This window comes from Enterococcus sp. S22(2020) (assembly GCF_020295385.1).
GTDB classification, from domain to species: Bacteria; Bacillota; Bacilli; order Lactobacillales; family Enterococcaceae; genus Enterococcus_L; species Enterococcus_L dunnyi.
In genome coordinates this window covers 403,699-461,196 of the sequence record NZ_JACFUD010000003.1, presented here as the reverse complement: position 1 = coordinate 461,196, position 57,498 = coordinate 403,699, and the positions used below count along the sequence as shown (strand labels likewise).

General features: G+C 37.8%; 64 protein-coding genes and 1 riboswitch (1 of these 65 only partly in view). Of the genes, 49 read left to right on the top strand and 15 right to left on the bottom strand.

The features are described from left to right. The 3 genes from H3T55_RS07935 to H3T55_RS07925 form a co-directional block, all read right to left on the bottom strand. Positions 1–7: the beginning of a hypothetical protein gene (locus H3T55_RS07935; protein ID WP_087639981.1), read on the bottom strand. The gene continues 545 nt to the left of window position 1, outside the view; only the first 7 of its 552 coding nucleotides appear in the window; it begins with the start codon at positions 5–7; its stop codon lies beyond the left edge, outside the window. Between the two features lie 12 nt (positions 8–19). Beyond that, entirely contained in the window at positions 20–721 is a 702-nt protein-coding gene (locus H3T55_RS07930) for a hypothetical protein (RefSeq protein WP_225534033.1), read from the bottom strand. Positions 722–817: 96 nt separating this feature from the next. Beyond that, the gene (locus H3T55_RS07925) at positions 818–2,887 is read right to left on the bottom strand and encodes an LTA synthase family protein (protein ID WP_225534152.1); all 2,070 of its coding nucleotides are present in this window, start codon (positions 2,885–2,887) and stop codon (positions 818–820) included. Between the two features lie 356 nt (positions 2,888–3,243). Here H3T55_RS07925 and H3T55_RS07920 point away from each other — a divergent pair, with 356 nt between their 5' ends. From H3T55_RS07920 to ybaK, 3 genes are read left to right on the top strand one after another with little or no spacing between them, the layout of a single operon-like run. Then, positions 3,244–4,416 carry a class I SAM-dependent rRNA methyltransferase gene (locus H3T55_RS07920; protein WP_225534032.1) on the top strand — a complete coding sequence of 391 codons (1,173 nt, stop codon included), beginning with the start codon at positions 3,244–3,246 and terminating at the stop codon, positions 4,414–4,416. Positions 4,417–4,462: 46 nt separating this feature from the next. After that, a complete protein-coding gene (gene aroD / locus H3T55_RS07915; protein ID WP_225534031.1) occupies positions 4,463–5,227 on the top strand; it encodes a type I 3-dehydroquinate dehydratase in 765 nt (254 codons plus the stop codon). Between the two features lie 10 nt (positions 5,228–5,237). Then, positions 5,238–5,723 (top strand): Cys-tRNA(Pro) deacylase, encoded by a 486-nt coding sequence (ybaK, locus tag H3T55_RS07910; protein WP_225534030.1) that lies wholly within the window; start codon positions 5,238–5,240, stop codon positions 5,721–5,723. A gap of 55 nt (positions 5,724–5,778) precedes the next feature. Here the strand turns inward: ybaK and H3T55_RS07905 are convergent, their stop codons facing one another. Then, a complete protein-coding gene (locus H3T55_RS07905) occupies positions 5,779–6,174 on the bottom strand; it encodes a ribonuclease HI family protein (RefSeq protein ID WP_225534029.1) in 396 nt (131 codons plus the stop codon). A gap of 83 nt (positions 6,175–6,257) precedes the next feature. On the opposite strand from H3T55_RS07905, the gene H3T55_RS07900 reads away from it, so the two are divergent. After that, complete coding sequence (locus H3T55_RS07900; RefSeq protein WP_225534028.1) at positions 6,258–6,698, top strand: EbsA family protein; 441 nt, start codon at positions 6,258–6,260, stop codon at positions 6,696–6,698. A 78-nt stretch (positions 6,699–6,776) separates the two neighbouring features. Here the strand turns inward: H3T55_RS07900 and H3T55_RS07895 are convergent, their stop codons facing one another. Next, positions 6,777–6,977 (bottom strand): cold-shock protein, encoded by a 201-nt coding sequence (locus H3T55_RS07895; protein ID WP_225534027.1) that lies wholly within the window; start codon positions 6,975–6,977, stop codon positions 6,777–6,779. Between the two features lie 182 nt (positions 6,978–7,159). On the opposite strand from H3T55_RS07895, the gene H3T55_RS07890 reads away from it, so the two are divergent. The 18 genes from H3T55_RS07890 to H3T55_RS07805 all read left to right on the top strand — a co-directional run bounded on the left by H3T55_RS07890 (position 7,160) and on the right by H3T55_RS07805 (position 26,008). Then, complete coding sequence (locus H3T55_RS07890; protein ID WP_225534026.1) at positions 7,160–8,830, top strand: formate--tetrahydrofolate ligase; 1,671 nt, start codon at positions 7,160–7,162, stop codon at positions 8,828–8,830. A gap of 197 nt (positions 8,831–9,027) precedes the next feature. Next, positions 9,028–9,411: a hypothetical protein gene (locus tag H3T55_RS07885; RefSeq protein ID WP_225534025.1), complete on the top strand. Its 384-nt coding sequence runs from the start codon at positions 9,028–9,030 to the stop codon at positions 9,409–9,411. Then, positions 9,411–10,112, top strand: coding sequence for a CBS domain-containing protein (locus H3T55_RS07880; protein ID WP_225534024.1), 702 nt, complete (start codon positions 9,411–9,413; stop codon positions 10,110–10,112). The genes H3T55_RS07885 and H3T55_RS07880 overlap by 1 nt, the downstream gene beginning before the upstream one ends. Positions 10,113–10,118: 6 nt before the next feature. Continuing rightward, entirely contained in the window at positions 10,119–10,595 is a 477-nt protein-coding gene (gene lspA, locus H3T55_RS07875; RefSeq protein WP_225534023.1) for a signal peptidase II, read from the top strand. Further along, complete coding sequence (locus H3T55_RS07870) at positions 10,582–11,487, top strand: RluA family pseudouridine synthase (RefSeq protein WP_225534022.1); 906 nt, start codon at positions 10,582–10,584, stop codon at positions 11,485–11,487. The genes lspA and H3T55_RS07870 overlap by 14 nt, the downstream gene beginning before the upstream one ends. A gap of 324 nt (positions 11,488–11,811) precedes the next feature. Beyond that, entirely contained in the window at positions 11,812–12,369 is a 558-nt protein-coding gene (gene pyrR / locus H3T55_RS07865) for a bifunctional pyr operon transcriptional regulator/uracil phosphoribosyltransferase PyrR (protein WP_087639994.1), read from the top strand. A 39-nt stretch (positions 12,370–12,408) separates the two neighbouring features. Next, positions 12,409–13,695: a solute carrier family 23 protein gene (locus tag H3T55_RS07860; RefSeq protein ID WP_225534021.1), complete on the top strand. Its 1,287-nt coding sequence runs from the start codon at positions 12,409–12,411 to the stop codon at positions 13,693–13,695. Between the two features lie 129 nt (positions 13,696–13,824). Next, positions 13,825–14,751, top strand: a complete 927-nt coding sequence (locus tag H3T55_RS07855; RefSeq protein ID WP_087639996.1) for an aspartate carbamoyltransferase catalytic subunit — start codon at positions 13,825–13,827, stop codon at positions 14,749–14,751. A gap of 9 nt (positions 14,752–14,760) precedes the next feature. Continuing rightward, positions 14,761–16,044: a dihydroorotase gene (locus tag H3T55_RS07850; RefSeq protein WP_225534020.1), complete on the top strand. Its 1,284-nt coding sequence runs from the start codon at positions 14,761–14,763 to the stop codon at positions 16,042–16,044. A gap of 2 nt (positions 16,045–16,046) precedes the next feature. Beyond that, complete coding sequence (locus H3T55_RS07845; RefSeq protein ID WP_225534019.1) at positions 16,047–17,126, top strand: carbamoyl phosphate synthase small subunit; 1,080 nt, start codon at positions 16,047–16,049, stop codon at positions 17,124–17,126. Next, positions 17,126–20,308 carry a carbamoyl-phosphate synthase large subunit gene (carB, locus tag H3T55_RS07840; RefSeq protein WP_225534018.1) on the top strand — a complete coding sequence of 1,061 codons (3,183 nt, stop codon included), beginning with the start codon at positions 17,126–17,128 and terminating at the stop codon, positions 20,306–20,308. Before H3T55_RS07845 ends, carB begins: the two co-directional genes overlap by 1 nt. Positions 20,309–20,349: 41 nt before the next feature. Continuing rightward, entirely contained in the window at positions 20,350–21,132 is a 783-nt protein-coding gene (locus H3T55_RS07835) for a dihydroorotate dehydrogenase electron transfer subunit (protein ID WP_225534017.1), read from the top strand. After that, positions 21,129–22,058 carry a dihydroorotate dehydrogenase gene (locus H3T55_RS07830; RefSeq protein ID WP_225534016.1) on the top strand — a complete coding sequence of 310 codons (930 nt, stop codon included), beginning with the start codon at positions 21,129–21,131 and terminating at the stop codon, positions 22,056–22,058. The genes H3T55_RS07835 and H3T55_RS07830 overlap by 4 nt, the downstream gene beginning before the upstream one ends. Beyond that, entirely contained in the window at positions 22,055–22,771 is a 717-nt protein-coding gene (pyrF, locus tag H3T55_RS07825; protein WP_225534015.1) for an orotidine-5'-phosphate decarboxylase, read from the top strand. The genes H3T55_RS07830 and pyrF overlap by 4 nt, the downstream gene beginning before the upstream one ends. After that, positions 22,771–23,409 (top strand): orotate phosphoribosyltransferase, encoded by a 639-nt coding sequence (pyrE, locus tag H3T55_RS07820; protein WP_225534014.1) that lies wholly within the window; start codon positions 22,771–22,773, stop codon positions 23,407–23,409. The genes pyrF and pyrE overlap by 1 nt, the downstream gene beginning before the upstream one ends. A 306-nt stretch (positions 23,410–23,715) precedes the next feature. Next, the gene (locus H3T55_RS07815) at positions 23,716–24,417 is read left to right on the top strand and encodes a carbonic anhydrase family protein (RefSeq protein WP_087640004.1); all 702 of its coding nucleotides are present in this window, start codon (positions 23,716–23,718) and stop codon (positions 24,415–24,417) included. 14 nt (positions 24,418–24,431) lie between these two features. Then, positions 24,432–25,325: a LysR family transcriptional regulator gene (locus tag H3T55_RS07810; protein ID WP_087640005.1), complete on the top strand. Its 894-nt coding sequence runs from the start codon at positions 24,432–24,434 to the stop codon at positions 25,323–25,325. Positions 25,326–25,396: 71 nt separating this feature from the next. Further along, positions 25,397–26,008: a hypothetical protein gene (locus H3T55_RS07805; protein ID WP_225534013.1), complete on the top strand. Its 612-nt coding sequence runs from the start codon at positions 25,397–25,399 to the stop codon at positions 26,006–26,008. 48 nt (positions 26,009–26,056) lie between these two features. On the opposite strand, the gene hisC is transcribed toward H3T55_RS07805, so the two are convergent. After that, complete coding sequence (gene hisC, locus H3T55_RS07800; RefSeq protein WP_225534012.1) at positions 26,057–27,112, bottom strand: histidinol-phosphate transaminase; 1,056 nt, start codon at positions 27,110–27,112, stop codon at positions 26,057–26,059. A 197-nt stretch (positions 27,113–27,309) separates the two neighbouring features. Between hisC and H3T55_RS07795 the strand changes: the two genes are divergently transcribed. Together H3T55_RS07795 and H3T55_RS07790 are read left to right on the top strand one after the other, a co-directional pair. Then, positions 27,310–28,470 (top strand): pyridoxal phosphate-dependent aminotransferase, encoded by a 1,161-nt coding sequence (locus H3T55_RS07795; protein WP_225534011.1) that lies wholly within the window; start codon positions 27,310–27,312, stop codon positions 28,468–28,470. A gap of 286 nt (positions 28,471–28,756) precedes the next feature. Beyond that, positions 28,757–29,656: a phosphate ABC transporter substrate-binding protein PstS family protein gene (locus tag H3T55_RS07790; RefSeq protein WP_225534010.1), complete on the top strand. Its 900-nt coding sequence runs from the start codon at positions 28,757–28,759 to the stop codon at positions 29,654–29,656. 65 nt (positions 29,657–29,721) lie between these two features. Here H3T55_RS07790 and H3T55_RS07785 read toward each other — a convergent pair whose 3' ends face one another. Together H3T55_RS07785 and H3T55_RS07780 are read right to left on the bottom strand one after the other, a co-directional pair. Continuing rightward, positions 29,722–31,479, bottom strand: a complete 1,758-nt coding sequence (locus H3T55_RS07785) for an ATP-binding protein (RefSeq protein WP_225534009.1) — start codon at positions 31,477–31,479, stop codon at positions 29,722–29,724. Continuing rightward, positions 31,476–32,189: a response regulator transcription factor gene (locus H3T55_RS07780; RefSeq protein ID WP_087640011.1), complete on the bottom strand. Its 714-nt coding sequence runs from the start codon at positions 32,187–32,189 to the stop codon at positions 31,476–31,478. Before H3T55_RS07780 ends, H3T55_RS07785 begins: the two co-directional genes overlap by 4 nt. A gap of 146 nt (positions 32,190–32,335) precedes the next feature. Here H3T55_RS07780 and H3T55_RS07775 point away from each other — a divergent pair, with 146 nt between their 5' ends. The 8 genes from H3T55_RS07775 to H3T55_RS07740 all read left to right on the top strand — a co-directional run bounded on the left by H3T55_RS07775 (position 32,336) and on the right by H3T55_RS07740 (position 37,668). Beyond that, positions 32,336–32,812 (top strand): DUF523 domain-containing protein, encoded by a 477-nt coding sequence (locus H3T55_RS07775; protein WP_225534008.1) that lies wholly within the window; start codon positions 32,336–32,338, stop codon positions 32,810–32,812. After that, entirely contained in the window at positions 32,805–33,449 is a 645-nt protein-coding gene (locus tag H3T55_RS07770; protein WP_225534007.1) for an NUDIX hydrolase, read from the top strand. Before H3T55_RS07775 ends, H3T55_RS07770 begins: the two co-directional genes overlap by 8 nt. Before the next feature lie 50 nt (positions 33,450–33,499). Then, complete coding sequence (locus tag H3T55_RS07765; RefSeq protein WP_087640014.1) at positions 33,500–33,838, top strand: putative DNA-binding protein; 339 nt, start codon at positions 33,500–33,502, stop codon at positions 33,836–33,838. A 4-nt stretch (positions 33,839–33,842) separates the two neighbouring features. Next, positions 33,843–35,261, top strand: coding sequence for a signal recognition particle protein (gene ffh, locus H3T55_RS07760; RefSeq protein WP_225534006.1), 1,419 nt, complete (start codon positions 33,843–33,845; stop codon positions 35,259–35,261). 296 nt (positions 35,262–35,557) lie between these two features. Continuing rightward, on the top strand, positions 35,558–36,259 hold the full coding sequence (locus H3T55_RS07755) for a GNAT family N-acetyltransferase (RefSeq protein WP_225534005.1): 702 nt from the start codon (positions 35,558–35,560) through the stop codon (positions 36,257–36,259). 223 nt (positions 36,260–36,482) lie between these two features. Then, the gene (gene rpsP, locus H3T55_RS07750; RefSeq protein WP_010761445.1) at positions 36,483–36,758 is read left to right on the top strand and encodes a 30S ribosomal protein S16; all 276 of its coding nucleotides are present in this window, start codon (positions 36,483–36,485) and stop codon (positions 36,756–36,758) included. An 11-nt stretch (positions 36,759–36,769) separates the two neighbouring features. Further along, on the top strand, positions 36,770–37,015 hold the full coding sequence (locus H3T55_RS07745; RefSeq protein ID WP_087640017.1) for a KH domain-containing protein: 246 nt from the start codon (positions 36,770–36,772) through the stop codon (positions 37,013–37,015). 107 nt (positions 37,016–37,122) lie between these two features. Beyond that, positions 37,123–37,668 (top strand): TIGR01440 family protein, encoded by a 546-nt coding sequence (locus H3T55_RS07740; RefSeq protein ID WP_412523569.1) that lies wholly within the window; start codon positions 37,123–37,125, stop codon positions 37,666–37,668. 79 nt (positions 37,669–37,747) lie between these two features. On the opposite strand, the gene H3T55_RS07735 is transcribed toward H3T55_RS07740, so the two are convergent. Further along, entirely contained in the window at positions 37,748–38,086 is a 339-nt protein-coding gene (locus tag H3T55_RS07735; protein ID WP_087640019.1) for a hypothetical protein, read from the bottom strand. Next, on the bottom strand, positions 38,064–39,398 hold the full coding sequence (locus H3T55_RS07730; RefSeq protein WP_225534003.1) for a DUF1576 domain-containing protein: 1,335 nt from the start codon (positions 39,396–39,398) through the stop codon (positions 38,064–38,066). Before H3T55_RS07730 ends, H3T55_RS07735 begins: the two co-directional genes overlap by 23 nt. Before the next feature lie 213 nt (positions 39,399–39,611). Here H3T55_RS07730 and H3T55_RS07725 point away from each other — a divergent pair, with 213 nt between their 5' ends. Beyond that, positions 39,612–40,139 (top strand): TetR/AcrR family transcriptional regulator, encoded by a 528-nt coding sequence (locus tag H3T55_RS07725; RefSeq protein ID WP_225534002.1) that lies wholly within the window; start codon positions 39,612–39,614, stop codon positions 40,137–40,139. Between the two features lie 135 nt (positions 40,140–40,274). After that, positions 40,275–40,646, top strand: coding sequence for a YxeA family protein (locus H3T55_RS07720; RefSeq protein WP_087640022.1), 372 nt, complete (start codon positions 40,275–40,277; stop codon positions 40,644–40,646). 46 nt (positions 40,647–40,692) lie between these two features. Here H3T55_RS07720 and H3T55_RS07715 read toward each other — a convergent pair whose 3' ends face one another. Then, entirely contained in the window at positions 40,693–41,202 is a 510-nt protein-coding gene (locus H3T55_RS07715; RefSeq protein WP_225534001.1) for an AAA family ATPase, read from the bottom strand. A 75-nt stretch (positions 41,203–41,277) separates the two neighbouring features. Then, a complete protein-coding gene (locus H3T55_RS07710) occupies positions 41,278–42,024 on the bottom strand; it encodes a peptidylprolyl isomerase (RefSeq protein ID WP_225534000.1) in 747 nt (248 codons plus the stop codon). Positions 42,025–42,201: 177 nt separating this feature from the next. Here H3T55_RS07710 and H3T55_RS07705 point away from each other — a divergent pair, with 177 nt between their 5' ends. The 10 genes from H3T55_RS07705 to H3T55_RS07660 all read left to right on the top strand — a co-directional run bounded on the left by H3T55_RS07705 (position 42,202) and on the right by H3T55_RS07660 (position 50,996). After that, positions 42,202–43,296, top strand: a complete 1,095-nt coding sequence (locus H3T55_RS07705; protein WP_225533999.1) for a DUF871 domain-containing protein — start codon at positions 42,202–42,204, stop codon at positions 43,294–43,296. A 238-nt stretch (positions 43,297–43,534) separates the two neighbouring features. Further along, a complete protein-coding gene (locus tag H3T55_RS07700) occupies positions 43,535–44,164 on the top strand; it encodes an NUDIX hydrolase N-terminal domain-containing protein (protein WP_225533998.1) in 630 nt (209 codons plus the stop codon). Positions 44,165–44,282: 118 nt separating this feature from the next. Then, complete coding sequence (locus H3T55_RS07695; protein WP_225533997.1) at positions 44,283–45,215, top strand: alpha/beta hydrolase; 933 nt, start codon at positions 44,283–44,285, stop codon at positions 45,213–45,215. Positions 45,216–45,376: 161 nt separating this feature from the next. Continuing rightward, positions 45,377–46,267: a site-specific tyrosine recombinase XerD gene (gene xerD / locus H3T55_RS07690; protein WP_087640028.1), complete on the top strand. Its 891-nt coding sequence runs from the start codon at positions 45,377–45,379 to the stop codon at positions 46,265–46,267. 34 nt (positions 46,268–46,301) lie between these two features. Then, positions 46,302–46,664 (top strand): GNAT family N-acetyltransferase, encoded by a 363-nt coding sequence (locus tag H3T55_RS07685; protein ID WP_087640029.1) that lies wholly within the window; start codon positions 46,302–46,304, stop codon positions 46,662–46,664. Between the two features lie 44 nt (positions 46,665–46,708). After that, entirely contained in the window at positions 46,709–47,488 is a 780-nt protein-coding gene (locus H3T55_RS07680; RefSeq protein WP_225534151.1) for a segregation/condensation protein A, read from the top strand. Further along, positions 47,485–48,099 carry an SMC-Scp complex subunit ScpB gene (gene scpB / locus H3T55_RS07675; protein ID WP_087640031.1) on the top strand — a complete coding sequence of 205 codons (615 nt, stop codon included), beginning with the start codon at positions 47,485–47,487 and terminating at the stop codon, positions 48,097–48,099. Before H3T55_RS07680 ends, scpB begins: the two co-directional genes overlap by 4 nt. Continuing rightward, the gene (locus tag H3T55_RS07670; protein WP_087640032.1) at positions 48,100–48,816 is read left to right on the top strand and encodes a pseudouridine synthase; all 717 of its coding nucleotides are present in this window, start codon (positions 48,100–48,102) and stop codon (positions 48,814–48,816) included. Positions 48,817–49,068: 252 nt separating this feature from the next. Next, a riboswitch (FMN riboswitch) is annotated at positions 49,069–49,193 on the top strand. A 349-nt stretch (positions 49,194–49,542) separates the two neighbouring features. Continuing rightward, positions 49,543–50,151 carry an ECF transporter S component gene (locus tag H3T55_RS07665; RefSeq protein WP_225533996.1) on the top strand — a complete coding sequence of 203 codons (609 nt, stop codon included), beginning with the start codon at positions 49,543–49,545 and terminating at the stop codon, positions 50,149–50,151. Between the two features lie 119 nt (positions 50,152–50,270). Beyond that, complete coding sequence (locus H3T55_RS07660; protein ID WP_225533995.1) at positions 50,271–50,996, top strand: alpha/beta hydrolase; 726 nt, start codon at positions 50,271–50,273, stop codon at positions 50,994–50,996. Positions 50,997–51,053: 57 nt separating this feature from the next. Here the strand turns inward: H3T55_RS07660 and H3T55_RS07655 are convergent, their stop codons facing one another. After that, entirely contained in the window at positions 51,054–51,266 is a 213-nt protein-coding gene (locus tag H3T55_RS07655; RefSeq protein ID WP_087640035.1) for a ferredoxin, read from the bottom strand. A gap of 39 nt (positions 51,267–51,305) precedes the next feature. Here H3T55_RS07655 and H3T55_RS07650 point away from each other — a divergent pair, with 39 nt between their 5' ends. From H3T55_RS07650 to H3T55_RS07640, 3 genes are all read left to right on the top strand, one after another. Then, complete coding sequence (locus H3T55_RS07650) at positions 51,306–52,340, top strand: helix-turn-helix domain-containing protein (RefSeq protein WP_225533994.1); 1,035 nt, start codon at positions 51,306–51,308, stop codon at positions 52,338–52,340. Next, entirely contained in the window at positions 52,337–53,773 is a 1,437-nt protein-coding gene (locus H3T55_RS07645; protein WP_225533993.1) for a RecQ family ATP-dependent DNA helicase, read from the top strand. Before H3T55_RS07650 ends, H3T55_RS07645 begins: the two co-directional genes overlap by 4 nt. Positions 53,774–53,852: 79 nt before the next feature. Continuing rightward, positions 53,853–54,386, top strand: coding sequence for an SAG1386/EF1546 family surface-associated protein (locus H3T55_RS07640; protein WP_087640038.1), 534 nt, complete (start codon positions 53,853–53,855; stop codon positions 54,384–54,386). On the opposite strand, the gene H3T55_RS16760 is transcribed toward H3T55_RS07640, so the two are convergent. Next, positions 54,277–54,504: a hypothetical protein gene (locus H3T55_RS16760; protein WP_140405323.1), complete on the bottom strand. Its 228-nt coding sequence runs from the start codon at positions 54,502–54,504 to the stop codon at positions 54,277–54,279. The two genes, H3T55_RS07640 and H3T55_RS16760, sit on opposite strands and share 110 nt — an antisense overlap. A gap of 1 nt (position 54,505) precedes the next feature. Here H3T55_RS16760 and cmk point away from each other — a divergent pair, with 1 nt between their 5' ends. Then, the gene (cmk, locus tag H3T55_RS07630) at positions 54,506–55,174 is read left to right on the top strand and encodes a (d)CMP kinase (RefSeq protein WP_225533991.1); all 669 of its coding nucleotides are present in this window, start codon (positions 54,506–54,508) and stop codon (positions 55,172–55,174) included. Between the two features lie 191 nt (positions 55,175–55,365). Next, entirely contained in the window at positions 55,366–56,577 is a 1,212-nt protein-coding gene (gene rpsA, locus H3T55_RS07625) for a 30S ribosomal protein S1 (RefSeq protein WP_087640040.1), read from the top strand. A 112-nt stretch (positions 56,578–56,689) separates the two neighbouring features. On the opposite strand, the gene H3T55_RS07620 is transcribed toward rpsA, so the two are convergent. After that, positions 56,690–57,466 carry a helix-turn-helix transcriptional regulator gene (locus tag H3T55_RS07620; RefSeq protein WP_225533990.1) on the bottom strand — a complete coding sequence of 259 codons (777 nt, stop codon included), beginning with the start codon at positions 57,464–57,466 and terminating at the stop codon, positions 56,690–56,692. Positions 57,467–57,498: the final 32 nt, after the last annotated feature.

Genomic DNA, 57,498 nt, shown 5'->3' with positions numbered 1-57,498 from the left:
AATCCATTTATTCACGTCCTTAATACTGAATTCTTTTTTTCAAAAATGAATAGGTAGAAATCGATGTTACTAGTGTAGTTGTACCAGTAAGAATCAAACAATTTTTTAGAAAAGCTTTGAATATGACAGAAATAGGCAGATTGGTGATCCCTAATGAAATAAAGGTAGTATTGCCATTAGCAGTCATTACTTGATTTGGTGTGCTTTCAACAACAAAATTCGGAGAAAAAAACGTAACTCGTTCAATTCCAAATTGAGCAGCTAATATAGGTTTTATCCTGATCAAAAGAAACTCATAGGTATGCTGGCAAACCAATAAAGCAAAAGCCGCGAAAAAAATCCCGATCATCAATGGAATCAGCGTTTCCAAGACAGCTTGCTTGATGATAAAAGAACGTTTAAATCCCATGATCCGCCATTTTAACATATCTTGTCTTTTTAAACGAAGAGTCGAAAAAAGTAAAAGGCTGATAATAAACAATGCAACGACTAAGAGTACTATGTACATCACTAAGAATAGGTGAATAAATTTCTGATGATTTTTTAAGTAATCAGATAGATTCGCCAAATACTTTACTTGTTGATAAAATGTGTTTTCTAAATCGATGAGGTTCAAAATGCTTGTCGATAGTACGAGAAAAAGTCCAGAAAAAAGTCCAAGACTAAAGGATGTTTTTTTATGATAGGAAACACTGGCATAGGCGTAACGAATGTTTTTCAAATAGATTCACCTCACAGGAACAAGTATAAAATAAGAATATGAATAATCTATGAAAAAGGTATAAAAAAGCTTGAGTAATTACTCAAGCTTTCATGACTATTTATTTGCTTTTTGGTAATCCTGGTAGGATTCAGTGTGGTATTTATCAACAGTGGATGTGTTGTTATTTTTGCTGTAAACACTCGTTGATGATTTCCCTTTTTTAGATTCGATTTTTTTCATTTGTTCCAGCTGATCTTTATAATTGTAATTATCAGGATTTACCGGCGTCAAACCGCTGTTTGTATAGAAGCGAAGAAGATCACCGTTCGTCGTTTGATCAGACATCTCAAGCTGTAAGCTTACTTTGTCTTTTAACGCTTTCGTTTCCTGCAGTTGTTGTTCAGTTGGTTCACTGATCAATAGACCAGTTGCTGTATCATAGATATTAGAACCTAACATCGTATATTTAGGTGAAACATAGTTACCATTTCTAAAGGCAACCAGCTGTTCATTTTGTTTAGAGAATAGATCTTGTCCCATTTGAATATAATTCTTTGTATCAATACCCAGCAAGTGAAGTAGGGTAGGTAGTGCATCGATTTGACCACCGTACGTATGATTGATCCCGCCATTTGTTTGACCTGAAATATGAATCATATATGGTACACGCTGCATTGTTGAATTGTCAAAATCATTCCAGGTAGATTTTGTTTTACCAACGAGTTCAGCTAAATTCTTATTACGGGAAGTCGAAACACCATAATGGTCGCCGTAAAGTACGATCACTGAATTATCATATAATCCAGATGCTTTTAAATAATTGAAAAATTCTTCAACAGATTTGTCAAGGTAATTCGCTGTAGCAAAGTAGCCGTTGATCGTTTCATCTGACGTATTTGCAATCGGGAATCCTGCTTCATCATTTGTAAATTGAGAATAAGGATAATGATTAGAAACAGCGATAAACTTAGAATAAAATGGTTGTTGTAAATGCTCTAAATATTGAACGGACTGGTTGAAAAATGGTTTATCATGCAATCCGTATTGGAAAGAGTTATCTTCGTTAACATCATAATAACTAGCATCGAAAAAGTAATCATACCCTAAATGCTTATAAGTTTCGTTACGATTCCAGAAGTTACCGGCATTTCCGTGGAAAACAGCACTAGTATAACCAGCTTCTTGATCTAGAATTGCTGGAGCAGCTTCAAATGTATTTTTTCCGCCGACTTGAGTGAATAATGATCCTTGATCTAAACCGAATAATGAATTTTCAAACATCGTTTCAGCATCACTCGTTTTTCCTTGTCCTACTTGATGGAAAAAATTGTCGAAACTATACGTACTATTATTATGGAAAATACTGTTAAGGAATGGAGTAACTTCATGATCGACACCATTTTCATCTTTTAACTTGTAATCGATCAGGAATTGTTGGAAGCTTTCTAAATGGATATAAATCACATTTTTTCCTTTGGCAATTCCGAATGTTTCTGGATTAGGCTCAGCATAATGACCTTTAACATAGTCAGAAACTGTATCCATGTCGTTCTCACTTGCTTCTGCTCGTACTTGGTTCGTCTGATACGTTGTGACACCATCATAAACAGTAAAAGCATTCAAGCCTAAAAATTTCACGATATAATCACGGGAAAACTGACGACCTAATAATTGTGGTCTTGCAGTTTCCGCTAAAGTTAAGTTTGCAGCAAAGAACAAAGCAGATAATAAACTCATAGAAAGAGCAACTCTAGCTCTAACTGGACGTTCATCCATTTTGATTGTTTTCGTCAGTAATAAAATACCAACGATAATAAAGTCGAGCCAGTAAATCACATCATAAGGTCTGAAAAGACGCAATGCACTTTCACCAAGACCGCTGGCAACTTTTCCGGCACCAAGCATAGTATTAACAGTGATAAAATCAGTAAATTCTCTATAATAAGTAACATTTGAGAAAAGAAGCAGGCTAACTAGGAAATAAATCACCATCATAGTGATATAGGAAGCTCTTTTTCTTCTCACATACAAAGCAATTGCCAACAAGAAAAAAGTTGAAGCAATTGGATTGATAAAGAGAATAAAATATTCAAAAGCATTTTCGATACGCAGATGAAAATCGACAACATAAGCAAAAATCGACTTCATCCAAATCAGGACACCTATAAAGAGAAACAGCCCCATACGGGTATCTAAAAATTTAGGTGTATGTATTTTTTTTAAAATATTCAAAGTGAACGAATCCTTTCTACGATCAAATCTAAGAGAAAGCCAATGAAAAGTTTTCACAAGCTTTACATATACAGCATTAATTTTACTCTGTTCCTCAAGCCCTGTCAATTTAAATCAAGAATTGGGAGCGGATTGTTAATGAAATTTTACTTTTCTTTAAAAAAGAAGCAGTAGAAATTAGCTCATCTTCAGTCAAAGATGGATAAAAACGATTCTTATAGGTAACGACAGCTTGATCTTTTTTTGATATACTGACCAAGAAAGAATATAATGGAGAATACTTAATTGAAAGCTAAAGGATGTAGAAAATGAACATACGAATAACAAAAAAATCAGAGAAAAAAATTAAAGCAGGCTATCCCTTAGTCCAAAAGGAAGATTTGCAGGAGACACCACAAAAATTTTCTGCGGAATGGCTTGATTTTCTTGATAGCAAAGGAAATTTCGTTGCATCAGGCTATCTTGGCGAACAAAATAAAGGAATAGGCTGGCTAGTCAATCGGCAAGGGAGTATCGATTCCGAATTTTTAGAAAAGCTATTTTTAAAGGCGAAAAATGAGCGAGCGGTTTTCGAACAAGATCTTGGAACCACAGCTTATCGATTGTTTAACGGTGAAGGGGATGGGTTAGGCGGTTTAACGATCGATCGCTATGATGAGTTTGCCGTTTTTTCTTGGTACAATGAAACGCTATATAATATGAAAGAACAAATCATCCAAGCCTTCAAAGCAAGCGTACCTGAGATTATCGGTGGATACGAAAAAATTCGCTTTTCAACTCAGTCTTTGCCTGAATCACAAAAATTATTCGGTAAGGATGCTCCTGAACCATTATTGGTTTTGGAAAACGGTGTGACTTACGCAACCTATCTGAATGATGGCTTGATGACAGGAATTTTTCTAGATCAAAAAGAAGTTCGCGGACGATTGATCGATGGGGCAGCAGCTGGTAAAACTGTGTTGAATATGTTTAGTTATACGGGCGCCTTTTCAGTTGCGAGTGCTATGGGCGGCGCTGCAAAAACGACTAGTGTTGATTTAGCTAAAAGAAGTTTACCAAAAACTAAAGAACAGTTTGAAGTAAATCAAATCGACCCAGCCGAGCAAAAAATCATTGTGATGGATGTCTTTGAGTATTTTAAATATGCTGTGCGTAAAGAACTACATTATGATGTGATCGTTTTAGATCCGCCAAGTTTTGCTCGAAACAAAAAGAAAGTCTTTTCAGTGGCAAAAAACTATGGTGATTTAGTAGAAGATGCAGTGACTATTCTAGCTGATAAGGGGTTATTGATCGCTTCAACAAATGCTGCGAATATTTCAATTGAAAAATACAAAAAAATGATCATTCAGGCACTAGATAAAAAGCATGTCCGCTATCAATTTAAAGAAACGTATCAATTGCCAAGTGATTTTAAAACAAATAAACATTTTCAAGAAGGTAATTATTTGAAAGTATTCTTTATTGAAATCAAAAAATAGCTCAAAAATAGGATCATTTGCAACTCGGGATAGAAGGAGAGGAAAGATGAGAACAGTTGATGTTAAAGGAATCAGTATTGGCAGTGGCAGTCCTAAAATAGTTGTGCCGCTTGTTGGAAAAACAGAAGACGAAATAATCAATGATGCCAAACATTTAGCAAAAATCGAATGTGATTTAGTGGAATGGCGGGTCGATTTTTTTGAACAGGTTACTGATTTCCAAGCAGTAGCGGAATTATCTAAAAAAATCACAGAATATCTTTTGGATAAACCATTACTTTTTACTTTTCGCACCAAAAAAGAAGGTGGAGTGACTGATCTCAAAGATAGCGACTATTTTTTATTGTATCAAACGATGATTCAAAGAGGCTGTCTTGATTTACTCGATATTGAGCTATTCATGGATGAGCAGCTTGTGAAGCAGACGATTCAGCTCGCTCATTCTAAAGGCATCAAAGTGATCATGTGTAATCATGATTTTGATCGAACGCCAGAAAAAAGTGAGATTATTTCTAGGCTCTGTCGGATGCAGGAAATGAATGCGGACATTTGTAAAATCGCTGTAATGCCGCAAACCTCCGAAGATGTTATAACCTTACTTGCGGCGTCCAATGAGATGAAAAAGGATCATGCAGATCGTCCGATCGTAACGATGTCCATGGGGCAACTGGGGTTGATCAGCCGATTGACTGGTGAGCTTTTTGGTTCAGCTTTAACCTTTGGCGCTGATCGAAAAGCTTCTGCACCTGGTCAAATCTCTGTTGTGAAACTACGCCAACTTTTAAATCTCCTATCATTATCAAAAAACTGAGAGGTGGACTATGGGAAAAAAGAAAGCACAAAAAACAAATGCGATCCGTATTGTAGAGCAACAAAAAATTCCTTACAAAGAATATGAGTTTGCGTGGAGTGAAGATCATTTAAGTGCGGAAAGTGTTACGGAAAAATTAGGCGTGACCGAAGGCAAAATTTTTAAAACACTGGTCGCTGTCGGTAATAAAACTGGACCTGTTGTTGCAGTGATACCTGGTGAAAAGGAATTGAACCTAAAAAAAATAGCAACGGTCAGCGGAAATAAAAAAGTTGAAATGCTTCATTTGAGGGAACTCGAAGAAACTACAGGTTATATTCGCGGAGGCTGCTCGCCGATTGGGATGAAGAAACTTTTTCCAACCTACATTGCTCAAGAAGCGAATGAATTTGAGGAAATCATTGTTTCAGCTGGCAGAAGAGGTGTACAGATAGAATTAGCTCCAGAGGCCATTTTAAAGATAACTAAAGGGAAAATGGCAGACATAACAATGTAAAAAATGCTGATCGAATGCTAATTATTGCATTCGATCAGTATTTTTATTTTCTCATCTAATGGTATTTTTGTAAAGCCTGTCTTGCTAGAGTGTCAGCGCCTTTGTTTTGACTTTCTGGGATCCATTTGATCAATAGTAACGAAAAGCGTGGCTCCAATTGTCTATAAGTAGCTAAGTATGGCTGAAATAAAGGGTTTTTTGAATAATCTTTTTCGATTGTTTGAACGACCACTTTGCTATCAGAATGAATCACGATCGTCTGATCCGTATAATTCTTTTCGATCAACAGCTGAAGCGCTTGGATAAATACTCTAAATTCAGCTTCATGGTTTGAACATTCTCCTAGAGAAATATGGTGTTGTTCGTGACCTTCTTCGCCAACGATCACGATTCCTCCGCCGCTTGGACCAGGATTTCCTTTTGTTGCAGCATCGACATATATTCGTAACATAAATATCTCCTTATTTTCTTTTCGTTAAAAGTTGATGTATGTTATTATTGTAACATACTGAATTTTTACTAAGGGGTCGCTGTATGAAGAAAAGAGTCTATCATTGGCAGCCAGAATTATCAACAACGATAATTTATTGGTCCTGTACATTTGGCATTTTATTTTTAAGTTTGATTTTGATGTTGGAGCACACTCGCCCTTATTTGGTGAGCAACATTGTTTTAGGCGTGTTCTTTTTCTTCGCACTTTTAGGATTGAATCGTTATTTTATTTTGAAAGCTGATCAGCTGATCATCCATGCATTATTACCAATTAGACGTAGGAAAATAAAAGTACAAACGATCGAGGCTATTTTTGTTGGTCCTAAATCGATCAAAATTATTTCTAGTGAGTTTAAAGAAGGCAGCCAGCTCTATATAATGACAAAAAAAACGAAAGCTGCTTTTATTTCTCAGATTGAAACAATGCTGCCTGATCATGTGCTTATTCATGAAGACCCAAACCAAAAGGCTGTAAAGCAATAACGGAATAACTAAATAGAATAAAGCAAAATAAAAGCTGAGAAGGACATTTCCTAGGAAATACGCCTCTCAGCTTTTTGTTTATACTTTCTTCACGTGTGCAGCTTGGAGACCGCGTGTACCTTCCATAACTTCAAATTCTACCGCTTGGTTTTCATCTAATGATTTAAACCCATCGCCTTCAATTGCTGTGAAATGAACAAAAATTTCATCGTCTTCATTGTACTTAATAAAACCATAACCTTTTCTATTATCAAACCACTTGACGAACCCTTTTTCCATTCAAATCACGCCCCTTTATTTTCTAAAGTCTAGCATCATTATAAAGTGAAAACAAATCCTCGTCAATCTTTTGCAAAAATGCTTTTTTTACCATAGAAATAGGGAGAAAGAAAAGGTATAATGGTTAATATCTTAACGAAAAACACTTATTGTACATAAAAAGTTCGGGAAAAGAGGGCGTAATGAAAACAGATATCGAAATTTCACAGTCAGTTCAATTATCACCAATCATTAAAATTGGAGAAAAGATCGATCTAAAAGAGGATGATTTAGAATTATATGGACAACATAAAGCGAAAATCAACTTTTCTGCCATCCAACATTTGTCGAAAAAGCCAGACGGGAAACTAATATTAGTCACATCGATCAATCCGACTCCGGCCGGAGAAGGAAAATCAACTGTCACGATTGGGTTGGGGGATGCATTAAATAAGATCGGCAAAAAAACCGTGATTGCTCTACGTGAGCCTTCATTAGGTCCCGTTATGGGGATCAAGGGCGGTGCTGCTGGCGGAGGATTTGCTCAAGTTTTACCTATGGAAGATATCAATTTGCATTTTACAGGGGACATGCATGCGATTACTACAGCCAATAATGCTCTTTCTGCGTTGTTGGATAATCACATACACCAGGGGAATGAGTTGAGCATCGATGCAAGAAGAGTGATCTGGAAACGTGTGGTGGATTTGAATGATCGAGAACTGCGCCAAGTGATGGTCGGTTTAGGTGGACCAATCCAAGGGGTCCCAAGAGAAGACGGATTCGATATTACAGTTGCCAGTGAAATTATGGCGGTGCTGTGTTTAGCCTCTGATTTAGAGGATTTAAAATCTCGCTTAGGAAATATCGTGATTGCGTATACTTTTGATTTGGAGCCGGTCACCGTTAGTGATCTAGGGGTTCAAGGTGCTTTGACATTACTGTTGAAGGATGCGTTGAAACCAAACCTCGTTCAAACGATTTATGGAACGGCAGCATTGGTTCACGGTGGTCCATTTGCGAATATTGCTCATGGCTGTAATAGTATTTTAGCAACAAAAACAGCATTGAAGCTTGGGGATTTTACTGTAACAGAAGCAGGATTCGGGGCCGATTTAGGTGCAGAAAAATTTTTGGATATCAAAGTGCCTAATCTAAAAAAAGCACCTGATGCAGTTGTCATCGTTGCAACGATAAGAGCATTGAAAATGCATGGCGGAGTTTCTAAAACAGAGTTGACAAAAGAAAACATAGCGGCTTTGGTCAAAGGATTCGCCAATCTTCAAAAACATATTGAAAATATGAGAAGCTATGGTTTACCAGTAGTCGTTGCAGTCAATGAATTTTCGGGGGATACTGAAAAGGAATTGTCTACACTAAAAGAGCTCTGTGAGACGCAAAATGTTCCAGTAGAGTTGACCAGTGTTTGGGCAAATGGACCAGAAGGCGGGATTGCTTTAGCAAATCGAGTGGTTGAATTGATCGATGAAGAACAAGGTGAATTTCGAACGATTTATCAAAAAGGAATGGATCTAGAAGAAAAAATTCAGGCGATCGTCACAAAAATTTATGGCGGAAGCGGTGTTTTATTTTCAAAAAAAGCCCAAAAACAACTTGCGGTCTTTGAAAAATACGGTTGGGATCGTTTGCCTGTATGTATGGCTAAGACGCAATATTCTTTATCAGATGATCCAGAAGCATTAGGGCGCCCAGAAGATTTTACAGTCACAGTTCGCGAATTGGTACCAAAGATCGGTGCTGGATTTATTGTAGTATTGACTGGAGATGTGATGACTATGCCGGGACTCCCTAAAAAACCTGCTGCATTGAATATGGATGTAGATCAAGATGGACAAGCAATTGGATTATTTTAAAATAATAAATAGAAACCAGGACAAAGCTGGTTTTTAGTTTTGAGGTGACCACCAAAGGTTGTACGTAAAAAATACAATGTTTGGTGGTTACTTTTTCCGAACGATACGTCATGGTTCTGCTCTTTATAGTAACTTCTTTCTTTTCGTGTCCGAGTTTTTGGTATATACTTCTAATTAAAGCTCAGGGAGGAATCAAAATGGATGTTCGTTGTACAAGAAATACAGGATTCTATGGAATGGGCAGCCCGATCGAACTAAAGAAAAACGGAGAAAAGTGGATTTACTTAAATCATAATCAGACAAAAGAACTGGAAGTTACAGAGGATCAGTGTACTGTTCAGGTGAGTTTCTTTCTTTTAAAAAGCCAGCCGTTGATCTTGATCGATAAAGGACAGCCAATTAGTATAGAAATAACAATGAATCCGATTTTGGTATCAAATTATGTTATACTTTTCATAGGGATGCTCTTAGTTCCTGTTTTTCATTTAAATATATTTGGTATTTTATTTTTGCTTGTAGCATACATCGTGTTTTTATTTTCTATGTTTAAAAAGGCATATATCATTAAGGAGACACACTAATGGGAGAAAGAGCTGAGTCATTTTTAGCTGCATTTAATCGAATTGAAAAATGGTTTCGTGAAGAGCTGAATAACCCGACTAATATGGGCTTCAGTGAAATGGTTCGGCGTTTAGCTAGAAAAAAGGATAGTCAAGTGCTGCACTTTCAGGATGATCTGCTGCAGATGGCTCAATTAAGAAATGCTATCGTACATGAACGAATTTCAAATGACTTTGTCATAGCTGAACCAAACGAATGGGCTGTTAGACGTATAGAAGAAATCGAACAAGCATTGATCAGCCCGGATAAGGTTTTACCACGTTTTGCTAAAAAGGTTACGGGTTTTGATATCTCTATTTCGATCAAAGAGATTTTATCTATTGTTGCTAGGAAGCAATATTCTCAATTTCCTATTTATGATAAAGGAATTTTTAAAGGATTGATCACTGCCCGCGGATTAGGGATTTGGCTTGCTATCGAAAGTTCTCATGGAGATATTCATTTGGATGGACGCAAAGCATCAGAGCTTTTATTGACGAATTACAAAGAAAGTAATTATCAGTTTGTCGATCAAGAAACGACTGTATTTCAAGTGGAAGAGATGTTTTCTAGCCAAGTTAAATTGGAAGCGATTCTGATTACCTCTGATGGGAATCCAAATGGCAATTTGCTAGGGATTATCCGTCCGAGAGATTTATACAATATTTTAGAGAAGGAATGAAGTTATTTGTTAGCAGTTTATCTTATTATCAGCGCCGTATTGATCGGTTTAGATCAGTGGGTGAAATATTTGACCGTTGCCAATATAAATCTTGGTGAAACGAAAGAATTTATACCTGGAGTTTTATCGTTTACGAATATTCGTAATACAGGAGCAGCCTGGAGTTTACTTGAGGGGAAAATGTGGTTCTTTTACATCATCACTATTATTGTAGTTGCAGTGGTGCTTTATATCTTGATCAAAAATATCCATGGAAGTAAATGGTTCACGATCGGTTTGAGTTTGATTTTAGCAGGTGCTATCGGTAATTTTATCGACCGTTTGCGCTTAGGCTATGTAGTAGATATGTTTCAAACTGAATTTATGAATTTCCCAATATTCAATGTGGCTGACAGCGTGCTGGTAGTCGGAGTAGCTTGTATTTTTATTTATTTGATATTGGAAGAAAAAGCAGCGAAGGACGGAAAAAATGGAGCAAATTAATGTAAAAATAGACACAGAAACTGGCCGGATCGATAAGGTGTTAAGTGATCTATTGAAAGAGCATTCTCGTTCACAAATTCAACAATGGGTCAAAGAGAACCACGTAAAGGTCAATGGTGAAATCATCCGTTCAAATTATAAAGTCAAACCATCTGATGAGATATTGATCACGATTCCTGAACCAGAAGAGTTGGATATTCAAGCAGAAAATATTCCACTTGATATTGTCTATGAAGATGATGTTGTTTTGGTCATAAATAAACCTCAGGGAATGGTCGTTCATCCTTCCGCTGGTCACTCTCAAGGAACACTGGTCAATGCCTTATTGTATCATATCAAAGATCTATCTTCGATCAACGGGGTGATTCGGCCTGGAATCGTTCACCGTATCGATAAAGACACATCTGGTTTATTGATGGTCGCTAAAAATGATCATGCGCATGTTGCTTTAGCAGAACAGCTGAAAGACAAAACGTCTCTTAGAAAATATGTTGCTCTTGTCCACGGAGAGATTTCTCATGATAAAGGCGAAATCAATGCACCGATCGGACGTTCCAAGAATGATCGTAAGATGCAGGCAGTTATTGAAGGCGGGAAACCAGCAGTGACGCATTTTGAAGTGTTGGAACGTTTTGAAGGTTTTACTTTAGTACAGTTACAGCTTGAAACAGGGCGGACGCATCAAATTCGTGTCCACATGAAATACATTGGTTATCCAGTAGCTGGTGATCCTCTTTATGGACCTAGAAAGACGCTAAAAGGTAACGGTCAGTTCTTGCATGCACAAATGCTGGGGTTCAAACATCCGACAACTGGACAAATGATGGTCTTTGAAGCACCTTTACCTGAACTGTTTGAAAAAACTTTAGACGATTTAAGAAATAATGATTGATTTATTGCTTCAGAAAAGGTACACTGTTTGAGAAAGAAAATTGAATAATTTCTCCTTTAAGAATAGTCCCGTGAGGCTAAGAAGGAAACATGCAGGATCCAACTAGGTGCGCTTAGTCATGGTCTGTGTGTGATACATGGTATCTTTGTATAGATGTATTCCATCCTCCTACCTAAACACGGGTAGGAGGATTTTTGTTTTCCAAAATTTGTTTGGATGACCAACTCAAAAAAATGCTAAAAGAGCAAGCGGAAGCCCAGCCGCTGAAACAGGAAGCTCGAAGGGCAGCAAACACTAAAAATATTTTGATAAAGGAGAATAGATATGCAAGGAAAAGAAGTCGTTGATGCTGTAACGATGAAACGTGCACTAACAAGAATCACTTATGAAATCATCGAAAGAAACAAAGGGGTCCAAGACATTGTACTTGTGGGAATCAAAACAAGAGGAATCTATATTGCTCAACGGATTGCCGAACGTCTTAAGCAATTAGAACATACCGATGTTCCAGTTGGTGAATTGGATATCACTTTATATCGTGATGATATGGATGGACAAACAATGAAGGAACGCTCGCTTGAAGAACCAGAACTACATTCGTCAAGTATTCCAGTGTCATTAGAAGGAAAAGAAGTTATTTTGATCGACGATGTGCTTTTTACAGGCAGGACTATTCGAGCAGCGATGGACGCAGTAATGGATCTAGGTAGACCAAAAAAAATCTCCTTAGCGGTTTTAGTAGATCGAGGACATAGAGAATTACCGATTCGAGCAGATTACGTAGGAAAAAATATTCCAACATCTATGAAAGAAGAAATTATCGTTGAAGTGGAAGAAAAAGACGGCGCAGACCGCATTTTGATTGCCAGCGTTGAAGAATAAAACAATTGAAATAGTAAAGATAGGGTAGGTAAATTTGACATGACAGAAAAAGAATTTCGTAATGAAGAAGCAGTTTTAGACATCCACGATCGGCCAAAGCCGGCACATTGGATCGGGCTGAGCTTACAGCATTTATTCACCATGTTTGGTGCAACTGTATTAGTACCGATATTGGTTGGTATCGATCCGGGAATTGCTTTAGTTAGTTCGGGGTTAGGAACAATGGTCTACTTATTCGTGACCAAAGGAAAAATTCCAGCGTATCTAGGAAGTAGTTTTGCCTTTATTGCAGCAATGCAGATGCTGATGAAAAGCGATGGATATCCGGCGATTGCTCAAGGTGCGATCACAACTGGATTAGTGTATTTGATTGTTTCATTGATCATTAAAAAAATCGGTTCAGATTGGCTAGATAAAATTTTACCACCGATCGTAGTTGGACCTGTAGTAATGGTCATCGGATTAGGTCTTGCTTCAAACGCAGCGAACAATGCAATGTTCAACAATGGTGAGTATGATTTCAAGTATATAGCCGTAGCTTTGCTGACATTAGGCTTGACGATCTTTTACAACATGTTTTTCAAAGGGTTTTTAGGACTTATTCCGATTTTATTAGGGATCGTCAGCGGGTATCTGATCGCATTAGCTTTTGGTATTGTAGATGTCGAGCCGATCAAAGAAGCAGCATGGCTTGCTATGCCGAACTTTGAAATTCCTTTTGTTCAATATCAGCCTAAACTTTATCTAAATGCAATCACAACAATGGCGCCAATCGCATTTGTAACAATGACGGAGCATATTGGACACTTGATGGTGCTAAATAAGCTGACAAAGCGTAATTTCTTCCAAGAACCTGGTTTATCGAAAACCTTGATGGGTGATGGAGCAGCGCAAATAGTAGCCGGACTTGTGGGAGGACCTCCTGTAACGAGTTATGGTGAAAATATTGGGGTACTGGCAATCACAAGAGTCCACAGTGTTTTTGTAATCGGAGGAGCAGCGGTATTTGCAGTAGGCCTTGGCTTTGTTGGGAAATTGAGTGCAGTTATCTTAAGTATTTCTGGACCTGTTATTTCTGGAATCAGCTTTGTCTTATTCGGAGTAATTGCAGCCAGCGGGTTAAAAATTTTGATCGACAATCAAATCAACTTTGATAGGAAAAAGAACTTATTGATTGCTTCTGTCATTCTGGTCATTGGAATCGGCGGGCTAGTGTTCAAACTAAATACATTTGAACTTTCATCGATGGCCTTGGCTACCGTTTTAGGTATCATCTTGAACCTTATTTTACCAGAAACAGCACGCAGTGAAGAAAAGTCTGTTTAGATTTTAAAGCATAGTCTTTTAAAAAGAATAGGATGTATCAGGGATAAACAGCGTCACGAACATCTTTTTCTATTTTTCTATCAAGACTAAACGAGCCCGCTACGCTTTTAATATTAAGGAGGAAAACGAATGATCATCACATCTGAACGTATTAGTCTGAAGCATCTTTTGACCGTTGAAGCACTTAGCGATCAAGAAGTTATGGGATTAATTCGCCGAGCGCAGGAATTTAAGCAAGGTGCATCTTGGCAGCCTGAGAAAAAACAATACTTTGCGACAAATTTGTTTTTCGAAAATAGTACCCGAACACATAAAAGTTTTGATGTTGCTGAGAAGAAACTCGGAATCGAAGTGATCGAGTTTGAAGAAAGCATGAGTTCAGTGAAAAAAGGTGAAACACTATACGATACTGTACTGACAATGTCTGCGATCGGTGTAGATGTGGCAGTCATTCGTCATGGCAAAGAAAACTATTATGATGAACTGATCCAAAGTAAAACGATCCAATGCTCTATCATCAACGGTGGAGACGGTAGTGGTCAGCATCCAACACAATGTTTACTAGATTTAATGACGATTTACGAAGAGTTTGGCTATTTCGAAGGCTTGAAAGTAGCAATCGTCGGTGATATTACACATTCCCGTGTTGCAAAATCAAATATGCAGATGCTAAAACGATTAGGTGCTACGATCTTTTTCTCAGGTCCGGAAGAATGGTATGACAAGCAGTTTGAGGCGTATGGCCATTATATGGAGTTGGATGAGTTAGTTGAAACAGTTGATGTCATGATGCTGCTTCGGGTCCAGCATGAACGTCATGATGGATCGGAAATTTTTTCTAAAGAAGAGTACCATCAAAATTATGGATTGACTGTTGAGCGAGCAAAACGATTACAAAAGCATGCAGTCATCATGCATCCGGCACCAGTCAATCGTGACGTTGAATTAGCAGATTCACTGGTGGAAGGCATCCAGTCACGAATCATTCAACAAATGAGTAACGGAGTTTATATGAGAATGGCAATTTTAGAAGCAGTATTACACGGAAAGGCTTAGGTGAGCAATATGAAGACACTAATCAAAAATGGAAAAATCATTAAAAAAGACAATCAACTGATCTCAGCAGAAATTTGGATCGAAGATAAAAAAATCAAGGCGATCGGAACGACTTTTGATGAAGCCATGTTCGATGAAGTATTTGATGCCAAAGGCCAATTGATTACACCAGGTTTGGTGGATGTCCATGTTCATTTAAGAGAACCAGGCTTTACCTATAAAGAAACGATCGAAACGGGGAGTAAATCTGCTGCAAGAGGCGGCTTCACTACTGTTTGCGCTATGCCTAATCTAAATCCAGTACCAGATACACCAGAAAAACTACAAGAAGTTTATGACATCATTCATGAAAATGCTGTGGTCAAAGTGCTGCAATATGCACCGATCACAGAAGAATTACGCAGTGAAACACTTACCGATCAAAAGGCCTTGAAAGAAGTTGGTGCATTCGCCTTTACCAACGATGGGGTTGGCGTACAAACAGCAGGTACGATGTACTTGGCAATGAAAGAAGCAGCCTCATTAGGAATGGCGCTGGTTGCTCATACAGAAGATGAGTCATTATTGTTCGGCGGTGTGATGCATGAAGGTGAAATATCAAAAAAACTAGGATTACCTGGGATTTTAAGCTCTACTGAAGCATCTCAAATTGCACGGGACGTTGTGCTAGCTGGTGAAACTGGTGTCCACTATCATGTCTGCCACGTTTCAACAAAAGAAAGTGTTCGTGTGATTCGTGATGCCAAACGTGCAGGAGTTCACGTAACAGCGGAAGTTTCACCACATCATCTAATTTTGATAGACGAAAATATCCCAGAGGATAACGGCTTTTGGAAAATGAATCCACCGCTTCGTGGGACAGAAGACAGAGACGCCTTGATCGAAGGATTACTGGATGGCACGATCGATTGTATTGCAACGGATCACGCACCTCATGGGTTAGAAGAAAAAAATCAAACATTTTTGAAAGCACCGTTCGGTATTGTTGGCAGTGAAACAGCCTTTCAACTGATCTATACTCATTTTGTTGAAACAGGAAAATTCACTTTAGAACAAGTGATTGACTGGATGGCTGTAAAACCTGCAGAAATCTTTGGATTAGATGCAGGTACACTAACGATAGGAAGTCCGGCAGATATCGCTGTTTTTGATTTAGAACTTGAAGAAGAGATCGATGACAAGCAGTTTGAATCAATGGGTGTGAATACTCCATTCGTTGGCTGGAAAGTAAAAGGGAATACATTAATGACTTTTGTTGATGGGAAATCAGCATGGTCTAAAGGAGATGCGTAGATTTGAAGCGATTATTGATACTGGAAGATGGCACAGTTTTTGAAGGAAAAGCTTTTGGTGCTGATGTAGATGTTGTTGGTGAGGTTGTTTTTACCACAAGTATGACAGGATACCAAGAAACCATTACTGACCAAAGTTTTAATGGTCAAATCATTACATTTACTTATCCAATGGTTGGAAATTACGGTGTCAATCGTGACGATTATGAATCGATTTCTCCTACCTGTAAAGGTGTAGTTGTGAAAGAGCATGCTCGTCTAGCTTCAAATTGGCGTGAGCAAATGACACTGGATGAGTTTTTGAAAAGAAAAGGAATTCCCGGGATTTCCGGTATCGATACGCGTGCATTGACAAAAAAATTGCGGTCAGCTGGAACAATGAAAGCTGGTTTTATCGATGCTGGTGATGATTTAACACATGCATTTGATCAATTAAAAGCAACTGTCTTACCGAAAAATCAAGTAGCACAGGTTTCGACGACGAAACCTTATCCTAGCCCAGGAATCGGTCGTAACGTGGTCGTAGTGGACTTTGGTTTGAAACATAGTATTTTAAGAGAGCTATCAAAGCGTCATTGTAATTTGACCGTTTTGCCTTACAATACGGATGCGGAAACGATTTTAGAGTTGTCACCAGACGGTGTGATGTTGACAAACGGACCGGGTGATCCAAAGGATGTACCGGAAGCGATCGAGATGATTCAAAAAATCCAAGGAAAAGTGCCGATTTTTGGCATCTGTTTAGGACACCAACTTTTTGCTTTAGCAAATGGGGCAGACACTTACAAAATGAGATTTGGGCATCGCGGATTAAATCATCCTGTTAGAGAAATCGCAACTGGAAAAATCGATTTCACCTCACAAAACCATGGTTATGCGGTCGATGAGGCAACCGTAGACCCAGAGAAATTAATGGTGACACATGTGGAGGTCAATGACGGTTCAGTAGAAGGTGTCAGACATCGTCATTATCCAGCATTTACTGTTCAATATCATCCGGATGCTGCACCAGGTCCGCATGATGGATTGCACTTATTTGATGAATTTATGGAATTAATGGATGCATGGAAGGAGCAAGACTAATGCCAAAAAGAACAGATATCAAAAAAATTATGGTGATCGGTTCCGGTCCGATCATCATTGGTCAGGCAGCAGAATTCGATTACGCTGGTACGCAGGCGTGTCTTGCTTTGAGAGAAGAAGGATATGAAGTTGTTTTGGTCAACTCAAATCCTGCTACGATCATGACTGATAAAGAGATCGCCGATAAAGTTTATATTGAACCTATCACATTAGAATTTGTTTCACGGATATTACGTAAAGAACGTCCAGATGCATTGTTACCGACACTAGGCGGTCAAACAGGCTTGAATATGGCAATGGAACTAGCTGCTTCAGGTATTCTCGATGAATTGAATGTTGAACTGCTTGGTACAAAATTGAGTGCGATCGATCAAGCTGAGGATCGAGATTTATTTAAACAATTGATGGAAGAATTGGACCAGCCGATTCCTGAAAGTGAAATCGTCAATACAGTTGATCAAGCAGTAGCTTTTGCAAATAAAATCGGCTACCCGATCATCGTTCGACCAGCCTTCACATTAGGCGGCACAGGTGGTGGTATGTGTGATAATGAAGAAGAGCTTCGAATCATCGCAGAAAATGGATTGAAATTATCACCAGCAACGCAATGTTTGATCGAAAAAAGTATTGCCGGCTACAAAGAAATCGAGTACGAAGTGATGCGAGATTCAGCTGACAATGCGATCGTAGTCTGCAATATGGAAAACTTTGATCCAGTTGGGATCCATACGGGGGATTCGATCGTTTTTGCACCAAGCCAGACACTATCTGATTACGAGTACCAAATGTTGCGGGATGCTTCCTTAAAGATCATTCGGGCTTTAAAAATCGAAGGCGGCTGTAACGTTCAGCTAGCTCTTGATCCGCATAGTTTCAATTATTATGTGATAGAGGTCAATCCTCGGGTATCACGCTCATCTGCATTAGCAAGTAAAGCCACAGGTTATCCGATCGCTAAATTAGCAGCTAAAATCGCAGTTGGACTTACTCTAGATGAGATGAAAAATCCGGTTACAGAAACCACTTATGCCGAATTTGAACCAGCTTTAGATTATGTGGTAGCGAAAATTCCCCGCTGGCCATTCGATAAATTTGAAAAAGGGGAACGTCGTCTTGGCACTCAAATGAAAGCTACAGGCGAAGTCATGGCGATCGGTAGAAATATTGAGGAATCTCTGCTAAAAGCTGTTCGCTCTCTTGAAATCGGTGCATATCATAATGAGTTAAAAGAAATCGAGCAAGTGACGGATGAGTTTCTGACTGAAAAAATTGTTAAAGCTCAAGATGATCGTCTGTTCTATTTATCTGAAGCGATTCGCCGCGGCTACACAATTGAAGAATTAGCAGAGCTGACAAAAATCGATCTCTTCTTCTTAGATAAACTTCTGCATATTTATGAAATCGAAACAGCGTTGAAAGCGAACGTCAAAGATCTTGAAATACTAAAAGAAGCGAAGCAAAACGGCTTTACAGACCGAAAAATTGCCGATCTTTGGCAAGTGACAGAACAAGAAGTCACTGACTATCGTCATAAGGAAAAAGTTTTACCTGTCTATAAAATGGTCGATACTTGTGCGGCTGAATTTGAATCACAAACACCTTATTTCTACAGCACATATGAATTTGAAAATGAAAGCCTGCGTTCTGAAAAACCATCTGTTTTAGTTTTAGGATCAGGGCCGATCCGAATTGGTCAAGGAGTGGAATTTGACTATGCAACGGTGCACTCTGTAAAAGCCATTCAAGCAGCCGGTTTTGAAGCAATTATTATGAATAGTAATCCAGAGACCGTGTCAACTGACTTTTCGATTTCAGATAAACTGTACTTTGAGCCACTGACCTTGGAAGATGTCATGAATGTCATCGAATTAGAACAACCATCTGGCGTGATCGTTCAATTCGGTGGGCAGACAGCGATCAATCTAGCCGAGCCCCTTGTTAAGCAAGGAGTCAAGATTTTAGGTACATCGATCGAAGATTTGGATCGAGCTGAAAATCGTGACTTATTTGAACAAGCTTTACAAGAGCTTGATATTCCACAACCGCCGGGAGATACAGCGACCAGTGCGCAGGAAGCCGTAGCTGTAGCTAATAAAATCGGTTATCCAGTCTTAGTTCGACCAAGTTATGTATTGGGCGGACGAGCGATGGAAATTGTCGAAAATCAAAAAGATCTAGAAGATTATATGGCAAATGCCGTAAAAGCTTCACCAGAGCATCCAGTTTTAGTCGACAGCTATCTTTTAGGGAAAGAATGTGAAGTCGATGCGATCTGTGACGGGGAAACAGTGTTGATTCCAGGAATCATGGAGCATATCGAAAGAGCCGGCGTTCATTCCGGCGATTCAATGGCTGTTTATCCGCCTCAAACTTTGTCTGCGGAAATCCAGCAAACCATTGCAGATTATACGAAAAAATTAGCGTTAGGGCTAAACTGTATCGGGATGATGAACATTCAATTCGTTATTCATGAGGAAAAGGTCTATGTTATTGAAGTCAATCCTCGTGCAAGCCGCACAGTACCATTTTTAAGTAAAATCACAGGTATTCCAATGGCTCAAGTGGCAACAAAAGCAATCTTAGGTCAAACTTTAAAATCTCTAGGCTATCAAGATGGACTTTATCCTGAAAGCAAGCAAGTACACATCAAAGCACCTGTCTTCTCATTTACTAAGCTGCAAAAAGTGGATACCTACTTAGGGCCTGAAATGAAGTCGACAGGAGAAGTCATGGGGTCAGATGTTAGCTTAGAAAAAGCTTTATACAAGGCTTTTGAAGCATCAGGACTGCATTTGCCAAGTTATGGTGCGGTGTTGTTCACGATCGCTGATGAAACAAAAGAAGAAGCATTACATTTAGCGAAACGCTTTAACGACATTGGGTATAGTCTGATTGCTACTAAAGGCACCGCTGAGTATTTAAAAGAGCACGGTTTATTTGTTAAAACAGTTTCTAAGATCGATCAAGACAATGACGAAACGGTCCTCGATCTTATTCGAACAGGTGAAGCACAAGTCGTTGTCAACACCATGGACAAAAATCGTTCTGATCTAAATCAAGATGGCTTTTTGATTCGTCGAGAAGCAGTTGAACATGGCGTTCCACTATTTACTTCATTAGACACTGCGGAAGCAATTCTTAAAGTTCTAGAATCAAGAGCTTTTTCTACTGACGCTATCTGATTTTAGAAATCAATATATAATCTTTCAAAGGAGTAGAAAACATGAAACAGGAAATAATGACGATCGTTTCACAAAAGCAGCTAGCTCCTAGAATTTTTCAAATGACGTTGACAGGTGAGCTTGTCAATGAAATGAAAAAGCCAGGTCAATTTATCCATATAAAAGTGCCCCGAGCAGACCTTCTTTTGAGAAGACCGATCAGTTTAAATCAAATCGATCAACAAGCTAAAACTTGTACGGTCATTTATCGGACCGAAGGAGACGGCACTAAAGAATTTTCTATGATGACATCAGGTGATAAGCTTGATGTCATGGGCCCTTTGGGTAATGGCTTTGATGTCGATTGCTTAAATAAGGGACAAAAAGCATTTGTAGTTGGTGGAGGAATCGGGATTCCACCGATGTATGAATTATCAAAGCAGTTGAAGCAGCGAGGCGTGGAAGTCATTCATTTTTTAGGGTATGCTTCTAAAGAAGTGGCTTACTTTGAAGAAGAGTTTCTTGCATTAGGAGATACTCGCTTTGCAACAGATGACGGTTCGTTTGGCATGGAAGGTAATGTTGGTAATCTTATTCTAGAAGCAATCAAAACAGAGCAGCCGGATGCTGTTTATGCTTGTGGCGCAAATGGAATGCTGAAAATGATCGCTCAGGTTTTTCCTGATCAACCAAATGTTTTCTTATCTTTAGAGCAGCGTATGGCGTGTGGAATGGGCGCTTGCTATGCTTGTGTTTGTCATGTGCCGGATGATGAAACTGGGACAAAAAGTGTGAAAGTCTGTGACGAAGGTCCGATTTTCAGAGCAAGTGAGGTGGTTTTATGATGAAAAATCCATTAGCTGTAACTATTCCTGGCTTAGAGCTGAAAAATCCAATTATTCCAGCAAGTGGCTGTTTTGGTTTTGGTGAAGAATATGCTAAATATTACGATCTAGGAAAATTAGGATCGATCATGATCAAAGCTACAACACCGCAAGCTCGTTTTGGTAATCCAACACCTCGTGTAGCGGAGACGCCGAGCGGTATGCTAAATGCTATTGGCTTACAAAATCCAGGACTGGACGTTGTTATGAAAGAAAAGCTTCCAGCTTTAGAAAAGTACGACCTGCCAATTATCGCTAATGTAGCTGGCGCTTGCGAAGAGGATTATGTCGAGGTTTGTAGTAAAATTGGTGAGGCTGTCAATGTGAAAGCAATTGAACTAAATATCTCTTGTCCAAACGTCAAGCACGGGGGGATCGCCTTCGGGACGGATCCTGATGTAGCATTCCAATTAACACAAGCAGTAAAAAAAGTAACAGAGGTTCCGATTTACGTTAAATTATCCCCAAATGTTACTGATATTGTACCAATCGCTCAAGCCATCGAAGCTGGAGGAGCCGACGGTTTTTCAATGATCAACACGTTATTGGGAATGCGGATCGATTTAAAAACGCGTCAATCGATTTTAGCCAATCAAACAGGTGGATTATCCGGTCCTGCAATCAAGCCGGTTGCAATACGATTGATCAAGCAAGTATCACAAATCTCTGATTTACCGATCATTGGTATGGGTGGAGTTCAAACAGTCGATGATGTTTTAGAAATGTTTCTAGCTGGGGCAAGTGCCGTTGGGGTTGGAACTGCTAATTTTACTGATCCTTATATTTGTCCTAAATTGATTGAAGATTTACCGATTAGAATGGCAGAATTAGGCATCGAATCGCTTGAACAGCTAATTAGAGAAGTGAAGGAGGCAAAAAATCAATGAGTCAAAGACCGATCATCGCCTTAGATTTTCCTTCAAAAGAAGCAGTTGAAGTCTTCTTATTGAAATTTCCATCAGAGGAATCTTTATTTGTAAAAGTAGGGATGGAGCTTTTTTATCAAGAAGGGCCTGAAATTGTTCGCTGGTTGAAGTCCTTAGGCCATTCTGTTTTCCTAGATTTAAAACTTCACGATATTCCTAATACAGTAGAGAGAGCGATGACTGGATTAGCTAAACTAGGGGTAGATATAACAAATGTTCACGCGGCAGGCGGGATCAAGATGATGAAGGCTGCTAAAGAAGGATTGAAAAAGGGGACCGCAGCTGGTCAAGATGTTCCGATCTTGATCGCTGTGACTCAACTGACTTCAACGAGTGAGACAGAAATGCATCAAGATCAATTGATCGATGTCTCCTTAAAAGAAAGTGTGACTCATTATGCTGCATGTGCTGAAAAAGCTGGACTAGATGGAGTTGTTTGCTCAGCACTAGAAGCAAAAGATATTCATCAAGCAACCAGTGAGGCCTTTGTTTGTCTAACACCGGGCATTCGTCCAAGCGGCAGCGCTGTAGGCGATCAACAACGTGTAGTGACTCCAAGCGAAGCAAGAAAAATTGGCGCAACATTTATCGTGGTGGGAAGACCGATCACTCAAGCCGATCGACCTTATGAAGCTTATCAAACAATCAAACAAGAATGGAATGGAGAATCGTAATGACTGAATTAGCAAAAAGAATCGCCAAAGATCTATTAGAAATTGAAGCAGTTTTCCTAAGTCCAAACGAGCCGTTTACATGGGCAAGCGGGATCAAAAGCCCAATTTATTGTGATAATCGTATTACGATGAGCTATCCAGTTGTTCGTAAAGAGATTGCAAAGGGATTAGCGGATAAAATCAAAGCAGACTTTCCTGATGTAGAAGTGATCGCGGGCACAGCTACTGCTGGGATTCCTCACGCTGCTTGGGTAGCAGATATTTTAGACTTACCAATGGTCTATATCCGTAGTAAAGCTAAGGCACATGGAAAAGGAAACCAAATTGAAGGCCGCATTTTCAAAGGGCAGAAAATGGTTGTGATCGAAGACTTGATTTCAACAGGTGGCAGTGTGTTGGAAGCAGCATCTGCAGCTGCTCGTGAAGGAGCTGATGTGTTAGGAGTTGCAGCAATTTTCACGTATGAGTTACCAAAAGGGATCGAGAATTTTACTGCTCAAAACACGAAGTTAGTTACGTTGACAAATTATTCTACGTTGATCGATGCAGCGTTGGAATCAAATTATATCGAATCTACAGATGTTTCTCTTTTACAGGATTGGAAAAAAGATCCTGAAAGTTGGTTAAAAAATAAGTAAGAGAGGTTGAGACAGAAGTGTTTAATCCCGAGAAATAAGAAAGAATTCCTGAAAATTGTTTTCCAAATTTTTGTGAATTCTAGCTTATTTCGGAAGGGATTGCTTCTGCTCTCACCGTTTATCTGGATTTCAGGTGTCCGGGGTTTGACTCGCAGAGTTTTCTCCCAGACACTTTTTATTATTATAAGCTTTTGCTATTTTATGCTATACTTTGACTATTAAAAATATAAAGCAACACGATAATAGTGAATTACATGTTTATTAGTGATAGAGTCATTCAAATGAAAAATCAGAAGGTGGGGTTTGATGAAAAATATTCGAAACATGGATGTAGAATGGGGATATACAGGAGATACAGGGCCGGAGCATTGGCATACGCTTTGTGATTGGTTTTCACTTGGAGCCAAATATCCATATCAATCACCTGTAAATCTATCCAAAACACTGATTAGTGAAAATAAAGCGAATAGAGAGATTACTTTTTTTTATAAAAATGAAGAATTTACAGAAAAAGAATTTAAAAATACCTTTCACTTTGTACCGCCAAATACAGAAAGCTATGTTATTTTTGAAGAAGAGAAGTATTATCTAACGGATATCCATTTTCATACACCAAGTGAGCATACATTTGATGGAGAACATTGTCCATTAGAATTTCATCTAGTGCATATGAATAATTCGGGAGAAAACTTGGTCGTAGGTTGTCTATTTACGATCACTAAAGAAGCGAATAAGTTTTCTAAAGATCAGAAAGCATTTATTTGGGAAACGGAAACCCATCAGCAGTGGTTTGATCCATCGATTTTTTTACCTGAAAAAAAATCTCATTTTCACTATCTTGGGTCGCTAACAACTCCGCCAACAAAAGGACCCGTGCATTGGTTTGTTTTTGATACAGTTCAGAAAATGGACCATGATTTTTTCCAACGAATAGATGAAGGAATGCTGCCATTCAATAATCGGCCTGTTCAAGAACTAAATGGTCGTAAAGTTTATTTTACGGAATAAAATGGAGGACCAAAATGAATATTCAACAAATGAAATATGTCGTTGCTGTTGCTAATAATGGCAGTTTTAGGGAAGCAGCTAAAAAAATGTTTATCACTCAACCTAGCTTGTCTAACGGAATTCGTGAGCTTGAAGATGAAATTGGGGTAAGTCTGTTCATCCGAACGAATAAAGGAGCTTCTTTGACAGAGGAAGGCCTAGTATTTTTGGAGCATGCGGAGAAGGTTTTGACCCAGATGGAAATGCTGGAGAATCGATATCAGGAAGTCACAACGAGTGAACGGTTTTCGATTTCTTCTCAACATTATGATTTTCTTGGCGTGGTCATGGGGAATGTGATCAAGCAGTTTAAAGAGCAATACAAAAATTTTCGTGTATTCGAGACAACGACGTTAAAAGTCATTGAAGATGTAAAAAGTTATCATAGTGAATTAGGGATCATTTATTTAAATCATCAGAATCAATCGGGGATCGAACGCTATCTTGAACAAGCGAATTTAACCTATGATGTTGTTGGAAGTTTTAAGACCCATATTTTTGTGAGCAATGATCATCCTCTAGCGAAGATGAGTGAGATCTCATTGGAGCAGTTATGCTGCTATCCTCAGGTGCGTTTTACGCAAGAAGGAAGTAATTTTGCCTATTTTTCGGAGGATTTGATTGAAAATCAAGAGCAGGAAACGGTGATTTACACAAATGATCGAGGGACTTTGATGAATCTGCTGGTAGAAACTGATGCATATGCGTCTGGTTCAGGGGTTGTGACTGGATTTACAAAAAAGGAAATTCGGCTGATCCCGCTTGCTGATAGCCCAAATAATAAAATTTGTGTACTTTATCAGAAAAATAAAAGCATTAGTCAAATCGGTCACTATTTTATTCAAGAACTGAAACGTTTATTCAGCTAAAGTTGCCAGTACACTCTAAATAGTCTATACTTATTTTGGTATATTTTATTGAAATAAAAGGAGTGTAACAAATGAAAAAAATGGGACTGGCAGCGTTAGTCATTGCTTTAGGATTTGTTTTATCTGCATGCAGCACAACATCGCGTGTGGAAAAAGCGAACAAAAATTCTGAAAAGAATGAACAGACTGACACATCAAAGGCACCAGTTAAAGCGTCTGAGTCAAGTAAAGCGGACGCGGAAAAGAAAACGATCGAAACTGAAAATGGAGATTTTTCTGTAGTGCTGCCAGATGGTTGGGAAGAAATCGAACCTACAGAATTGAATGATGATGCGGATATTGCGTTAGAAAATGACAAAAAAGTCATGTATGCAGCTGTTTTAAGTGAATCAGCTGATGACTATGATGGATTCGATAGTTTCAAGGAGGCCATCGATTTTCACCAATGGTTGGAAGTAGATGACGAAACAGAACAAGAAATCAATGGAAATGGCTGGAAAGGTACACGCTATCTGATCACAGCGAGAATTGATGGCATGCGCGCTTATTATGTGTATGATGTCGCACAATCCGATGCGGGGCACTATGTTCAGAAAATGGCTTGGACGATGAATAGCAAAAAAAGTAAGAATGGAAAAGAATTGGAAGAAGTTTTAGATTCTATTCAAGATATATCTAAATAAAAAAGAAATAGCTTGAAGCAGCTGAAAGGTGTGCATCAAGCTATTTTTTTATCGCAATTGAGATAAGTAGTCTTTGATAATTGTTAAAACGGATGCCATTTCTTTCTGAGTGCCGATCGAAATTCTCAAATAAGATTGCAAACGCTCAATAGTAGGAAAATAGCGAACAAAAACATCTTGTTCTTCTAAATGTCGATAAAGGTCACTTATCTCGAGTTTGGGATGTGTCGACAGAACGAAGTTCGTTTTTGATGGTAGAGAATCAAAACCTACAGCATGCAGTTCTCTAATGAACCACTCTCGTGTTTGGCAAATTTTTTCTGTAATCTTGTCATAATACTCCGTATCTTCAATAGCAGCTGTGGCCAATGTTTCCGCTAGTAGATCGACCGAATAAGGGTTGAAAGAAGACTTGATACTTTCAGCAATACGGATATACTGAGGATTTCCAATAGCATAACCAACACGTAGACCAGCTAAAGAGTTCGCTTTTGATAAGGTTCTGACGATAATGAGATTTGGATGGTTTTCTAGCAAGGTAATAGCTGATTTTCCAGCAAAATCAATGTAAGCTTCGTCAACGATTACGATAACATCGGTATTTTCTGACAATAGCTTTTCGATGGCTTCGAATGGTTGATATAGTCCAGTAGGTGCATTAGGATTGGCTAAAATAATTCCGCCGTTGTTTTGACGATAGTCATCAAGATCAATACTAAAATCTTTCTTCAATGGAATTTCTTTGAATGGAATATGAAATAAGTCTGCCCAAACTTTATAAAAACCGTAAGTGATTTCTGGAAAAAGCAGTGGATCTGAACTATTGAAAAAAGCTAGAAAACAAAATGCCAGTACCTCATCTGAACCATTACCGATCAAAAAATGTTCTGGAGATAATTTGAATTTATCACTCAAGGCTTTTTTTAGCTCAAAATTATCAACGGAGCTATAGCGCTTCAATGATTCTGGATTGAAATTTTTTAAAGCCTCCGTTACTTTTGGAGAAGGCGGATAAGGATTTTCATTGGTGTTTAGTTTGATCATATCCGAATAATTTGGCTGCTCACCTGGAACATAGGGTGTGATTTTTCTGAGTCCTTTCATAAACATAACTCCCTTCATTTCTTATTACTATAAAGAAGCAAAGAAGGTTTCGCAAGTGCAATCTGAGAATTTGAAAAGAAAATACACTTTTTTTAAATACAAATTTCATTTTGCAAGAGAATATGCTATGATAATTCCATTGATAAAATAAGCCGTATGAACGGTTTGAGCATTTAAATAGAGAAGGAGAGAAGTTCATGGATTTAACTAAAAGATTCAATAAACAAGTATCTAAAATCGCTGTATCATTGATTCGTCAGTTTGATGAGCAAGTGTCATCGATCGATGGAATTTTAAAACTAACGTTAGGTGAACCTGATTTCAATACACCAGAGCATGTAAAAAAAGCGGCACATGACGCTATTAATGACAATTTCTCTCACTACTCAGGTATGGCAGGGTTGACTGATGTTCGAGAAGCAGCCGCATTTTTTATGAAAGAGAAGTATGGTGTGAGCTACCAAGCGACTTCTGAGATTTTGGTAACTGTAGGTGCAACAGAAGCGATTTCGGCAAGCTTATTGGCGATCTTGGAGCCAGGAGATAAAATCTTGATGCCTGCTCCGATATATCCAGGTTATGAGCCGGTGATCACTTTAGCAAATGCTGAACCAGTGTATATCGATACGAGACCAAATAAATTTGTTTTAACTCCACAAATGATCGAAGAAGCTATGGCAGAGCACGGGGATCAAGTGAAAGCAATCATCTTGAATTATCCAAGTAATCCGACGGGGGTCACTTATACACGTGAAGAAGTGAAAGCAATTGCTGATGTAGTAAAAAAATATCCAATATTCGTTATCAGTGATGAAATTTATAGTGAGCTGACGTATGAAGACGAACATGTATCTATTGCAGAATTTATTCCGGAGCAAACGATCCTGATCAACGGATTGTCAAAATCCCATGCTATGACCGGTTGGCGGATCGGATTTATCTTTGGACCCGAAGAATTGATTGCAGAGATCATCAAGGTCCATCAGTATTTGGTTACTGCAGCTTCTACGATTTCACAAAAAGCAGCTGTTAGAGCGCTTGTCGAAGGTATCAATGATGCTTCTGTGATGAAAGAAGAATACCGAGAGCGTCGTGATTTTGTTTATGAACAAATGACAGGATTCGGGTTTGAAGTTGCTAGGCCAAATGGCGCTTTTTATATTTTTGCTAAAATCCCAGCCGGTTATGAGCAAGACTCGATGAAGTTTTGTGTTGATTTAGCGCAGAAACAAGCAATCGCAATCATTCCCGGTATTGCTTTTGGAAAAGAAGCAGAAGGGTATGTTAGAATCAGCTACGCGGCTGATATGAGTACCTTGAAAGAAGCCATGAGACGTATTGGCGCTTATATAAAATAAATGAGAATCTAATAGAGAATGTGATGTAAATCGTTTAGGTTCGAGCTTTTGGAAAAGAATGAATAGTAGGATATTTATATTCTCTGTTTTTTCCAATCGCTAAAGCACCTGACTTCTGATCAGTGTTAAGGACAAACCAGTTTTTAGGCTTGTCTTTAACACTTTTTTATTTTTCACTTAAACAAAACCTTTACACTCCTTTACGAATTATTTACAAAACATTGGATTAGAATTAACACTCCGCTGTTAAACTAAGCTTGTAACTAATTGAAAAGGAAGTGCAGAAATGAAGAAACCTTTATTATCAGCAATTGTTTTGAGTGTAGGACTATTAATCGCAGGTTGCGGCAGTCAAGGCGCAGCAACTAACGAAAGCAGTAATAAAAGTAAGGAAAGCAAAGATCAACCAGTTAAAATCGTAGCAGTCGGTTCAACGGCTTTACAGCCGCTAGTTGATGCAGCAAAAGATCAATTTATTTCTGAACATCCTAATTATACGATCTCTGTTCAAGGCGGGGGCAGCGGAACAGGACTCTCTCAAGTAGCTGATGGTGCTGTGACGATTGGTAATTCAGATGTTTTTGCAGAAGAAAAATCTGGAGTTGATGCGTCAAAATTAGTCGATCATCGAGTTGCAGTAGTTGGCATGGGGCCTGTTGTTAACAAAGAAGTCGGCGTTAAAAACGTGACAAAACAGGAATTGATCGATATTTTTACTGGAAAAACGAAAAATTGGAAGGAACTTGGAGGCAAAGATCAGGAAATTGCTGTGATCAACCGCCCAAGTGGAAGCGGAACGCGTGCAACATTTGAAAAATGGGGACTGGATGGAGCGACAGCCGTTCAATCACAGGAACAGGACTCATCAGGAACTGTACGTCAAATCGTTGCCCAAACCCCAGGAGCAATCAGCTATCTTGCTTTTTCTTATATGGATGACTCAACGATTGCTTTAAGTGTAGATGATGTTAAGCCGACTGAAGAAAATGTCGCGGATAACTCTTGGAAAATCTGGTCTTATGAGCATATGTATACAAAAGGCGAGCCGGATAAAGAAGTCAAAGCCTTTTTAGATTTTATGTTGGAAGAAGACGTTCAAAAAGGAGTGGTCAAAGAATTAGGTTACTTACCGATCACAGATATGAAAGTTGAACGTGACGTTTCAGGAACGATCAAAGAAAAATAAATATTTCCCCCTAGAAATAGAAAAAATCAGAGAGAAAACTTGTGATCATCAAGTTTTCTCTCTGATTATTTTTTTGGTAAATAAACGGTAAAGGTCGTTCCTAAACCTAAATGACTGTCGATGGTCACTTTGCCGCCAAGTAATTCAGTGTAATTTTGCACGATCGATAAGCCTAAGCCAGTCCCGCCGGAATGACGACTTCGTGCTTTGTCTACACGGTAGAACCGCTCAAAAATTCGTTCTTGATCCTCTTGACTGATCCCAATTCCAGTGTCTTTCACCATAAAGTAAAATCTATCTGTAAAGCCAAAATCAATGGTGATCGTTTCATCGATTTGTGAGTACTGAACAGCATTTTCAATAAGATTTTTTGCGATAGGATAAAAAAGTTCATATTTTGTTGTATAGGTTATATGTTTTGAACCGCTGATTTGGATCGTCAGATTCTTTTCTTTGATCGTCTTTCGATAAGATCGTAGAATTTCTTCTGTAAACGGGAAAAGCTCAATGATTTGATCATCATAAGTGATATTTTTGCCGTCACGAGAAAGCTGCAATATTTCTTGGATCAGCTGTTGTAGACGTAAAGCATCTTTTTCCATGATTTGTAAAAACTGAGTTAATGTTTCAGGATCGTCTTTCGCACCATCTAGTAAAGTTTCAGTGAAACCTAATAGAGAAGTGACTGGCGTTTTCAATTCATGAGAGACATTACTGACAAAGTCTTTTTGCATCTTTTCCAATTGTCTGACACGCGTCAAATCATAAGCGATTCCTAGCACTTGGTAATTATTACCGTTTTCTTCTATAAAACGTAAGGACATATCCAAAATGGTCTCATTCAAGCTCTCAGCTAAAGAAATCTCTTGATGAAGAGTCGTCTTTTCAGTAATTACTTGGTGAATCAGGTGGATCAATGCAGGCTCTTCGATCACATCAAAATAATCTTTGCCGACAGCATCCGGTTGGATATTCAAAATATCCAGCATTTTTGGATTGACCAACTGTAATTTTCCTTCGACATCAATAATAAAAACGCCGATCATCAGTTCATCTAGTAGTGCATGAAATTGTTCTTCAGTTGAAGTATAGGCTAAATAGGTCTGACTCATTTGCTGGCTGATAAGATTGACCGTTTGGTAAAGTTCATTCCATTCAGGAGAATCTTGGATGATCGAACGGGCTTCATCAGGGTATTTGACGATTTTTTTCAATACAGGTAAGACAGTGACCAATGGTTCATTTTTCTGCTGAAGCAGGACAAAAACAAACCCAGTGATAATGATAAATAAAATGCCTAAAGTTATTAAAATATACCGTTTGAATGATTGTATACTGCTCGAAAATTGGGTTGTTTCTTCTGACATACGAATGATCCCAACTAGATCGCCATTTTTCTTCACGGGAAGTGCCAGGTAGAGCAACTCCTTATTTAAAGTGGCGCTTTTACGCAGAGCAGAACCGAAGTCAGCACCTGAAAGAACCGCTTTGATCTCAGGACGGTTTTTTCTAGAGTCATGTAATTTTGTGTCTACACTGTCATAGAAGATATCACCTGTGTTATTCATTAGACTCAATCGTTCATTCTCATCAGTCAAATAGTGATCTACTAATGTTTTTTCCTGAGAAGTAAAAGCCTGCTGAGTGAAAACTTCAGGAGATAACTGATCTAAAAGCAGCGTTGCTTTCTTTTGCAAATATTCTTCCTGTTGTGTCAATAATTCCTTTCGGAAAAAATAGTTCGTCAGAAAAATACTGCCAACAAAAAGAGCCAGCATCATAAGTATGACTAAAAGATATTCAAAACGTTGCCGCTTTTTCATTTTTTAGGCTCCTGAAAACGATAGCCAAATCCTCTGACTGTGACTAAGTAAGCCGGATGCTTTGGATCAATTTCGATTTTATCCCTTAAATGGCTCACATGGACATCTACTATACGGCTTTGCCCTGCAAAATCATAATTCCAGATACGATCAAGCAATGTATCACGATCGATCACACGATCTTTACGTTTGATAAAGTAAACCAATAATTCAAATTCTTTTGGTGTCAATTCGATTTTCTCACCACGAACAGAGACAGCGTAGTTTTGTTCATCGACCATAATGTCTCCTATGATCAATGGTGCTTTCACAGGTTCACTAATGTCCTCTTTCTTTTCAACTGTTGGTTTCAATCGTCTGAAAATGGCTTTCATTCGTGCTAAAACTTCTCTAGGGCTAAAAGGCTTAGTTAAATAATCATCTGCACCGATTTCCAAACCGATGATTTTATCTACTTGATCATCTTTTGCAGTTAAAATCAAAATAGGGGTGTCGATTTTTTCTCTTCTCAAGGCTTTTGTAATTTCCAGCCCATCCATATTCGGCAGCATGACATCAAGGATAATAAAATCAAATTGATTGGTTGAAGCCAATTCAAAACCTACAGCTCCATCAGTGGCACTTATAACTTCATACCCGTCTTTTTCTAAATTGAAAGTTAACAATGTGACGATCGAAGGTTCATCGTCAACCACAAGCACTTTTTTCATTCGTTTAGCTCCTTTTATATGGAAAATCAATACAACGCTATTTTATCATAAATCAGCAACGATCAAAAACTTTAAGGAATGGGTCTAATGCTACATTCTGGTTCAAAGAAATGGTATAATAATAAAGATTGAAAAGAGGGGAAGAAATGATCGGAATCAGTGCATGTTTGGGTGGTATTTGTTGTCGATATGATGGTCAGTCTAAAGAACTATCTTTTTTAAAAGAATTAGTTGAAAAGAAAGAGGCAATGCCTATTTGCCCAGAGGTTTTAGGTGGATTGCCGATTCCAAGAGAGCCGGCCGAAATAACAGGTGGAGACGGTTTTGCTGTTTGGCAAGGACAAGCAAGTGTGTTGACAGTATCGGGTGAAGATGTGACCGAGTGTTTCAAAGAAGGGGCAAAAATTGCGTATCAAAAACTTCTAGAACATCAAATCGATACATTGATCGTTAAAGAAGATAGTCCTTCTTGTGGATACAGAAGGATCTATGATGGTACGTTTTCCGGAAATAAAATAGCTAGTATTGGTGTTGCGACGGCTTATTTTATTTTGAACGGGATCAGCGTTGTATCAGAAAATGAATGGCAAACAATTGTACAACATGAGGGATCAAATGGCTGAAATGGAAATACTAAAGATTTTTGATAAAGATTATCAGCAATGTGGGACAGCGACCAGAGAACGTGCGCATCGAGAAGGTTTGTGGCACGAAACCTTTCATTGTTGGTTTTATACAATGGAGCAAGATGAAGTAATCATTTATTTTCAGAAACGTTCACCTAAAAAGAAAGACTTTCCTAATCAGTTAGATATCACAGCTGCTGGGCATCTTTTGGCGAATGAAACTGTTTTAGACGGTTTTAGAGAGGTCAGGGAAGAATTAGGTGTGGAGATTTTACCTGAGGAAGCAGCGTTTTTAGGTGTTTTTCCGGTGAGTATAAACTTAGGAACCTTTATCGATAATGAATTCACGAATGTTTATCTTGTGCAGCAAGAAATCAAGATAGGAAATTTTACTTTACAGGAAGAAGAAGTTGAAAGTTTATTTTGTGTCCCGCTTTCTAAGTTAAAAAGAATGCTGGCTGATCCTACTTTAAAGGTTGCCTTAACAGGCTATCACCAAGAAAACTATCAACAAACGATCACACGAGCAGTAGTATCAAAAAAAGATTTCTGTGCAAATGCGGAAAGCTACTATGAGGCACTGGTCGAAATTTTTGAAGAAATCCAAGGAAATCACTTGAGAACTATTGACTAATTCCCTTGAAATCGGTAACCTAAAAGGGATTGAAGATAGGAGCAGCAATTATGGAAATTGAAAAAACCAATCGAATGAATGCTTTATTTGAATTTTACTCCACATTGCTGACTGAAAAGCAAATGAATTACATGGAGATGTATTACGCTGATGACTTTTCTTTAGGTGAAATTGCTGAAGAGTACGATGTAAGTCGTCAAGCCGTCTATGATAATATCAAGCGAACAGAAAAAATATTAGAAGAATATGAACGGAAGCTTCATTTGTTTTCCGATTATGTCGTACGTGGCGAGTTATTGGATGCACTTAAGAACTATGTGAGTGAAACCTACCCTAAAGATATAACGATTGCAAATTATATAGAACAAATACAAGAAGTAGAGGAATGAGAGTATGGCTTTTGAAAGTTTAACAGACCGCTTACAACAGGCAATGAGTAAATTACGTCGCAAAGGGAAAGTCTCCGAAGCAGATGTAAAAGAAATGATGAGAGAAATTCGTCTTGCATTATTAGAAGCAGACGTAAATTTACAAGTAGTAAAAGACTTTACAAAGCGTGTACGGGAACGTGCCGTTGGTGTAGAGGTCTTAGAAAGTTTATCACCTGCCCAACAAATCGTTAAAATCGTAGATGAAGAATTGACTGCAACGTTAGGTTCTGAAACGGTGGGTCTGAATAAATCCGAACGAATTCCAACAGTCATTATGATGGCTGGTTTACAAGGGGCCGGTAAAACGACCTTCGGCGGTAAATTAGCAAATCACTTGATCAAAACAGAAAAAGCGCGGCCCTTAATGATCGCAGCCGATGTTTATCGTCCGGCGGCGATCGATCAATTGAAAGTCTTGGGTCAGCAATTAGATGTACCTGTCTTTGATATGGGAACAGATACTGATCCTGTTGAGATCGTCCGTCAAGGGATGGCCTTAGCCAAAGAGCAGAAAAATGACTACGTCTTGATCGATACAGCAGGTCGTCTTCATGTTGATGAAGCCCTCATGGATGAATTGAAACAAATCAAAGCGGTCGCTGAACCAGATGAAATTTTACTTGTTGTTGATGCAATGACAGGACAGGATGCGGTGAATGTTGCAGAGAGCTTCAATCAGCAACTAGGTATCACTGGTGTCGTAATCACAAAATTGGATGGGGATACGCGTGGTGGTGCGGCGCTTTCTATACGTGCTGTTACAGGTGCACCAATCAAATTTATTGGGTCAGGTGAAAAATTAACTGATCTAGAAATTTTCCATCCAGATCGTATGTCCAGCCGTATATTAGGCATGGGAGACATGCTGACGCTGATCGAAAAAGCACAGCAGGATTATGATGAGAAAAAAGCTGAAGAACTTGCAACAAAGATGAAAGAAAACAGCTTTGATTTCAATGACTTTATCGAGCAATTAGATCAAGTCATGGGAATGGGACCGATTGAAGATCTTTTAAAAATGATCCCTGGCATGAGTCAAATGCCTGGTCTTGAAAATGTCAAAGTAGATCCTAAAGATGTTGCACGTAAAAAGGCAATGGTGCTTTCAATGACACCAGCAGAGCGAGAAAATCCTGATTTACTGAATCCAAGTAGACGCAGAAGGATCGCAGCAGGTTCTGGGAACAGTGTTGTTGAGGTCAACCGAATGATCAAACAGTTCAAAGAATCTAAGAAAATGATGCAGCAAATGTCTAAAGGTAATATGGATATCCCTGGTATGGATCAAATGCTGGGTGGCGGTATCAAAGGAAAACTTGGGAAAATGGCAATGAACCGAATGGTCAAGAAAAACAAAAAGAAGAAAAAGAAGAAAAAATAATTTAACAGTGAGCTCTTTAAAAACTACCCGATTTTTCAAAGTTGGGTAGTTTTTTGTATTTTGATTTGCTGAACTGACGCTTGTCTCTATTTTAGTATAGAGTAGATCAAAATAGGATTGCTGTTTCGTTCAAATTAAGCTACAATTCAGTAAAAAAGCATGAAGGTGAGGAACTCGATATTAATCTTAGTATAAAGCAACAGCTCAGTGAAACGGAGTTAAGCCAAATCAAGCTGTTAAAAGCTAGAAATCAACAATTACTTGGTGTGGAATATAAGTTGGATTTAAGTTTTTTTATGGAGTCGACGGAGAAAGTCCAGCATCTGTTGCTCTGGAAAGATGAAGAGCTTTTAGGCTATACAGCGTTAAGCGACTATGACCCTGAGGAGTTAGAGATAACTATGATTGCAACGACTAATGAAGCAATTGCTCCTATGCATGAAGCCGTACGCATCTTTGCTCAGAAAAAGAAGTTTGAACGGTTATTATGGATCGTTGACCAAAGAGATAACTTGATTGTATCTTTCATCAAAGAAATGAAACTTTATAGCCACTCTTTCTCAGAATATGCGATGTTATTCGATAGTAAGACAGAAATCTATTCAGAAGAGTGTTCATTAGTATCAGCTGAAAAAGCTGATGCCAGTAAGATCGCACAGCTGGATGGAGAATCAGAGTTTGAGAAGATTCAGCCGATTGATGAAATCGATTTGGCTAAAACTCTTGTGCTTAAAGAAGGGAAAGAACTCATAGCTAGTATTCGACTCGAAAAAAATCAAGAAGAGTGTGGAATTTATGGCTTTGTTGTTCGAACTGACCAACGCGGAAAAGGAATCGGTCGTAAAATTTTAACAACGATTGTTTCACAGTTAAAAAGAGAAGGCTACTCACAAATTTATTTAGAAGTTGAGTCAACGAATGCAGCTGCTATGGGCCTCTATCAGTCGATCGGCTTCAAGCAAAAAGCATGCTTCGACTATTACGTTTCAGTGTTTTAAAAAATCAGTCTGGTTCTTCTCAAGAGAAAATCGCCAGACTGATTTTTGAAGCAAATAATTGCCCCTGCCAAGGTAATAGTAGTATATCATAAAAAGATGAAAACCTGTATAGATCAACAGAATGAAGCAATTTTAAGGGTGTCAAGAAAAAACTCTTTACAGCACACTTGAAATCTGTTAAACTAACATTTGTGATTAAGTTAATGGAGGTGTAATAGATAAAATGTCAGTAAAAATTCGTTTAAAACGTATGGGTTCTAAAAAGAGTCCTTTTTACCGTATCGTAGTCGCTGATTCTCGTTCTCCACGTGATGGACGTTTCATCGAAACTGTTGGGACTTACAATCCTTTGAAAGATCCTGCAGAAGTAGTTTTAAAAGAAGATTTAGTTTTAGACTGGTTGTCTAAAGGTGCTCAACCTTCAGATACAGTTCGTAACATCCTTTCAAAAGAAGGCGTTATGAAAAAACACCACGAAGCTAAATTAGAAAAGAAATAAGGTGACCGATTATGGCAGATGTGAAAGAGTTAGTTTTAACTATCGTTCGTCCATTAGTCAGTCAACCTGAGATGGTTAAATTGGAAGTAGAAGAGTCTGATGCTTTTCTAGAATATAATTTAACTGTATCACCTGAAGATATTGGTCGTATTATTGGTAAACAAGGCCGTGTTGCTAAAGCAATTCGTACGATTGTTTACAGTGTACGTGTGGATGGACCTAAGAAAGTTCGTTTAAATATCGTAGATGGTAAATAAGATCAAGGTCGTGAAAGGTAACTCATTGAGTTATTTTTCACGATTTTTTTGACTAAAGAATAAATCTTGTGCATAATGAACAAAATGAATAAGAACGGGAGGCATGAGTGATGAATGAACGAAATAGCTATCAGGAACAGTTAACGACAGGGATACAAGAATATTTTGAAAAAGCGTCATTCAAAACTGGAGATATTTTTGTTTTAGGGTGCAGTAGTAGCGAAATACTTGGTGGCGTGATCGGTCAAAATTCTAGACTTGATATTGGTGAAGGGATCGTTTCGACTCTAAAAGAGCATCTGGATAAAAAAGGGGTATACCTTGCTGTACAAGGATGTGAACACATCAATCGGGCATTAGTCATTGAAAAAGAGGTTGCTGAAGCACATGATTTTGAAATCGTGTCTGTTGTTCCTGCCCTTCATGCAGGCGGCGCAGCTGCTGTTGCAGCCTTTCATTTATTTACTGATCCAGTCGTGGTAGAAAAAATCGTTGCTAGAGGGGGAATCGATATAGGAGATACGGCTATCGGCATGCATGTGAAACATGTACAGATCCCAATCAGAACAACTATCAAGGAAATTGGTGAAGCGCATACGACTTTTTTGTATAGTCGACCGAAATTGATTGGCGGAGCTCGTGCTGTATATTAAAAAAATGTACTTGGGTTGTAACTCTAAGAGTTATGTCCCAGTACATTTTTTAATATACTTTTATATCAAGCTTTTACGATCATTTTTTTCTAAAAACTTTAATATCGAAAATAGGAGAGTCAAAATTGATTTCAGCCTCGTCGATCATTAAACCTAGTAAATGATAATCTTCTTCTTCATGATGGGTGATGCCCAGCAGCTCATCATAATAACTTTCAATACTCAAATCTCTTGGTGTATTCAACAATTCCAATAAGTTCAAAACACCTTCTGGTTCGTCTTTGGTTTGTCCTTGCATTTCTATATAAAAACCTTCAGATGTAAAATCGAGTCCAATTCGGATGTCCTCAATATCATTTGAAAAAAAATAAGTGAGAAGCTCATCTATAATACGCTTAGCTTTTTCTCTTTCTTGCATGTTGTTTCACCTTTCTGATTTGTAAAATATTATCTAGTAATGGTACCATGACAGCCGCAACAAAACCAGTAGAAAATCCGTTATTATAAAGATTTAATCCACCATGAAGGTAACTCACATTAGTAACCAATGACATATGCAGGAAACCGGCAGCAAGACCATAGTGAAAACCATAATATCCAGCGATCGGCGCCAACCCAGTGGCAAAAATTCCAGCAAGAGCTACAGTTGTCTGATCGACAGCAAAAACGGATGATAATTGTGCAGTGAAAAAGACACTGATAAGCAAGGGGAGACTATTTAATGGATGATTACCAAAAGCACTGAAGCCCACTGCTGATAGGATAGCACCAACAATGGGCCCATTAAGGGTACAATGACTAAACTGAGTATAACCGATCAGGAGCAACCCCATAAAAGCCATATTCATCATTGTTGCACCAATTCCTGAGATAAATGTAAAATCAGTAATCAATTTCCCGGAGGTGCGACTGATCTCCTTGATCCCTTTAAAGGAAAAGTGGTTAATGATAAACCCTACAATAAATATCAGAAAAAATAAAAATAACATAAAAAATAGTAATTGATTATGATAATCGTCAGATACAACGTTTTTTCCTTCGATGCTCACGCCGAACATTCTAAGTACACCAGTAAACATCATAGCGATCAATCCAGAAGTGAATCCAACATTATATAAAGAAAATCCTTGATGGAAAGTTAGAACATGAGAAGCGAGTGGCGGCAAGATCAAACCGATAAAAATACCGATAATGCAGCCTAATGGCAAAGAAAACATCAAAGGGATCGATAAGCCAAAAGTGAAAAAGCTAATGATCGGTGACAATGCACTGCCGAATAAACTAACGACAATAAATTGAGAAAAAGGCTTTTTGACAATTTTAGCATAACAAATTCCACCAATGATAATTGGAATAGAATTATACATATTTTTTCCAAAAAAAGAACACCCCGATACAGTGAATAACGCAGCTATCATAGCACCATTGATAGGGATTTTTTCTTTCTTAGCAATCAGTACACTAAACAAGGTGAGTAAACCACTATTAACAAAGGCACTGCCGAAGCTACCTAAAGCAATGTAATCAGTAAGTAAATTACTAGGAGAAGTTAAAATCCGAAGCATGCCTCCTAAAAGTGTATTGAAAGATTCACTACTCAGCCCGATCAAGATCAGGAGTAGACAGTAGCCGATCAAAAGGTAATAATTTCTGTTTTGAATGATTTCTTTCTCTGTTTTTTTATCAGTATGTAAAAAAAATGGCTGACGCGAATGCTGATCGCTGGACATGAAGACTACCTCCGTTATCAATTGATAAGTTTACTATATCCTGTCAAACTCTGATTAGTCAATCTTATTTCGTATTTCGTTTGAAAATTATCATATTTTTCCACCATATCTATAATTATTGAGAAAATAAACACTTAAAACAGTGTAAAATGTAATAATAATAAATGGAATTTAAATAAATATTTAAAGAAGCATAGGTATGGAGGGATTTTTTTGGTTAGGAAAAAAGTATATAAAAAGCAACATATTTTAGCTGCTGCCTCTGATTTACTAGAAAAAAAAAGTTTTTCTGCAATAACTGCAAGAAATGTAGCTGAGCACATGGGAATCTCAACTCAGCCGATCTACTTGGAGTTCAAAAATATGGAAGATTTAAAATTGACGCTGCTACAAACTATTTATAAATCTCTGGAGAAAGACTATTTTTCAACGATTCAATCGGACGATTTTTTAATCAACTTCGTTTTGAATTACATTGAATTTGCTAAGACAAAAAGAAATTTATTTATCGTTCTATTTGTTGAGCATCATTCATATGGCCAACAAATCAATCAGTTGACTTTGGACTTATTCACTAAAAGTTTAAAAGGAGACGAACGTTATACAGCGATTTCACCAGAAAATTTAAACAAGTTATTTATCAAAGTCTGGGTCATTGCGACTGGATTGGCCTCGTTAAGTACTTCTGGAATCATGAACTTGAAAAAAGAAGAAATCATCGCTATTTTCAAAAATAGTTGAACAGAGCGTTTATGTATTGCTGGTCTTAGAAAAAAGTAGGTCGAAGGTTGGAAAGAAAATTCATTAATTTGTCTGATTTCATTTTTTACATTTATTGTTAAAGTAGTTTTATCAAATAAATTTGGAGGAACAAAAATGAAATTAGTCAAAACGATCGGAATTTTTCTTTTACTTGGAGCAGCTGCTCTTTTTGGAGCTAAAGCATACACGCAAAATCAGTCTGGCGAGCTTCCAGGTGTATTGGATCAATTGAATCCATTGGTTACAGAAGGTGAAGTCTACGTGAAGACTAAAGAAGCCAATGAAGTTATTGAACACGGTATTGCGGTATATAAACAAGAAGCAGTAGATAAAGAAGGCAAAAAACGAGCGATCACCTTCACTGCAGATCATGAATTGATCCAAGATCGCTATTTAAAAATTTATAATAAGGGTGCCCATGTTGAAACTTATGAAGAAGTAACAAAAGACCAAGTACCGCAACAAGCACTAGATAAAATAGGTTAAAAAAGAATAGACAAAATACATTATGATGGGGATATGACGCAACTAGTTATGTCTCAATCATTTTTTTGTATGCAGAATAAGCGTTTCGGTCTTTTAAAATATGCAGTTTAGCAGGACTTGTTGCAATCAATTGCTGCAGTTCCAATTTATTTTTTGTTTCATAGTGATGATTCCACACAAACATCATTTTTAGCAAGTTTATCGTTGGAGTGTAATTTGCTTGTTCTAGCTGCAACTTTTGCTTGATGAAGCGCTTCAGAATACGATATAGGCGTATAGGATAAGGTGGGAGTAAAAGTAAAACACTATCCGCTTGAATCAATGCATCTTGAATCCAGGATTGAGTGGTAGTCCCTTCAATGATCCATTCTGGATAGTTTAAAATATCTTGTAATAGTTGTGCAGATTTCTCTTTAGAAAAGCGTTGATCTCCTTGTGGTGTTCGTTGCCAAATAAGATTGTCAAGTTCATATAGTTGAACTTTTTGTTCTTTGGCTAATTCTCTGGCAAATGTAGTTTTCCCGCTACCGACAGGACCCGCAATAACTATTTTCATCATACGTACCTCCTAATTAAGAACAATAAAGAAACCGAAGCATAACACAAGGTCATGTCCGGTTTCATTTTATCATTATTTAGCTTCTTGTAAAATGTTGATTTTCTCGATACGGATATCTTTTTTCGGTTTGTCACTTTCGTCTGTTTCGGCTGAAGCGATCTTATCGACAACGTCCATTCCTTTGGTCACTTGACCAAAAACGGTATGCTTTCCATCTAAGAATGGTGTTCCGCCTTTTTTATAAGCGTCAATGATTTTTTGTGGGTAGTCATCTTTCAATAGTCCATCAGAAACATCTTGATCATTTTGGACGATAAAGAATTGGCTGCCGTTTGTTCCGTTGCCATCAGCATCTGTACCAGCATTTGCCATAGATAGTGCACCGCGAATGTTGTATAGTTGGTTGCTGAATTCATCATCAAATGAATCGCCCCAGATACTTTCTCCGCCAGTCCCATCACCTTTAGGATCGCCGCCTTGGATCATGAAATCTTTGATCACACGATGAAAAGTAACATTGTCATAATAACCGTCTTTTGCATGAGTCATAAAGTTTTCAACTGTTTTTGGTGCTTGTTTTGGAAAAAGCTTGATTTCGATCGTGCCGTCTGTTGTGACCATTTCAACTAAATCTTCATCTTCACTAACTTTTTCTGATAGTTGAGGTAATTCTAAAGCATTCAGGTCAACGGATTCAGACGTTTTTGTTTCTGAGCTTGAAGATGAATCTGCTTTGTTTTCTGTTTTAGATCCACATGCTGTAAAGAACACTAATGATGCTAGAAGTGTAGCAGCAGCAATGAATTTTTTGGTTTTCATAAGGTTAATTCTTCCTTTCAAAAATAGTTTACATTTCATGATAACAAATGATCGATATAACTGCTAGTCAAAATAGATTTTTTTTAAAATTTAGGAAAGGTGTAGACCACTTTTCTTCATTCTGCTATAATGAAAATGGATACATTATAATCAATAAAACTCTTAGGGGGCAGCACAATGGGAAAATTAGGCATTTCGATTTATCCAGAACGTTCAACTTTTGAAAAGGATAAAGAATATTTAGACTTAGCGCATAAATATGGATTCAAACGTGTATTTACCAGCTTGCTTCAAATTACAGAAAATAAAGAAAAAGTATTAGCAGAATTTAAAAAAGTTGTAGACTACGCAAATAGTCTGGACATGGAAGTAATGGTAGATATCAATCCTGCTTTATTTGAACAATTAGAGATTTCTTATGATGATTTATCATTCTTCAATGAAATGGGCGCTTATGGTGTACGTTTAGATATCGGTTTTACTGGAGCGGAAGAAGCAAAAATGACCCGTAACCCTTATGGAATCAAAATAGAAATCAATATGAGTACCGGTACAAGTTATGTTGATAATATCATGAGCTATTCACCTAACACGGAGAATTTATTAGGTTCACATAATTTTTATCCGCACCGCTATTCAGGTTTAAGTTATGATCATTTTGTTTTTTGTTCTGAAAAATTCAGAAAATATAATTTAAATACAATGGCCTTTGTGAATTCACATGACGCAACGTTTGGTCCTTGGCCGACACAAGATGGCTTGTGTTCGCTTGAAGATCATCGTGATCTTGAAATTGCTACACAAGTAAAACATCTCGTTTTAACGGGCTTGATCGATGATATTTTAGTAGGGAACGCTTATGCTTCAGAAGCTGAATTAAAAGCAATGGCAGAGGCCTTCAATGCCGAATATCCATCTGTAAAAGTAGATGTTGCAGCTGGTATTTCAGATGATGAAAAAGAAGTTTTATTTACTAGCCTGCACAGTTACCGCGGTGATCGCTCAGAATATATTTTACGTTCTACAATGACCCGTATCCACTTCAAAGATCGTGAATTTCCAGCGCATAATACGATCGACATGACTAAAGGTGATGTTTTGATCGACAATGTGGGTTATGGTCAATATAAAGGAGAAACACAAATTGCGCTGAAGCCAATGAAAAACGATGGTCGGGTAAATGTGGTTGGCCGTATCTCTGATGACGAACTATTTTTATTAGATTTTCTAAAACCATGGTCAAGTTTTAAATTGATCGAAAACAAAAAATAATGTGATTGAGACAGAAGAGTTGAGTTTATTTTCTAGGCCTTCAAGTCTTAGTGCTTCAGCAGTTACAATTTGGCTAGCTGGTATGGTTGAAGCTTAGTATTTACTTTTGTTTTCATTGTTTATTCATTTTTAAAGGAACTGGGTTGTAACTTGTAGAGTTATGTCTCAGTCCTTTTTTTGTTCACTCTGCGTAAATAGCTATTCCTTTTGATATAATAGGTAAAATGAGGTGGTAGTATTGGAGAAGGAATTAAGTATTTTATTGTCGAAACTTCAAGGGATCGCACAGACTGGTAAACAGTTTGGCAAAGATATTTTTGATCAAGAACGATACGAGGAACTCTCGATCGTTGCTAAAGAACTCACTCACTTACTATATCCGGAGTTATCTGAACAAGAACTTATGATATTTTTCGACAAAGATGAAGGGTATGCGACGCCCAAAGTCGATATTCGAGCAGTTGTTTTCAATCAAGAAGGCAAATTATTGTTGGTTAAAGAAAAAAGTGATGATTCTTGGGCTTTACCGGGTGGTTGGGCTGATATCGGGTATTCTCCAAAGGAAGTTGCGGAAAAAGAAGTTCTCGAAGAGACAGGACTAAAAGTCAAAGCGGAACGACTAATAGCAGTTTTAGATAAAGCCAAACATGAATACCCGCCATCATTGACCTATGTGTATAAATTTTTTATACGATGTCAGCCAGCTAGTCAAAAAATCAAGCCGGGTATTGAAACAAGTGCCGCAGCTTTTTTTACACTTGAAGAAATTTACTCACTGAAACTTTCTGAAGCGCGAACGATCAAACAAAATTATGAAATGCTTTTTCATGATTACCAGCATGAAAAAAATGAAATGATTTGTGATTAAGATTGCGAAAAAGAGAATAAAACTTTATACTATTTAAGGATTTAAAAAGTGAATAATACGTTGAGAGAAATGGTGATTCTCAATGATAAAGCACTATTATGAAGTAAGGGGTCAGTAAATGAAAAAAATAGTAAAGATATTGATTGCCGTTTTTGTGGTCATCACGATCATCTTGATCGGCGCAGGGATGTACTTCTATAATTACGCAGTGGTTCCCTCTGAAAAAGATTTTTTAGCAGGAGATACTCCAGGCACTAATATAGAGGCAAAAAGTCCAGAAGAACAGTGGTTCAAAGATGATCAAAACCGTTCTTATTGGTCAATAAAATCGGAAGATGGATTAAAGCTTCATGCCATCTATTTGCCAGCGGATGAAAAAACGGATAAAAATGTGATTATGGCTCATGGTTATATGGGAACCGCAGAAACAATGGCGAAGTTTGCAAAAATGTATCACGACTGGGGATATAATGTTTTAGTTCCTGATGCTCGCGGACATGGTGAAAGTGAAGGAGAATATATCGGCTTTGGCTGGCCGGAACGTAAAGATTATCTTAACTGGATCGACCAAATGATCGATAAAAATGGAGAAAATGCACAAATCACATTATATGGGATTAGTATGGGCGGCGCGACAGTCATGATGACAAGTGGTGAAAAATTGCCTCAAAATGTTAAGGCGATCGTTGAAGATTGTGGCTATTCTTCAGTCAATGAAGAATTGACTTATCAATTGAAAGACATGTTTAATTTACCGGCCTTTCCGTTGATTCCAGTAACAAGTATGATCACTAAAATTCGTGCAGGCTATTTCTTTGGTGAAGCAAGTTCTGTTGCACAATTGAAAAAGAATAAAACACCGATGCTATTTATTCATGGTGATGCTGATACATTTGTCCCATTTGAAATGCTGGATGAGGTATATAATGCAACTGACGCACCAAAAGAGAAATATGTTGTTGAAGGCGCTGAACACGCCAAGGCCTATTCTATTGATCCAAAAGCCTACAAGGAAGAGGTCAATAAATTTCTAACTCAATACGTGGATTAACAAGAATTTAAATCCTTAAGTGGCTGAGATATGACTTTGATGAGTTATATTTCAGTCATTTTTAAAGTGTTAGAGAGAAGAAGCTATGCTTTTTTCTTGTGGAGACTAGTCAGAGGTCAGCATTCTTTGATATGATAATAAAAAGAAATGAGGTAAAATGAATGGAAGAACAAATAACCGATTATTTGCATTACCTGCAAATCGAACGCGGACTTTCCCTTAACACACGAAAAAGCTATGAACGCGACTTACATAAATATAATGCCTTTTTGAAAGAACAACAACTAGACTCTTGGCAATCAGTTGACCGATACATAATTATGGAATATTTACAATCCTTGAGTAATGACAGTAATTCTTCTGCTACGATCATTCGTATGATTTCGACTTTGAGAGGGTTTCATCAATTTTTGAGACAGGAACGCCTGACAGATCATGATCCGATGCAACATATCGATTCACCGAAAAAAGCGCAAAAACTACCTAGTACTCTTTCGATAGAGGAAGTTACGGCTTTGATCGAAACACCGGATACAACAAAACCATTAGGCATCAGAAATCGTACGATCCTAGAAGTGATGTATGCTACAGGATTACGTGTGAGTGAGCTTGTAGATTTAAAAATTGGCGATCTACATTTATCGATCGGTTTATTACAAACGATTGGTAAAGGAGACAAAGAACGTATCATTCCTTTAGGGGATTATGCGATACAATGGATCGAAAAGTACTTAGAAGAAGCCCGGCCTATGTTAACTAAAAAAAATCCCAATGAAACACATCTATTTGTAAATCATCATGGCAAGCCGCTTTCTCGTCAGGGAGTTTGGAAAAATTTGAAGCAGATCGTCCAAGAAGCGGGGATCGATAAAAATATCACACCGCATACCTTAAGACATAGTTTTGCTACTCATTTGTTGGAAAATGGCGCAGATTTACGTATCGTCCAGGAACTACTTGGGCATGCGGATATTTCAACTACTCAGATATACACTCATATCACAAAGCAGCGAATGGCAGATGTTTATAAACAGCATTTTCCAAGAGCCTGATCAAAGTAGGTACTCTACAGAAGAAGGTGAGATCATGTTAACGTATTATAGAAAAGAACAGCGGAAAATAGCTATGGGTTTGTTGAGTTTCCACCAAAAACTGACAGAATATCGTTCGTTGTTGAAAGAAATCGATATGTATGAAAATGACGAAAATCTTCATTTACTTCTTTGGACACCGGATGGAGAACAGAATATCCAAGGAATCATAGGGATCGAGTTAGAAGATTCTGTTGGGATAGTCGTTCATGATATTTCGATCACGCCTTCTTTTCGTGGCGAAAAACTTGGCTTTGAGCTTTTGAACGAAGTGCTGGAGCGATATCCAGAGCTGAAATTATACGGCACTGCTGCCACTTCTGCTTATTTATCTAAATGGAAAGAACACAATGAATAAATTTTATGGTAAACTAGAGAGTCGAAAAAGAAAGTTGGATGATGTTGCAAGAAATGAATGTAAAGTTAGATGTATTTGAAGGACCGCTTGACCTTCTTTTACATTTAATCAAGAAACTTGAAATTGATATTTATGATATTCCGATTGCTGCTGTAACAGAACAATATATGAATTATATTCACACGATGAAAACCTTGGAACTGGAAGTGGCTGGAGAATATATCGTTATGGCAGCAACATTGATGGCTATCAAAAGTAAAATGCTGTTGCCGAAACAAGAGTTGGAAGTGACAGATGATGATGAGCTTTTAACTGGTGAAGATCCGCGGGATGCACTTGTTGCCCAGTTGTTGGAATATCGTAAATTTAAATATGCAGCAGGACTTTTACATGAAAAAGAGTCTGAACGAAGTCTCTATTTTACGAAAGAACCAATGGATGTCGATGAATATAAGGAAGACAATCCTCTGCTGGAACCCAATCAATTAAATACGATCGATTTATTTTTGGCTTTTCATGCAATGCTTGAAAAGAAAAAAAATCGACAGCCTGTAGAAACGACAGTGGCTGGAGATGATGTGTCGATCGAAGAAAAAATAACTGCGATCTCACAAAAGATGGCTCAAATCGATCGGCAAACACCAGTGAATTTTGAAGATTTTTTTACATCCCATTCAAAACAGGAGATCGTCACAACTTTCATGGCTTTATTAGAGTTGATGAAAAAAGGGTCGATCCATGTTGAGCAAGAAGAAAATTACAGCACGATTTTGCTGTACAATACAGCAAATGAGATCGAATCTAGTACGGAGGAAACAGCGTGACCACAATTAGTCAAATCGAAGCGATTCTATTCGTTGTTGGTGAAGAAGGAATCGGACTGGAAGAATTATCGTATTTATTAGAACTTTCTACAGCGAAAACTTACGAAGCACTGACTGCATTAAAAGAGCGCTATGAAGCAGATGATCGATCTGCATTGAATATATTAGAAGTTGGTAATCATTTTGTCTTATCAACAAAAAAAATCTTTGCGCCATTGTTGAAAAAATATGCGCAATCACCGATTTCAAATGCTTTATCACAAGCTGCATTAGAAACATTGTCGATCGTAGCATATAAACAACCAATTTCAAGGGTAGAAGTTGACGAGATCCGAGGAGTTCAGTCAGCAGGTTCCATGCAAAAATTGGTTGCACGTCAATTAATAGAAGAAAAAGGGCGAGTAGACGGCCCGGGGCGTGCAATTTTATATGGGACGACTGCCTATTTCATGGATTATTTTGGTTTAAAATCATTAGAAGAGTTGCCGGATATTCAGCAAATGGAAGAAGAAATCGCTGAAGAATTGCCATTAGACCTCTTTTTTGACCGCTATAAAGAATTAAATGAAGAAGAACAAACGGAGATCAACGAATCGGAGGAAGAAAGCTAAATGGAGAGACTTCAAAAAGTAATTGCTCATGCCGGCATCACATCCCGCAGAAAAGCAGAAGAATATATTGTGAATGGTCGGGTCAAAGTAAATGGAAAAATCGTACGTGAACTTGGAACACAAGTTGGGAAAAGTGATCTAGTAGAAGTCGATAATGTGCCGATCTATAAAGAAGAGTACGGTTATTATTTGTTCTATAAGCCTAAAGGAGTGATCTCAGCAGTATCAGATGATAAGGGAAGGAAAGTCGTTACTGACTACTTTACTCATATCAAAGAACGCATCTATCCAGTCGGTCGATTGGATTATGACACATCAGGATTGCTGTTATTGACAAATGATGGTGAATTTTCACAACGTCTGACACATCCGAGCCATGAGGTAGATAAAGTATATGTAGCAAAGGTCAAAGGCTTAGCTAAAAAGCATGATTTTCTTCCATTAACAAAAGGAATCAAAATCGACGGCTATAAAACTGCGCCAGCAGCTTTTCAAATCATTTCTGTTGATTTAAAGACAAATACAAGTATTGTCGAATTGACGATCCATGAAGGGCGTAACCACCAAGTGAAAAATATGCTCCAAGCAGTTGGTTATCCAGTTCAAAAACTTAAAAGAGAAAAATACGGTGATTTAACATTAAAAGGACTTCGTCCGGGTGAGTATCGCTCGTTGAATAAAAAAGAAATCAGCGTGTTGATGAACCAGTCAAAATAAAGAGAGAAGGAGTGCGGGACAAAACTAAAAAATGGTTTTGCTTCGCACTCTAAAACGTTATAAAAGCTGGAAACAGAAGCAACTGTTTCGGTCCCCTCAGTTAATGTATATAGTTTCATTATTATTCAAAAAACAAAGTGAAGCTAGCAAATTTTGTCTGAATAAATGAAAAGTTATGTGATAATATGAACATAAAGATTGATTTTTCTCAAAAAGGTTGTATACTGTAGTTGTACTAAAAAATTAATAAAGGTTCGTCTTCAGGGGCAGGGTGAAATTCCCGACCGGTGGTTATAGTCCACGACCTACTTCTTTTGAAGTAGTTGAATTGGTGAAAATCCAATACCGACAGTAAAGTCTGGATAAAGAAGATAGGGCTTATTTGAATTGGCATTTTTCAAATAAGATAACTCTACTCTATTTTCCCTGTTGGAAAATAGAGTTTTTTTGCTGTGAATCACTACGCTAGGCTTCGATCTCATCAACTGCTAAAAGTTAAAGTACCTAAAATCAATTAGAAGTAGATGATGTTATTTATGGTTATGATCGTGTAAGATCAGGTATGATGCTTAGCAGAAGTAGTTACCGTTTTGAGTCACTTAAGTTTTTTTGGTCTTATAATTGGAAGGTCATCAAGCGCTGCTCACAGTTAAATGAGAATCTTAGTTGAAAGTGTTGGTTTAGAAAAGTTCATTTGAAGATGGGTCCTTAACAGGAGGATTTCATATGCGAAACAACAAGGTACAAAAAATGGTAAGTGTAGCAATGCTAGCAGCAATCGGGGTGGTATTACAGTTCGTGGCTTTTCCAATCATGCCTGCATTCAGTTTCTTGAAAATCGATTTTAGTGATATTCCAGTCATGATCAGCATGTTCTTATTTGGACCGCTGGCAGGAATCAGTACAGCATTTATTAGATCTGCTCTGCATTTGTTTACAACGGGAATATCGCCGCAAAATTTTGTTGGAGATGCTACAAGCTTTTTGGCAAGCACAATGTTCACCTTGCCGATGTATTACTTTTTTAAACGAGGAAGCCACAAAACAACAAATAAAGTATTCGGTGTGGTAACGGGAATTCTTAGTCTGACTATATTTATGTGTGTGGCTAACTACTTTGTGATTACACCAATTTATTTGAAGCTGTTCGGTCTGTCGGCTGGAGAATTCTTAGGAATGTCTTTAGCGAAATACGTAACGATCGGTATTCTTCCATTCAATTTAATCAAAGGAGCTATCGTGAGTGCTGTTTTCTTAGTCCTTCACGCCAAGTTATTACCATGGCTTTCTAGGAAACAACATCAGTTAGGAAATAAAAAACCAATAATGAAATAATGTATAGATAGAAGAATCGGGGAGCATCCTCGATTCTTTTTTTATTTGAAAACAAAATTATCTGCTAATGTGCTTCTTTCTGATAAAATATAAGGGAAAAGAAAGGGGCGAATCTAAAATTGAAAAAATGGCAAAAACGCTTGCTTTGGATAGCAGGAGTGATTGTTGCGCTGCTGTTGATCGGTCTGTTTTATCTTAAAACGATCACCTATACGCCAACTACCTCAGCGATCGAAAGTGCTGAAAAAGCCAAAAATGAAAATGGGACTTTAGTATTTAAAGGTGATCCAGAAAAACCATCAGTGATTTTTTATCAAGGTGCTTTAGTAGAAAATACTAGTTACAGCTTGTGGGCTGAACAAGTTGCTGAAGCTGGATACTCAGTTTATTTAGTGAAACAACCGTTAAATCTAGCAGTATTAGGACAAAACAAGGCAGAAGCAGTGATCCAAAAGAACCAGTTGAGTAATTATGTGATCGGAGGACATTCTTTGGGTGGTGTCATGGCTAGTCGTTTCGCAGCAGACCAAGAGAAACAAGCTGCTCCTAAAGGTGTTTTTTTTCTTGCAAGTTACCCAGATGAAAAAGGAAGTTTAGCGAAATTTACAGGACCGGTTTTATCGTTGACGGGTTCAGAAGATGGCGTATTGAACTGGACAGTTTATGATGAGTCAAAAAGATATTTACCGAAACAGACGCTTTATGAAAAAATAAGCGGAGGGAATCACGCAGGTTTTGGAAGCTATGGCGAACAAAAAGGGGATCATCCTGCATCGATCGATAACGAAGAACAACAACATGAAATAGCTGAGCATTTAATAAACTGGCTAAAGAATATAAAGTAAAAAAATAGAGAATAACAGAATCGGAGGCGATATATGGCATCCATTTTCTGTTATTCTTTATTTTTCAGTGATCTCTATTGCACGGACAGGACATTTGCGGTACGCTGTTAAGACATTAGACTGTTCATTTTCACTGATCATTTCCTGTTGGGCAGAATGATCATGATTTAAGAGTACGATCCCATCATCGTCATAATCGAAAATTTCAGGCGCATAGATTTGACATAGCCCGCAGGCAATACATTTATCTGGAATTATTTTACATAACATAGTGACACATCCTATTCTAGCATTTAAAGAGGTGAAACAATGGAGCCGCACTTTATTTTAACGTTATTTCAGCACGGATACAAGGTTCGAACATCGACATTATATCACCTTTTAAAAGGAAAGCGAACAAGCTCCGTTTTAGTCTATGGTTTTCTTTATGAAAATCTTCGTTTTTTTCAACTGTGTCCAGAATTGTCGGAACAGGAATTCAACAGGCAGATACACACATTGAACGAAGCTCAATTATTGTTAACAGACTTAACGGGAGAGGTTCAGATAACAACGCAAGGAAAACGATTATTATCTGAAAGCGATCAATCGATTCATTGGTTGGATAATTATCGCTTTGGCAAAACAGACGAAGAAATCTGGCGATTTTTGCAATTTTTAGTACAAGTGACTTCTCATTTATCTTATGGAGATAAAGAATATATCCCGCTCGAGCAATCACCGTTTTATCAAGCTTTCTTAAAACGCAGAATCGCATCCGTTTCAAAAAAAGAATTGATTCAAACGATGAAAGCCGAATGGCATTTTTTACTCTCACGTTTATCAAAAAGCGAAGCTGATTATTTTGCCCAGCAATTTTCTGGTTATCAGCAAATCGGCAAGATCGCCGCTCAAATACTGCAGAAAGAATCAACTCCATTTGAACAGCTTCTAATAAAAAAAGATTGGCTGCACCATTTACTCTATGAGATTGAAAATATGCCGGAAGAAACGTTTTTAAAACAATCGATTCAACCCTTTATAACAAAAAATGATAATCAGAGTATGAATCAAACAAAAAGCTACTTACATCAAGAGACTTCAATCGAAACAATTGCACAACAAAGAGGGATGAAAAAAAGTACGATTCAAGATCATTTACTGGAACTTGCTTTAACAGAAGAGATCCCTTTTGAACACTATATTTCAAAGGAAACTTATCGATTTTTGGACCAGCTTTCCAGCCCATGTCCACAATGGATCTATCGTTCCTTAAAACAAGAAAATGAACAACTTGATTATTTTGAATATCGGTTATATCAAATTGAAAAACTAAAAAAAGAAAGAGCTGATAAATTGCCATGATCGATCTAGAGCAGTTTTTACATGATAAATTTGGCTTTTCTACATTTAAACCAGGACAAAAAGAAGTGATCCAGCAATTGCTGGATAAAAAAGATACGTTGGCTGTTTTGCCGACAGGGACAGGGAAATCACTTTGTTACCAAATGATCGGAAAACTTACTGAAGGATTGGTTATTATCGTATCGCCTTTGCTATCTTTGATGGAAGATCAAGTGATTCAATTACAAAAGCAAGGAGAAATAAGAGGGATAGCATTAAATAGCAGCTTGAACTTTTTTGAAAAACAATATGTGTTGGCTCATTTGAGTCAATACAACTATATTTTTGTTAGTCCTGAAACATTGCTGCAAAAAGATGTTCGGACAAAGCTTGCTCAAGAGACAGTGTCACTATTTGTTGTAGATGAAGCGCACTGTGTTGCTCAATGGGGGGTCGATTTTAGACCAGAGTACACGAAACTTGCTCAAATTCAGCAAGAATGTGGTTTTCCTTTGACTCTAGCACTAACGGCTACCGCAACACCAACAGTCAAGGAGGAAATCATCGCTCAATTGTTTTCTCACAGCCGAGAAGTGTCGCAAATCGTATACTCTGTCAATCGGCCGAATATTGGACTCATGGTCGATCAAACGACGGAAAAAGAAGAACAGCTGATTTCTTATCTGATGCAATTGAAACAAAAAGGGATCATTTATTGTGCGACAAGAAAAACAGCCGAAGCACTTGACCGTCTTATCAAAGAACAAACGAACTTGAAAACAGCGTATTATCATGGCGGCTTGACTCCTGTTGAACGCAGCTTACTGCAGCAGCAGTTTGTCCACAATCAACTAGATGTCTTATGTGCGACGAATGCTTTTGGAATGGGCATCGATAAACCAGATGTTCGTTTTGTCATTCATTATGACTGTCCGGATAGTTTAGAAAATTATGTTCAGGAAATCGGTCGCGCGGGGCGAGATGGACTGGAAAGTATTGCGATCTTACTTTATCAAAAAGGCGATGAATCGATCCATTATTATTTTCAATCTGAAAGTCGGATGGATCGTGAACTCCTACATGCATTGATATCTTCACTTTCTGAAAATGAACTGGCAGATTTAGAATTGAGTGAGATCCAACAAAAATGGATTCAAGGGTTTCTGGATCAAGAATATACAATTGAAGAGTTGGAACAAAGATTATTAAGAAAAGAGAAAGAACGTCAACAACAATTGAGAATTATGTTAAACTATATCCAGCATTCAAACTGCCGACGTCGATTCATTCAACAGTATTTCTCAGAGGAAGTAGAAGAAAATCATCAAATATTCTGCTGTGATAATTGTGGCTTATCCTTTGACAGTTATCGAGCACAAATAGTACAATCACCAGAAGAAAACGAAATCCTCGATCGGTGGGAGGACATTTTGATAAGATTATTTAAAGAATGAAAATAATCTTTTTTTAGACTGCAGCATAGAAAAAGCTGTGGTATAATAGCAAAAGAGAATTTTTAGGAGGAACAGATACGTGAGTAAACGAGATAAGAAAAATGGTGTACGCGAACCATGGGAGCAGTCAATTTATGATACAGAAAAGGGTGCGGGAGGTTCTCGTTCAGAAAAGCGTCAACAAAAGAAAGGAAACACAGTTTTTCTAACGATTTTAGTTATCTTATTACTATTGATCATTTCACTTCCAGTAGGAACTTACCTTTATGTAATGAGAGATAAAAAGCCTGATGCAAGTAAACAAGCGAGTCAGCCGTCATCGTCAGTTGTCGTTCAATCGTCAACTAAAAACAGCACGACACAACCTTCGTCATCAAGTGAATCGCAACAGCAGTCTACTTCATCATCAGAAGGTGAAACAGATCCAAATGGTGTAACAACACCATCATCAAGTCAAACAGAGACTGGTGCAGTTTATGATGCTGTTCAGTCTGGAGAAGGTCCTAACCAAGTTGCTCAAAGAAACGGCATAACATTAGAGGAACTATTACAATTGAATGGTATGACTGGCGACGAAACACTGCAACCAGGTGATCAATTACGTGTAAAATAATAAAAAATAAAGCAGCAGGAAATGTCCCAATGTTTTCTGCTGTTATTAAGGGTCTGAAGCAAAACAGTGATCGTTTTGTACCAGACTCTTTTACTATGTGATAAACAAGGGAGCGCATTATGAAAAAGATTAGTATTGCAATCGATGGTCCGGCTTCATCCGGCAAAAGTACTGTAGCAAAGATTTTAGCTAAAAAACTAAATTATATATACTGTGATACAGGTGCGATGTATCGTGCATTGACCTATTTAGCGATCCAAAAGAATATTGATTTTGAAGATGAAACGGGTTTAGTCAAATTATGTTTGGAGCATACGATTTCATTTAAGCAAACTGATAAAGAGCAATTAGTTTTTGTCGACAGTAATGAAGTAACGGAAGCAATTAGACAGCCGGATGTTACAAACGCTGTCTCGATCGTTGCGAAACATAAAGAAGTTCGAGAAAAAATGGTCGAACTGCAACAAGCGATCGGTCAAGCTAGAGGAGTAGTGATGGATGGCCGAGACATCGGTACAGCAGTCTTGCCAGATGCGGAAGTCAAGATCTTTTTGGTTGCCAGTGTTTCAGAACGGGCAGAAAGACGTTATAAAGAAAATCAGGAAAAAGGAATCACAACAGATTTTGAAACATTGAAAAAAGAAATCGAGCAGCGTGATCACCTTGATTCAACTCGAGCTGTGTCACCTTTGAAGCAAGCGGAAGATGCAGTGAAGATCGATACGACAGGTTTAACTATAGAAGAGGTCGTAGCAGCAATTGAGCAAGTTATTTTAGCAGCTAGTTAAATGCTACTTTCACCTTTACAAATCAGATAAGGATATAGTTTCTTTGTCTTTAAGCAAGAAAATTTCTTCTTCTCTGAAAGAAAAAAAAGAAAATGAGAGAAATCGCTTTATTTTTTCTGGAAAATCCCGTACTATTAAGGGAGTAGGTCAGTTTTTTACGAATTTTTGGTGGCATAGGAGGATTAGTATTCATGACAGAAGACAAACAAATGGAAAACAGCAATGAAACAATGGAAGATGTAATGAACAGCGTCCAAGAAGTAAACGTTGGCGACATCGTTAAGGGTGAAGTACTTGCCGTTGAGGACAAACAAGTGATTGTTGGTATTGAAGGCGCCGGTGTTGAAGGCGTAGTTCCCGCAAAAGAGTTATCTACGACTCAAGTAGAAGATATCAATGAATTAGTTAAAGTCGGTGACATATTAGATTTAGTAGTCATCACATCAATCGGTAAAGATAAAGAAAATGGCAGTTATTTACTTTCAAAACGCCGTTTAGATGCTAAAAAAGTTTGGGAAGAGATCGAGCAAGATTTCCAAGCCGGAAAAATCATCGAAGCACCTGTTACAAATGTTGTAAAAGGCGGTTTAGTTGTTGATGTTGGTGTACGTGGATTTGTTCCTGCATCAATGGTTGAAGATCATTTTGTAGATGATTTCTCTGAATACAAAGGGAAGACGTTGACGTTCAAAATCATTGAAATCGAACCTTCAGAAAATCGTTTGATTTTATCTCATAAAGCTGTTGTTGAAGCTGAAAAGGAATCGAAGAAAAAAGATATTCTAGCAACATTGCATGATGGCGATATCGTGGATGGAAAAGTTGCTCGTTTAACTGATTTCGGTGCATTTATCGATTTAGGCGGTATTGACGGATTGGTTCACGTATCAGAAATCGCTCATCAGCATGTTGGTAAACCAAGCGATGTTTTATCTGTTGGCGATGATGTGAAAGTCAAGATCCTTTCGATCAATCCAGATGAAGAGCGTGTTTCATTATCTATCAAAGAAACATTGGCAGGACCGTGGGAAGATATCGAAAATAAAGCAGCTGTCGGCTCTGTTCTTGACGGAGTTGTTAAGCGTTTAACTAGCTTTGGTGCATTTGTTGAAGTTTTCCCTGGCGTGGAAGGCTTAGTGCATATCTCTCAAATTTCGCATAAACATATTGCAACTCCTCATGAAGTACTGCAAGAAGGCGATGCGATCCAAGTAAAAGTATTAGAAGTCAATCCTGAAGAACATCGTATTGCTCTAAGTATTAAGGCATTAGAAGCAAAACCAGAATCTAAAGAAGAACCAAAAGATGTTGAAGATTATGAACTTCCAGAAGAAAATACTGGATTCACAATGGGTGATATCTTAGGTGATGCATTAAAAGGTCAGGACACAGACTCAGAATAATTTTCAGTCTGAAGGTAGAGTATAAATGCTCGGTCTGATTTTTATCACCGTTTATTAAGAATAAAAGTCCACGATAAAACTGTTTTCTAGTTTTATCGTGGACTTTTTTTGTTCATTGATAAATAATTCTTAAATCAGCTGGGGTATGTTCCCCATGATACTGTTTACGAAATTGATGAGGCGATTGTCCTACTTTTTTCTTGAATAATTTACTGAAATAGGTTGAGTCTATATAACCGACCGTTCCTGAAATTTCAGTAATAGACTCCTCTGTTTTCATCAATAGCTGTTTCGCTTTTTCAATCCGATAAGCAGTTAAATAATCAATGAAATTCATTCCAACAGCTTCTTTAAAGAAGCGACTGACATAGTGACGATTTAGGTGCATGATATCAGCTAAGGTGGTCAAGTTGATCTCCTCATTATAGTGTTCGTGGATATAATCTAAGATAGTATTGATTTGTTCTTTAGCTAAAACAGTTGGTTTATTATTTAATACATCCATGAGTGAAACTTGATTTAAGGATCTGACACAACGGTCGATCGCAACTTTCAATTCATCAAAATCAACGGGTGTAAGTAAATAGTCGATGACTCCACAGCGCAGTGCCTGATGAAGGCTTTGAAAGCTCTCGTGTTCAGTCAAAATGATCACTTTGATATTCGGCAAAGTTTGAACTATTTTTCGTTTCACAATAAATCCGTCGATGTCCAAATGGTCAATCGAAATCAACAAAATCTCAGGTAAAAATTCTTCTGTGATTTTTAGTGCTTCTACTTTAGTTGTAGCTGGAGGTAGGATTTTTATATTCATGAAAGAATCGTTGATCGATTGTTGAAGCATCGATTGCTCCTGTAGATCATCACTGACAATCAATAGTCGGCACATAAACAAACCCTCATTTCTTTGTGAAATTTATT

Coding starts and splice junctions, on each gene's coding strand:
- H3T55_RS07780 (WP_087640011.1), bottom strand. CDS start 32,189: ATGAAAAAAGTGCTTGTGGTTGACGATGAACCTTCGATCGTCACATTG.
- rpsA (WP_087640040.1), top strand. CDS start 55,366: ATGACAGAAGACAAACAAATGGAAAACAGCAATGAAACAATGGAAGAT.
- H3T55_RS07920 (WP_225534032.1), top strand. CDS start 3,244: ATGAACATACGAATAACAAAAAAATCAGAGAAAAAAATTAAAGCAGGC.
- H3T55_RS07880 (WP_225534024.1), top strand. CDS start 9,411: ATGGGAGAAAGAGCTGAGTCATTTTTAGCTGCATTTAATCGAATTGAA.
- H3T55_RS07720 (WP_087640022.1), top strand. CDS start 40,275: ATGAAATTAGTCAAAACGATCGGAATTTTTCTTTTACTTGGAGCAGCT.
- H3T55_RS07855 (WP_087639996.1), top strand. CDS start 13,825: ATGATCATCACATCTGAACGTATTAGTCTGAAGCATCTTTTGACCGTT.
- H3T55_RS07900 (WP_225534028.1), top strand. CDS start 6,258: ATGAAGAAAAGAGTCTATCATTGGCAGCCAGAATTATCAACAACGATA.
- H3T55_RS07735 (WP_087640019.1), bottom strand. CDS start 38,086: ATGCAAGAAAGAGAAAAAGCTAAGCGTATTATAGATGAGCTTCTCACT.
- H3T55_RS07765 (WP_087640014.1), top strand. CDS start 33,500: ATGGAAATTGAAAAAACCAATCGAATGAATGCTTTATTTGAATTTTAC.
- H3T55_RS07665 (WP_225533996.1), top strand. CDS start 49,543: ATGCGAAACAACAAGGTACAAAAAATGGTAAGTGTAGCAATGCTAGCA.
- H3T55_RS07645 (WP_225533993.1), top strand. CDS start 52,337: ATGATCGATCTAGAGCAGTTTTTACATGATAAATTTGGCTTTTCTACA.
- ybaK (WP_225534030.1), top strand. CDS start 5,238: ATGGGAAAAAAGAAAGCACAAAAAACAAATGCGATCCGTATTGTAGAG.
- H3T55_RS07895 (WP_225534027.1), bottom strand. CDS start 6,977: ATGGAAAAAGGGTTCGTCAAGTGGTTTGATAATAGAAAAGGTTATGGT.
- pyrE (WP_225534014.1), top strand. CDS start 22,771: ATGACTGAATTAGCAAAAAGAATCGCCAAAGATCTATTAGAAATTGAA.
- H3T55_RS07860 (WP_225534021.1), top strand. CDS start 12,409: ATGACAGAAAAAGAATTTCGTAATGAAGAAGCAGTTTTAGACATCCAC.
- H3T55_RS07655 (WP_087640035.1), bottom strand. CDS start 51,266: ATGTTATGTAAAATAATTCCAGATAAATGTATTGCCTGCGGGCTATGT.
- H3T55_RS07695 (WP_225533997.1), top strand. CDS start 44,283: ATGAAAAAAATAGTAAAGATATTGATTGCCGTTTTTGTGGTCATCACG.
- H3T55_RS07815 (WP_087640004.1), top strand. CDS start 23,716: ATGAAAAATATTCGAAACATGGATGTAGAATGGGGATATACAGGAGAT.
- rpsP (WP_010761445.1), top strand. CDS start 36,483: ATGTCAGTAAAAATTCGTTTAAAACGTATGGGTTCTAAAAAGAGTCCT.
- ffh (WP_225534006.1), top strand. CDS start 33,843: ATGGCTTTTGAAAGTTTAACAGACCGCTTACAACAGGCAATGAGTAAA.
- carB (WP_225534018.1), top strand. CDS start 17,126: ATGCCAAAAAGAACAGATATCAAAAAAATTATGGTGATCGGTTCCGGT.
- H3T55_RS07755 (WP_225534005.1), top strand. CDS start 35,558: ATGGAGTCGACGGAGAAAGTCCAGCATCTGTTGCTCTGGAAAGATGAA.
- H3T55_RS07710 (WP_225534000.1), bottom strand. CDS start 42,024: ATGAAAACCAAAAAATTCATTGCTGCTGCTACACTTCTAGCATCATTA.
- hisC (WP_225534012.1), bottom strand. CDS start 27,112: ATGAAAGGACTCAGAAAAATCACACCCTATGTTCCAGGTGAGCAGCCA.
- pyrR (WP_087639994.1), top strand. CDS start 11,812: ATGCAAGGAAAAGAAGTCGTTGATGCTGTAACGATGAAACGTGCACTA.
- H3T55_RS07730 (WP_225534003.1), bottom strand. CDS start 39,398: ATGTCCAGCGATCAGCATTCGCGTCAGCCATTTTTTTTACATACTGAT.
- H3T55_RS07650 (WP_225533994.1), top strand. CDS start 51,306: ATGGAGCCGCACTTTATTTTAACGTTATTTCAGCACGGATACAAGGTT.
- H3T55_RS07705 (WP_225533999.1), top strand. CDS start 42,202: ATGGGAAAATTAGGCATTTCGATTTATCCAGAACGTTCAACTTTTGAA.
- H3T55_RS07790 (WP_225534010.1), top strand. CDS start 28,757: ATGAAGAAACCTTTATTATCAGCAATTGTTTTGAGTGTAGGACTATTA.
- H3T55_RS07795 (WP_225534011.1), top strand. CDS start 27,310: ATGGATTTAACTAAAAGATTCAATAAACAAGTATCTAAAATCGCTGTA.
- H3T55_RS07850 (WP_225534020.1), top strand. CDS start 14,761: ATGAAGACACTAATCAAAAATGGAAAAATCATTAAAAAAGACAATCAA.
- H3T55_RS07905 (WP_225534029.1), bottom strand. CDS start 6,174: ATGTTACGAATATATGTCGATGCTGCAACAAAAGGAAATCCTGGTCCA.
- H3T55_RS07890 (WP_225534026.1), top strand. CDS start 7,160: ATGAAAACAGATATCGAAATTTCACAGTCAGTTCAATTATCACCAATC.
- pyrF (WP_225534015.1), top strand. CDS start 22,055: ATGAGTCAAAGACCGATCATCGCCTTAGATTTTCCTTCAAAAGAAGCA.
- H3T55_RS16760 (WP_140405323.1), bottom strand. CDS start 54,504: ATGCGCTCCCTTGTTTATCACATAGTAAAAGAGTCTGGTACAAAACGA.
- H3T55_RS07785 (WP_225534009.1), bottom strand. CDS start 31,479: ATGAAAAAGCGGCAACGTTTTGAATATCTTTTAGTCATACTTATGATG.
- H3T55_RS07770 (WP_225534007.1), top strand. CDS start 32,805: ATGGCTGAAATGGAAATACTAAAGATTTTTGATAAAGATTATCAGCAA.
- H3T55_RS07830 (WP_225534016.1), top strand. CDS start 21,129: ATGATGAAAAATCCATTAGCTGTAACTATTCCTGGCTTAGAGCTGAAA.
- cmk (WP_225533991.1), top strand. CDS start 54,506: ATGAAAAAGATTAGTATTGCAATCGATGGTCCGGCTTCATCCGGCAAA.
- H3T55_RS07685 (WP_087640029.1), top strand. CDS start 46,302: ATGTTAACGTATTATAGAAAAGAACAGCGGAAAATAGCTATGGGTTTG.
- H3T55_RS07715 (WP_225534001.1), bottom strand. CDS start 41,202: ATGAAAATAGTTATTGCGGGTCCTGTCGGTAGCGGGAAAACTACATTT.
- H3T55_RS07925 (WP_225534152.1), bottom strand. CDS start 2,887: ATGGGGCTGTTTCTCTTTATAGGTGTCCTGATTTGGATGAAGTCGATT.
- H3T55_RS07745 (WP_087640017.1), top strand. CDS start 36,770: ATGGCAGATGTGAAAGAGTTAGTTTTAACTATCGTTCGTCCATTAGTC.
- H3T55_RS07885 (WP_225534025.1), top strand. CDS start 9,028: ATGGATGTTCGTTGTACAAGAAATACAGGATTCTATGGAATGGGCAGC.
- H3T55_RS07670 (WP_087640032.1), top strand. CDS start 48,100: ATGGAGAGACTTCAAAAAGTAATTGCTCATGCCGGCATCACATCCCGC.
- H3T55_RS07775 (WP_225534008.1), top strand. CDS start 32,336: ATGATCGGAATCAGTGCATGTTTGGGTGGTATTTGTTGTCGATATGAT.
- H3T55_RS07835 (WP_225534017.1), top strand. CDS start 20,350: ATGAAACAGGAAATAATGACGATCGTTTCACAAAAGCAGCTAGCTCCT.
- aroD (WP_225534031.1), top strand. CDS start 4,463: ATGAGAACAGTTGATGTTAAAGGAATCAGTATTGGCAGTGGCAGTCCT.
- H3T55_RS07805 (WP_225534013.1), top strand. CDS start 25,397: ATGAAAAAAATGGGACTGGCAGCGTTAGTCATTGCTTTAGGATTTGTT.
- xerD (WP_087640028.1), top strand. CDS start 45,377: ATGGAAGAACAAATAACCGATTATTTGCATTACCTGCAAATCGAACGC.
- H3T55_RS07810 (WP_087640005.1), top strand. CDS start 24,432: ATGAATATTCAACAAATGAAATATGTCGTTGCTGTTGCTAATAATGGC.
- H3T55_RS07870 (WP_225534022.1), top strand. CDS start 10,582: ATGGAGCAAATTAATGTAAAAATAGACACAGAAACTGGCCGGATCGAT.
- H3T55_RS07620 (WP_225533990.1), bottom strand. CDS start 57,466: ATGTGCCGACTATTGATTGTCAGTGATGATCTACAGGAGCAATCGATG.